The 57671-nt window shown below is 38.1% G+C and carries 55 protein-coding genes, 3 tRNA genes and 1 pseudogene (1 of these 59 running past the window's edge); 35 read left to right on the top strand and 24 right to left on the bottom strand.

Annotation, left to right across the window (positions count from 1 at the left end):
* Nucleotides 1-246, bottom strand: partial view of a Zn-dependent hydrolase gene (locus tag JEP40_RS00300; protein WP_198621954.1) — the start only. It extends 1011 nt beyond the left edge of the window; 246 of the gene's 1257 nt are visible here — the first part of the coding sequence; the start codon lies at nucleotides 244-246; its stop codon lies beyond the left edge, outside the window.
* Nucleotides 247-1329: 1083 nt separating this feature from the next.
* Nucleotides 1330-1716, bottom strand: a complete 387-nt coding sequence (locus tag JEP40_RS00290; RefSeq protein ID WP_198621953.1) for a DUF6201 family protein — start codon at nucleotides 1714-1716, stop codon at nucleotides 1330-1332.
* 79 nt (nucleotides 1717-1795) lie between these two features.
* Here JEP40_RS00290 and JEP40_RS00285 point away from each other — a divergent pair.
* Nucleotides 1796-1906, top strand: a pseudogene (locus JEP40_RS00285) (phage integrase N-terminal domain-containing protein); the annotation flags it as partial.
* Between the two features lie 229 nt (nucleotides 1907-2135).
* Here the strand turns inward: JEP40_RS00285 and JEP40_RS00280 are convergent.
* The 4 genes from JEP40_RS00280 to mutY form a co-directional block, all read right to left on the bottom strand.
* Nucleotides 2136-2211: transfer RNA gene (locus JEP40_RS00280), tRNA-Phe, on the bottom strand.
* A gap of 259 nt (nucleotides 2212-2470) precedes the next feature.
* Nucleotides 2471-3541 (bottom strand): membrane-bound lytic murein transglycosylase MltC, encoded by a 1071-nt coding sequence (gene mltC, locus JEP40_RS00275; RefSeq protein WP_198621952.1) that lies wholly within the window; start codon nucleotides 3539-3541, stop codon nucleotides 2471-2473.
* Between the two features lie 63 nt (nucleotides 3542-3604).
* Complete coding sequence (locus JEP40_RS00270; protein ID WP_072071114.1) at nucleotides 3605-3877, bottom strand: oxidative damage protection protein; 273 nt, start codon at nucleotides 3875-3877, stop codon at nucleotides 3605-3607.
* A gap of 29 nt (nucleotides 3878-3906) precedes the next feature.
* Nucleotides 3907-4947: an A/G-specific adenine glycosylase gene (mutY, locus tag JEP40_RS00265; protein WP_198621951.1), complete on the bottom strand. Its 1041-nt coding sequence runs from the start codon at nucleotides 4945-4947 to the stop codon at nucleotides 3907-3909.
* Between the two features lie 217 nt (nucleotides 4948-5164).
* On the opposite strand from mutY, the gene trmB reads away from it, so the two are divergent.
* The 5 genes from trmB (at nucleotide 5165) to JEP40_RS00240 (ending at nucleotide 9097) form a co-directional block, all read left to right on the top strand.
* Nucleotides 5165-5884, top strand: coding sequence for a tRNA (guanosine(46)-N7)-methyltransferase TrmB (trmB, locus tag JEP40_RS00260; RefSeq protein ID WP_198621950.1), 720 nt, complete (start codon nucleotides 5165-5167; stop codon nucleotides 5882-5884).
* Complete coding sequence (locus JEP40_RS00255) at nucleotides 5884-6210, top strand: YggL family protein (protein ID WP_006534836.1); 327 nt, start codon at nucleotides 5884-5886, stop codon at nucleotides 6208-6210. Before trmB ends, JEP40_RS00255 begins: the two co-directional genes overlap by 1 nt.
* A gap of 74 nt (nucleotides 6211-6284) precedes the next feature.
* Nucleotides 6285-7211 carry a glutaminase B gene (glsB, locus tag JEP40_RS00250; protein ID WP_198621949.1) on the top strand — a complete coding sequence of 309 codons (927 nt, stop codon included), beginning with the start codon at nucleotides 6285-6287 and terminating at the stop codon, nucleotides 7209-7211.
* Nucleotides 7212-7233: 22 nt separating this feature from the next.
* Nucleotides 7234-7971: a DUF2884 family protein gene (locus tag JEP40_RS00245; protein ID WP_198621948.1), complete on the top strand. Its 738-nt coding sequence runs from the start codon at nucleotides 7234-7236 to the stop codon at nucleotides 7969-7971.
* A gap of 175 nt (nucleotides 7972-8146) precedes the next feature.
* Nucleotides 8147-9097 (top strand): siderophore ABC transporter substrate-binding protein, encoded by a 951-nt coding sequence (locus tag JEP40_RS00240; protein WP_198621947.1) that lies wholly within the window; start codon nucleotides 8147-8149, stop codon nucleotides 9095-9097.
* Nucleotides 9098-9194: 97 nt separating this feature from the next.
* Here JEP40_RS00240 and hemW read toward each other — a convergent pair whose 3' ends face one another.
* The 5 genes from hemW to JEP40_RS00215 are packed head-to-tail and all read right to left on the bottom strand — an operon-like array spanning nucleotide 9195 to nucleotide 13029.
* The gene (gene hemW, locus JEP40_RS00235) at nucleotides 9195-10325 is read right to left on the bottom strand and encodes a radical SAM family heme chaperone HemW (RefSeq protein WP_198621946.1); all 1131 of its coding nucleotides are present in this window, start codon (nucleotides 10323-10325) and stop codon (nucleotides 9195-9197) included.
* Nucleotides 10318-10911 (bottom strand): XTP/dITP diphosphatase, encoded by a 594-nt coding sequence (locus JEP40_RS00230; protein ID WP_198621945.1) that lies wholly within the window; start codon nucleotides 10909-10911, stop codon nucleotides 10318-10320. The genes hemW and JEP40_RS00230 overlap by 8 nt, the downstream gene beginning before the upstream one ends.
* An 11-nt stretch (nucleotides 10912-10922) precedes the next feature.
* A complete protein-coding gene (locus JEP40_RS00225) occupies nucleotides 10923-11480 on the bottom strand; it encodes a YggT family protein (protein ID WP_198621944.1) in 558 nt (185 codons plus the stop codon).
* A gap of 18 nt (nucleotides 11481-11498) precedes the next feature.
* On the bottom strand, nucleotides 11499-12317 hold the full coding sequence (gene proC / locus JEP40_RS00220) for a pyrroline-5-carboxylate reductase (RefSeq protein WP_198621943.1): 819 nt from the start codon (nucleotides 12315-12317) through the stop codon (nucleotides 11499-11501).
* Nucleotides 12318-12330: 13 nt separating this feature from the next.
* Nucleotides 12331-13029 (bottom strand): YggS family pyridoxal phosphate-dependent enzyme, encoded by a 699-nt coding sequence (locus JEP40_RS00215; RefSeq protein WP_198621942.1) that lies wholly within the window; start codon nucleotides 13027-13029, stop codon nucleotides 12331-12333.
* Nucleotides 13030-13050: 21 nt separating this feature from the next.
* Here JEP40_RS00215 and JEP40_RS00210 point away from each other — a divergent pair, with 21 nt between their 5' ends.
* Nucleotides 13051-14055 (top strand): type IV pilus twitching motility protein PilT, encoded by a 1005-nt coding sequence (locus JEP40_RS00210; RefSeq protein ID WP_198621941.1) that lies wholly within the window; start codon nucleotides 13051-13053, stop codon nucleotides 14053-14055.
* Between the two features lie 52 nt (nucleotides 14056-14107).
* Here the strand turns inward: JEP40_RS00210 and ruvX are convergent, their stop codons facing one another.
* The 4 genes from ruvX to rsmE form a co-directional block, all read right to left on the bottom strand.
* Nucleotides 14108-14527, bottom strand: coding sequence for a Holliday junction resolvase RuvX (gene ruvX, locus JEP40_RS00205; RefSeq protein ID WP_198621940.1), 420 nt, complete (start codon nucleotides 14525-14527; stop codon nucleotides 14108-14110).
* Nucleotides 14527-15090 carry a YqgE/AlgH family protein gene (locus tag JEP40_RS00200; protein WP_198621939.1) on the bottom strand — a complete coding sequence of 188 codons (564 nt, stop codon included), beginning with the start codon at nucleotides 15088-15090 and terminating at the stop codon, nucleotides 14527-14529. The genes ruvX and JEP40_RS00200 overlap by 1 nt, the downstream gene beginning before the upstream one ends.
* A gap of 138 nt (nucleotides 15091-15228) precedes the next feature.
* On the bottom strand, nucleotides 15229-16185 hold the full coding sequence (gene gshB / locus JEP40_RS00195) for a glutathione synthase (RefSeq protein ID WP_198621938.1): 957 nt from the start codon (nucleotides 16183-16185) through the stop codon (nucleotides 15229-15231).
* 10 nt (nucleotides 16186-16195) lie between these two features.
* On the bottom strand, nucleotides 16196-16927 hold the full coding sequence (rsmE, locus tag JEP40_RS00190) for a 16S rRNA (uracil(1498)-N(3))-methyltransferase (RefSeq protein WP_198621937.1): 732 nt from the start codon (nucleotides 16925-16927) through the stop codon (nucleotides 16196-16198).
* 249 nt (nucleotides 16928-17176) lie between these two features.
* Between rsmE and JEP40_RS19020 the strand changes: the two genes are divergently transcribed.
* Nucleotides 17177-17809 (top strand): prepilin peptidase, encoded by a 633-nt coding sequence (locus tag JEP40_RS19020; protein WP_198621936.1) that lies wholly within the window; start codon nucleotides 17177-17179, stop codon nucleotides 17807-17809.
* 104 nt (nucleotides 17810-17913) lie between these two features.
* Here JEP40_RS19020 and JEP40_RS00180 read toward each other — a convergent pair whose 3' ends face one another.
* On the bottom strand, nucleotides 17914-18582 hold the full coding sequence (locus tag JEP40_RS00180; RefSeq protein ID WP_198621935.1) for a DsbA family protein: 669 nt from the start codon (nucleotides 18580-18582) through the stop codon (nucleotides 17914-17916).
* On the bottom strand, nucleotides 18570-19442 hold the full coding sequence (locus tag JEP40_RS00175) for an MBL fold metallo-hydrolase (protein ID WP_198621934.1): 873 nt from the start codon (nucleotides 19440-19442) through the stop codon (nucleotides 18570-18572). Before JEP40_RS00175 ends, JEP40_RS00180 begins: the two co-directional genes overlap by 13 nt.
* 105 nt (nucleotides 19443-19547) lie before the next feature.
* On the opposite strand from JEP40_RS00175, the gene JEP40_RS00170 reads away from it, so the two are divergent.
* Nucleotides 19548-20468: a LysR family transcriptional regulator gene (locus JEP40_RS00170; RefSeq protein ID WP_198621933.1), complete on the top strand. Its 921-nt coding sequence runs from the start codon at nucleotides 19548-19550 to the stop codon at nucleotides 20466-20468.
* On the opposite strand, the gene JEP40_RS00165 is transcribed toward JEP40_RS00170, so the two are convergent.
* A complete protein-coding gene (locus tag JEP40_RS00165) occupies nucleotides 20445-21371 on the bottom strand; it encodes a LysR family transcriptional regulator (RefSeq protein WP_198621932.1) in 927 nt (308 codons plus the stop codon). The genes JEP40_RS00170 and JEP40_RS00165 overlap by 24 nt on opposite strands.
* 111 nt (nucleotides 21372-21482) lie before the next feature.
* Here JEP40_RS00165 and lysA point away from each other — a divergent pair, with 111 nt between their 5' ends.
* Nucleotides 21483-22724 (top strand): diaminopimelate decarboxylase, encoded by a 1242-nt coding sequence (lysA, locus tag JEP40_RS00160; RefSeq protein ID WP_198621931.1) that lies wholly within the window; start codon nucleotides 21483-21485, stop codon nucleotides 22722-22724.
* Nucleotides 22725-22856: 132 nt separating this feature from the next.
* On the opposite strand, the gene fadE is transcribed toward lysA, so the two are convergent.
* Nucleotides 22857-25304, bottom strand: coding sequence for an acyl-CoA dehydrogenase FadE (gene fadE / locus JEP40_RS00155; protein WP_198621930.1), 2448 nt, complete (start codon nucleotides 25302-25304; stop codon nucleotides 22857-22859).
* Nucleotides 25305-25542: 238 nt separating this feature from the next.
* On the opposite strand from fadE, the gene lpcA reads away from it, so the two are divergent.
* Nucleotides 25543-26121 (top strand): D-sedoheptulose 7-phosphate isomerase, encoded by a 579-nt coding sequence (gene lpcA / locus JEP40_RS00150; RefSeq protein WP_072070905.1) that lies wholly within the window; start codon nucleotides 25543-25545, stop codon nucleotides 26119-26121.
* Nucleotides 26122-26171: 50 nt separating this feature from the next.
* Entirely contained in the window at nucleotides 26172-26939 is a 768-nt protein-coding gene (locus tag JEP40_RS00145) for a class II glutamine amidotransferase (RefSeq protein WP_198621929.1), read from the top strand.
* On the opposite strand, the gene JEP40_RS00140 is transcribed toward JEP40_RS00145, so the two are convergent.
* Nucleotides 26910-27671: a L,D-transpeptidase family protein gene (locus tag JEP40_RS00140; RefSeq protein WP_198621928.1), complete on the bottom strand. Its 762-nt coding sequence runs from the start codon at nucleotides 27669-27671 to the stop codon at nucleotides 26910-26912. The two genes, JEP40_RS00145 and JEP40_RS00140, sit on opposite strands and share 30 nt — an antisense overlap.
* Nucleotides 27672-28086: 415 nt before the next feature.
* Here JEP40_RS00140 and JEP40_RS00135 point away from each other — a divergent pair, with 415 nt between their 5' ends.
* The 8 genes from JEP40_RS00135 (at nucleotide 28087) to nqrM (ending at nucleotide 35267) form a co-directional block, all read left to right on the top strand.
* The gene (locus tag JEP40_RS00135; protein ID WP_198621927.1) at nucleotides 28087-29427 is read left to right on the top strand and encodes a Na(+)-translocating NADH-quinone reductase subunit A; all 1341 of its coding nucleotides are present in this window, start codon (nucleotides 28087-28089) and stop codon (nucleotides 29425-29427) included.
* 3 nt (nucleotides 29428-29430) lie between these two features.
* The gene (locus JEP40_RS00130; protein WP_198621926.1) at nucleotides 29431-30669 is read left to right on the top strand and encodes an NADH:ubiquinone reductase (Na(+)-transporting) subunit B; all 1239 of its coding nucleotides are present in this window, start codon (nucleotides 29431-29433) and stop codon (nucleotides 30667-30669) included.
* Entirely contained in the window at nucleotides 30662-31450 is a 789-nt protein-coding gene (locus JEP40_RS00125; protein ID WP_198621925.1) for a Na(+)-translocating NADH-quinone reductase subunit C, read from the top strand. The genes JEP40_RS00130 and JEP40_RS00125 overlap by 8 nt, the downstream gene beginning before the upstream one ends.
* Entirely contained in the window at nucleotides 31443-32072 is a 630-nt protein-coding gene (locus tag JEP40_RS00120; RefSeq protein WP_198621924.1) for an NADH:ubiquinone reductase (Na(+)-transporting) subunit D, read from the top strand. The genes JEP40_RS00125 and JEP40_RS00120 overlap by 8 nt, the downstream gene beginning before the upstream one ends.
* Nucleotides 32073-32077: 5 nt before the next feature.
* Nucleotides 32078-32674, top strand: a complete 597-nt coding sequence (gene nqrE, locus JEP40_RS00115) for an NADH:ubiquinone reductase (Na(+)-transporting) subunit E (protein WP_006534792.1) — start codon at nucleotides 32078-32080, stop codon at nucleotides 32672-32674.
* A gap of 16 nt (nucleotides 32675-32690) precedes the next feature.
* On the top strand, nucleotides 32691-33917 hold the full coding sequence (gene nqrF / locus JEP40_RS00110) for an NADH:ubiquinone reductase (Na(+)-transporting) subunit F (protein WP_072070898.1): 1227 nt from the start codon (nucleotides 32691-32693) through the stop codon (nucleotides 33915-33917).
* A gap of 80 nt (nucleotides 33918-33997) precedes the next feature.
* Nucleotides 33998-35020, top strand: a complete 1023-nt coding sequence (locus JEP40_RS00105; RefSeq protein WP_198621923.1) for an FAD:protein FMN transferase — start codon at nucleotides 33998-34000, stop codon at nucleotides 35018-35020.
* A gap of 19 nt (nucleotides 35021-35039) precedes the next feature.
* A complete protein-coding gene (gene nqrM, locus JEP40_RS00100; RefSeq protein WP_036932601.1) occupies nucleotides 35040-35267 on the top strand; it encodes a (Na+)-NQR maturation NqrM in 228 nt (75 codons plus the stop codon).
* Nucleotides 35268-35402: 135 nt separating this feature from the next.
* On the opposite strand, the gene JEP40_RS00095 is transcribed toward nqrM, so the two are convergent.
* Together JEP40_RS00095 and JEP40_RS00090 are read right to left on the bottom strand one after the other, a co-directional pair.
* Nucleotides 35403-35615 carry a CsbD family protein gene (locus JEP40_RS00095; protein WP_072070896.1) on the bottom strand — a complete coding sequence of 71 codons (213 nt, stop codon included), beginning with the start codon at nucleotides 35613-35615 and terminating at the stop codon, nucleotides 35403-35405.
* A 92-nt stretch (nucleotides 35616-35707) separates the two neighbouring features.
* Nucleotides 35708-36580 (bottom strand): glycerophosphodiester phosphodiesterase family protein, encoded by an 873-nt coding sequence (locus JEP40_RS00090; protein WP_198621922.1) that lies wholly within the window; start codon nucleotides 36578-36580, stop codon nucleotides 35708-35710.
* Nucleotides 36581-36813: 233 nt separating this feature from the next.
* Here JEP40_RS00090 and dinB point away from each other — a divergent pair, with 233 nt between their 5' ends.
* Nucleotides 36814-37869: a DNA polymerase IV gene (gene dinB, locus JEP40_RS00085; protein WP_198621921.1), complete on the top strand. Its 1056-nt coding sequence runs from the start codon at nucleotides 36814-36816 to the stop codon at nucleotides 37867-37869.
* Between the two features lie 89 nt (nucleotides 37870-37958).
* On the opposite strand, the gene JEP40_RS00080 is transcribed toward dinB, so the two are convergent.
* Together JEP40_RS00080 and pepD are read right to left on the bottom strand one after the other, a co-directional pair.
* Entirely contained in the window at nucleotides 37959-40121 is a 2163-nt protein-coding gene (locus JEP40_RS00080) for a TonB-dependent siderophore receptor (protein WP_198621920.1), read from the bottom strand.
* Between the two features lie 300 nt (nucleotides 40122-40421).
* Nucleotides 40422-41879: a beta-Ala-His dipeptidase gene (pepD, locus tag JEP40_RS00075; protein WP_198621919.1), complete on the bottom strand. Its 1458-nt coding sequence runs from the start codon at nucleotides 41877-41879 to the stop codon at nucleotides 40422-40424.
* A gap of 354 nt (nucleotides 41880-42233) precedes the next feature.
* Between pepD and gpt the strand changes: the two genes are divergently transcribed.
* From gpt to JEP40_RS00005, 14 genes are all read left to right on the top strand, one after another.
* Complete coding sequence (gene gpt, locus JEP40_RS00070) at nucleotides 42234-42695, top strand: xanthine phosphoribosyltransferase (RefSeq protein WP_036932595.1); 462 nt, start codon at nucleotides 42234-42236, stop codon at nucleotides 42693-42695.
* 201 nt (nucleotides 42696-42896) lie between these two features.
* Nucleotides 42897-44147, top strand: a complete 1251-nt coding sequence (gene frsA / locus JEP40_RS00065) for an esterase FrsA (RefSeq protein WP_198621918.1) — start codon at nucleotides 42897-42899, stop codon at nucleotides 44145-44147.
* Between the two features lie 71 nt (nucleotides 44148-44218).
* A complete protein-coding gene (gene crl / locus JEP40_RS00060) occupies nucleotides 44219-44620 on the top strand; it encodes a sigma factor-binding protein Crl (protein ID WP_198621917.1) in 402 nt (133 codons plus the stop codon).
* A 115-nt stretch (nucleotides 44621-44735) separates the two neighbouring features.
* Nucleotides 44736-45839, top strand: a complete 1104-nt coding sequence (proB, locus tag JEP40_RS00055; protein WP_198621916.1) for a glutamate 5-kinase — start codon at nucleotides 44736-44738, stop codon at nucleotides 45837-45839.
* A 10-nt stretch (nucleotides 45840-45849) separates the two neighbouring features.
* Entirely contained in the window at nucleotides 45850-47103 is a 1254-nt protein-coding gene (locus JEP40_RS00050; RefSeq protein WP_198621915.1) for a glutamate-5-semialdehyde dehydrogenase, read from the top strand.
* Nucleotides 47104-47245: 142 nt separating this feature from the next.
* Complete coding sequence (aroL, locus tag JEP40_RS00045; RefSeq protein WP_198621914.1) at nucleotides 47246-47758, top strand: shikimate kinase AroL; 513 nt, start codon at nucleotides 47246-47248, stop codon at nucleotides 47756-47758.
* A gap of 103 nt (nucleotides 47759-47861) precedes the next feature.
* Nucleotides 47862-50021 (top strand): bifunctional acyl-ACP--phospholipid O-acyltransferase/long-chain-fatty-acid--ACP ligase, encoded by a 2160-nt coding sequence (gene aas / locus JEP40_RS00040; protein ID WP_198621913.1) that lies wholly within the window; start codon nucleotides 47862-47864, stop codon nucleotides 50019-50021.
* A complete protein-coding gene (lplT, locus tag JEP40_RS00035) occupies nucleotides 50021-51220 on the top strand; it encodes a lysophospholipid transporter LplT (protein ID WP_198621912.1) in 1200 nt (399 codons plus the stop codon). The genes aas and lplT overlap by 1 nt, the downstream gene beginning before the upstream one ends.
* A 36-nt stretch (nucleotides 51221-51256) precedes the next feature.
* Nucleotides 51257-51763 carry a nicotinamide-nucleotide amidase gene (pncC, locus tag JEP40_RS00030; protein WP_198621911.1) on the top strand — a complete coding sequence of 169 codons (507 nt, stop codon included), beginning with the start codon at nucleotides 51257-51259 and terminating at the stop codon, nucleotides 51761-51763.
* Between the two features lie 107 nt (nucleotides 51764-51870).
* Nucleotides 51871-52938 (top strand): recombinase RecA, encoded by a 1068-nt coding sequence (gene recA, locus JEP40_RS00025; RefSeq protein WP_198621910.1) that lies wholly within the window; start codon nucleotides 51871-51873, stop codon nucleotides 52936-52938.
* Nucleotides 52939-53840: 902 nt separating this feature from the next.
* On the top strand, nucleotides 53841-56468 hold the full coding sequence (gene alaS / locus JEP40_RS00020; RefSeq protein WP_198621909.1) for an alanine--tRNA ligase: 2628 nt from the start codon (nucleotides 53841-53843) through the stop codon (nucleotides 56466-56468).
* A gap of 220 nt (nucleotides 56469-56688) precedes the next feature.
* Nucleotides 56689-56877: a carbon storage regulator CsrA gene (gene csrA / locus JEP40_RS00015; protein ID WP_004244778.1), complete on the top strand. Its 189-nt coding sequence runs from the start codon at nucleotides 56689-56691 to the stop codon at nucleotides 56875-56877.
* 465 nt (nucleotides 56878-57342) lie between these two features.
* Nucleotides 57343-57435, top strand: a tRNA-Ser gene (locus tag JEP40_RS00010).
* Nucleotides 57436-57443: 8 nt separating this feature from the next.
* Nucleotides 57444-57520 (top strand) — tRNA-Arg (locus JEP40_RS00005).
* The last annotated feature ends 151 nt before the right edge of the window (nucleotides 57521-57671 follow it).

Raw genomic sequence — 57671 nt, 5'->3', positions numbered from 1 at the left:
TGCTGGTAGTGAGCGATCTTTGCCGGGTAAGCGGGCATAGAGTGTTCCAATGCCATCACGATAAACTTCAAGGCCAGCTTCTTTCATTAAACCCGCAAGATACAAGTGTGCGGCTTCATCTTCTTCACCATAGGCAATGCGAGTGATCCCTTTGCCACTGTTGTCTTTTTTATAAATCTGCATTGTTTCAATTAATGTTTTCATATCATCAATTGAATAGTGGGTCGCTGTATCTTGTTGAGTCATAAGAGAATTCTCCCGTGGTTTCTGTAATATCCCTTTGTCTAAAAAATGAGACAATTTAAGGATTAAAAAAGCCATCTTTAAAGATGGTCACTGTTTTTATGATCATTGCTTATTATATTTACTGCTGAAGTTATATTTCGTCAACGATAATTGAAGCGAATTTCATATTCTGTGAGATAGGTATTAATTAAAATGAGATATATATATGGAGTATTTCTTAAATGAACTTAAAATGTGTAATAAATGTTATAAAACAGATCGCTTTTATTTTAAATATATAAAAAGTATAGTTAAATCTTAAATGAAAATAAGAATTAGTTCAGATGGTTTTTTTTTAAATTTAGTAATAAATATTCTTTACAATAAAATCCATTTGAAAATATTAATACGAAGTTTAAGTTTAAGTTTAAGTTTAAGTTTAAGTTTAAGTTTAATATATATAAGATAACAAGTTCTTTATTCTATATATTTGGAATTGAAATTCGTTTCTTCGGTTATTTTAGCAATGTAGGCTTTTGTTTCAGATAAAATAGAAAAATAATCATTAACTCTTGATATATTAAATATTACACTAAAATAGACGATAGTTTGGATAAGATATAACCTAAATTTATTAGTAGGATTAGATAATATATCTTATATGACATCTTCATTCCTTTGATTTTATTATGAACCCAACTAATTATTATTTATGCCGGTTTGGTGGGCATTAGCCAGTTGGTTAGACGATAAATTGATTGAATTACTGTATGCGAGTTACAAAGGGTATCGCGGTAATTTTAATATATTTGGTTAGCAAGTACCGGTTCTGATGGTTAGATCCTGAATTTAGTGCTCGGCGCTATGTATATCGTATTACCGCTTTTTGGTTTGGTGCTGTAAGTTGGAGTGGGATAAATATTGGATTTGCGGTGTCTTCAGTTATTTCAAGTGGTTCAAAAGGTACACAACAAGCTGGTGCTCAAGGTGGTTTGGTAATAGCTAATTTAGTTAACAATATTGGGACAAAAAGTATCTTTAAAAAATGAGAACTATTCTTTTAATATAAATGTAATTAAGTAATATACTATATTGATATATATTTTAGTGAAAATATTGCAAAATCGTGCTCCACCATTTTTTATTTTTTGTTGAAATCAGATAATCATCACTAAAAGAACCACCACTTAGATAAAAATTATCATAATCCCCAAATTTCTTATCATATTCATATGTTTTTGGTAATACATTTTCTCCGCCAATAAGGTGAATGTGACTGGCTATAGCGAATGGAGAACTTTGTCCAATATATTTACCTTCTTTATCATAGAGGACGACAAAAACAGGTTGTTCATTAACCAACCAAAAATAAATACCAAAGAAATTGATGGGGGCTGGGTGATAATAGGTAGCTTGATAATATTCATTTCTTAATGAAGAAGAATAAAACCAGTTTGTTGTAAAAGTGACATGAGATAAAAAAACCACCATAATAAAAAAAGAGTCAGCAATGGATATTTAATTATTTTCATAAATCACCTGATAATTTTTAGGGGCATCTATCCAGTAAACAAACCATATCGAACTTTATATCAAAAGCCGGCAGGAAGAAGGCATTTCAAAAAGAACACTTCAAAACGGAATGGCAGGTATTAGAAATATTTTAGCGGTTGCTGATAGATTTGCGAGATATACTTGAAGCGGAATTGATGTGATGAAAATGACAGGAGGAGTATCAAGATTTGACAGTGATTAGGAAAGAAAGTAAAAGTGACAAATAAAAAAACAGCCTTGGTATGAACAAGACTGTTTAGTTTAAGAGTTCCAACATAAAGTGACAGTGTCAAATTATATTTTCAGCTCTTGATTGCCCTCTCAGTTAGTTAACTAACTGACGAACAAATGAAAGATGGTGCCCGAACTCGGAATCGAACCAAGGACACGGGGATTTTCAATCCCCTGCTCTACCGACTGAGCTATTCGGGCAACGGGGCGTATTAAACCCGATATCGCTTTGCTCGTCAACGTTATTTATCACAAAACTGTTTGATTGCTGTTTTTTTAGACTCATTGGTTAATAAAACACTATTTATCGCGAAAAAAGAGTAAAAATGAAGTTAAACATAGTTTGTAGTCGCCAGAATTTTGGTGACAAAAATACAATAAAACGGTTTATTGCGTTGTAATAACAAAAAGCTTACCCAAATTGATTGAGTAAGCTTTGTTTCTTTAGACCAAATAATAATTAACGATAGTTGCGTTGAGCTGTACTGACCTTCTCAAGATATCGACGAGATTGGTCGGCAGGGTGCTTATTACGTAACGTGGTATACACTTGCGTAGGCTCTAAGTTATTAATCATCGCAGCAGCTTGTTTCTTATCACTATGGAATATGCGTAAGACGCTACCAGCACCACCATTGTAAGCCTGTATAACGGCATAACGGCGTGAAATAGGATCTTTGATGTCGCCAAGGTAGCTGTTTTGCAGTATTGAAATATAAGCAGCACCCGCATCGATATTATTAGCAGGATCAAACAAGTAACTGCGACTTGGTTGTCCTGATTTACCTTGCATGCGGAAGACGTCACGTCCGGCTGTTGCTGGCATAATCTGCATGAGACCTAAAGCGTCTGAACTACTGACAGCGTAAGGGTTAAAACTTGATTCAATTTGCATAATAGCTAGGATCAGCGAAGGCTCAACGCCATATTTAGCTGCCGCTTGTTGGACTAATGGTAAATATTTATGCGCACGTTTATCAAGGTGATTGGGGACTAAATTAATGGTGACATACCAAATTGTATTTATACCGGATTGACGTTTTTGTAATTTATTGGCAATCAGATAATCAGCAAACTTATTGGCTCGCCATTCCCAGCGTATAGGCTGCCCTGTATTATCAAGAACCTGTCCTGATAAAAAAGGCTCTGTACTGTGAGGGATGTTATTGACGTCAGAATAGAGGTCGATAGAGCCTGGATCTTCACCCATTAATAATGTCGTGACAATCGCCTTATGTAGTTGGAATTGAGGAGCATTATCACCTAATGTTTCTATCGTGATGGTACCAGCTTCAAAGTTAATATGGCTACGGGTTTTATAAGCGTCAGTATATTTAACGTAATCTTTAGGACCGGCTATTAAAACTTCCTTCATCCCCCAAATCGTTTCAATATTATTGGCAAATTGTCCCATTAGAATATCGAACGCATTGGTGTCTTTTGCGTAATTGGGTTCAAGTGTCTTAGAGGGTTGGCTACTACATGAAATGAGTAGTGGGGCGATAATTAGCAAGAGAAGGATTTTTTTCATGGTCAATTGCATCGCTATGGTGAATAAAATACCAGAGCCATAAAGGCTCTGGAAAAGTGAATATTATTTTTCAGGTGGGGTGTAGCCGTCAATATGAACATCATGACCTTCAAATAAAAATCGTACCATTTCTTGTTCTAATAGTTTGCGATCTTCTGGGTTCATAGTGTTGAGTTTTTTCTCATTGATCAACATAGTCTGCTTTGTCATCCACTGAGTCCATGCTTCTTTTGAGATCTCATTGAAAATGCGCTTTCCAATTTCTCCTGGGTACAACTGAAAATCAAGTCCATCAGCTTCTTTGTTTAGGAAAGTACAAAAAATAGTTCTGCTCATAATACATCCTCAATATCGCAGGGGTTAGCTTAGGCTAATTGTCTAAGTAAATTCTCTACAGGCGCCGCTAACCCAACGGTTGCAGGTGTCTGTAAATTATACCAAAGTCCTTTTTGCTCCTCCATCATAGAGGTAAATGCCGAGAGCTTTATGCAAATTGGCACAATATCTAAATGAAAGTGGCTAAAAGTATGTCGAAATGAAATCAGTTGTTCTGATTCATTATTATCGAGTCCATGCTCAGCTAGCCACAGTTCTAAAAGCGCTTTTGTTTCAAATTGAGGAAAGGCAAATAACCCACCCCATATTCCTGCTGGTGGTCTTTTATCCAACCAAACAAGATTATCATATTGTAAAATAAGAAAATAAGTTGTTTTTTCTGGAATGATTTTTTTCGGTTTCTTCCCAGGATAATCCGCCCAATTGTTTTGAGCATATGCAATACAATCTGTATTTAATGGACATAGTTCACATTTAGGTTTGCTTCTAGTACAAACCATTGCACCTAAATCCATCATTGCCTGATTAAAATACTCTACACCTTCGGCTGGGGTGACGTTTTCGCTGATCTCCCACAACTTATTTTCAATTTCCTTTTTACCCGGCCAGCCTTCAACGGCATAGCAACGTGCTAAAACACGTTTCACATTACCATCAAGGATTGGGTAAGGTTTTTGCAGAGATAACGATAAGATAGCACCTGCGGTTGAACGCCCAACACCCGGTAAAGCACAAACGTCTTCAAAGGTATCAGGAAAGTGCCCTTGATGTTTATCTACAATGTGTTGTGCCGCTTTATGTAAGTTTCTGGCTCTTGCGTAATAACCAAGGCCTGTCCATAAATGAAGCACTTCATCCAATGGTGCTTTAGCTAACGTAGTGACATCAGGAAAACGTGCAATGAAACGCTCGAAATAGGGAATAACTGTTGCAACTTGGGTTTGTTGCAACATAACCTCAGATAACCAAACGTGATAAGGCGTTTTTTCTTGCTGCCAAGGGAGCGTTTTACGCCCATATTTATGATACCAATTGAGTACGACTTGCGAAAATTGCAGTGCTTCCATCATGTTTTATTTTATTAACTCATGTTCTGATTAAGGTAAGATTGCACCACAGTGAGAATAAACTGTAAACACTCTTAATATTTATCTTATAGAGTGATGCTTCTACAAGTGACTCTTGCTAAACTTAGGGATCTTTGGATAATGTCGGTTAAGTTTATACCATAGCGACATTATAACGATTTTAAGTAAATAATTGGCCTAACGACTGACAGTATTAGACATGATCAAGAATGTAATTTCTCCGGAATTCAATGAAGAAGGGCGTGCTTTACGGCGCGTTCGTAGTTTTGTTCGTAGACAAGGCCGTTTAACTCCTCGTCAAGAGCAAGCATTAGAAATACAATGGCCTGTTTTTGGCATTGAATATCAACCGGAACCCATCGACTTCAGTCAGGTTTTTGGACGCGAAGCACCTGTTATTTTAGAAATTGGCTTCGGCATGGGCGCCTCGCTCGTGACTATGGCAAAAAATACGCCAGAAAATAATTATTTCGGTATTGAAGTACATGCACCAGGTGTGGGTGCTTGTCTTGCTAATGCTGAAGAAGAACAATTAACTAATCTGAGAGTCATGTGTCATGATGCGATTGAAGTGCTCAATCACATGATCCCTGATAATAGTTTAAAAATGGTTCAGTTATTTTTTCCTGATCCATGGCACAAAGCGCGCCATAATAAGCGCCGTATTGTTCAAGTGCCTTTTGCGGAATTAATTTTAAAAAAATTAACGTTAGACGGTGTTTTTCATATGGCGACAGATTGGGAACCATATGCAAAACATATGCTTGAAGTGATGGCAAGTGTTGATGGTTATCAGAATTTGTCAGAAACTCAGGATTATGTACCACGACCAGAAACACGCCCAGTGACTAAGTTTGAAAAACGAGGTCATCGTTTAGGGCATGGTGTATGGGATCTTATGTTTAAGAGGGTAAAATAATGGCTAAACAACGTAGTCGCCGTTTACGCAAAAAAATGCGTATCGATGAATTTCAGGAATTAGGTTTTTCAGTTAAATGGACTTTCCCAGAAAATACCCCAATTGAGGAAGTGGATCGCTTTGTTGATGAATTGATCCTCAAAGTCATTGAGCCAAACGGGCTGGCATTTGATGCAAGTGGTTACCTGAGCTGGGAAGGTTTAATCTGCTTACAACAAATTGGTAAATGTACAGAAGAACATCGCCAATTAGTCGAAAACTTCCTAAAAGAGAATAAAATGCAAGATGTACAGACCTCTGAACTATTTGATGTTTGGTGGGACTGATAAAAAGTTATACATTTAGCAAATAATTGCAAGGGCATCCAAAAGGATGCCCTTGTCTGTCTGGGGAAGAGACTGTGACTACAACGTTATCTAACGCATTACTGTCAGATATTTTGCAACAAATTCGTCCATTAATAGGACAGGGAAAAGTCGCGGATTATATTCCCGCGTTAGCCCAAGTGTCGCCAGAACAATTGGCTATGGCTGTTTATACGGTGGATGGTGAACTCTATCAATCGGGTATGGCAGACAAGCGTTTTTCAATTCAATCCATTTCTAAAGTGCTTAGTTTGACGCTCGCTTTAACTCGTTATGAAGAAGATGAAATTTGGCAACGTGTAGGAAAAGAGCCTTCAGGTCTGCCTTTTAATTCCTTAATACAGTTAGAGATGGAAAAAGGGATACCACGAAATCCTTTTATTAATGCGGGTGCTATTGTTATCACTGATATGTTGCAGTCTCGATTAAGTGCACCAAAGCAAAGAATGTTAGAAGTTATTCGCTTTTTAACTGGTGCTCCTGATATTTGTTATAACTCGATTGTGGCTAAATCAGAGATGGAGCATCTTAGTCGAAATGCATCAATTGCTTATCTGATGAAATCTTTTGATAATTTCGAAAATGATGTTATCACGGTGCTAGAAACCTATTTTCACTACTGTTCAATAGAAATGAGTTGTACTGAATTAGTTCGATGTTTTAGTTATTTAGCTAATCAGGGCGTAAGTGTTGGGAATAAAAATCAGATTATTACGCCAAGACAGACCCGACAAATAAATGCGTTAATGTTAACTTGTGGTATGTATGATGGTGCCGGTGAATTTGCATTTCGTATTGGGATCCCAGGAAAATCAGGTGTTGGAGGTGGCATTATTGCTGTCGTTCCTGATGCTTTTACCGTTGCAGTTTGGTCACCAGAGCTGAATAAATCAGGTAACTCATTAGCAGGTTGTGCAGCACTTGAATTATTAGCAAACAAAGTAGGGCGCTCGATTTTTTAGCCATGTTTTCAGGAGAGTTGTTATGAATTTAAGAAATATTGCTGTAGCACTGTTTTTTGTTGCTGGTTCTGCCAATGCATCCCCCAGTTTTGACTGTGCTGTAATGCCAAAAGATGATTTACGCATAACCTCTGAATTTGTTGAAGTTGCGGGTTCACATGGTTTAATGGTGATTTATCCCGATGGCACATTACTTCAAAATGAAAAAAGCGCCACATTGACGCCACAACAACAAGAGTTAGCCAAAAAATATCAAGCCACAGTTAGACGAGACGTACCTTGGTTAAGAACTGAAACAGGGATAAAACTGCAAGATTCTCGCAAAGTGCTCGATAAAGTGGTGATTGAAGCTTTTGGTAAAGAAAGCAACATCCTCAATAGATTAAGTAGATTAGAAAAAGATCTTAATCAACAAATGGATAGAGTGGTTAGTATAGAACCAAATAACATCACCTTTCATGCTCAAGCTATTAAAGAAGTTGAAGCTAAAGGCCGTGAAATCGTAGAGAGTAGCCTTGGTGGTATGTTGCAAGACAGCATTAATGAATTGGGGAAAAAACAGTTATTAGCGGCTGCTGGTGGCGACAGTAAAAAAGCCCTAGGTGGATTATTAGGAAGTTTAGATGGTTTCCAAAAAATCATAGATCAGGAATGGAAACAGCAAGAAGCGGCATTTACTCAATTTGGTCAGCAAGCTTGTAGCAAAATAACTCAGATGGAAAACCAACATATTGAACTTATTAATTCGTTAAAAAAATAATTCATCAAATATTAATAAATAATGGCGTTATATCCCTTGTAGTTAATAAGCTTTATAAATTGTTAACTCACAATAATTGAAAATAATAATGAAAATCATTCTTATTCAATTGACTTGCGAGGTGAGCTGTTTACAATGCCCTGTTTGAGTATTCCTCTTAAACAGGGCAAAATTAATGAAGAAGATCCTTCCTTTAGTTATCGCATCTATCTTTTCTGTAACGAGTTTCTCAGCGTTAAGCAAAACGCCAATTGAATATCAACCTAACCAAATTATTAATCAGCAGAATGACAAGATAGTGATCAAACACTTGTTGGGTGAAACAACGGTCACTAAGAACCCTTCAAAAGTGGTTCTATTTGATTTTGGTCTCTATGATTCTTTAGTTCAGTTGGGCTTAGCCGATAAAGTGGTTGGGTTACCGTTAGGTAATGCTCCGGCTTATATTAAAGGTAGTATTGCAAGTAACGTTGCTAATGTCGGAGGCATGAAAGCGCCGGACTTAGAAAAATTAGCTGAAATTAAACCTGATTTAATCATTATTACTGGTCGCCAAGGTGCATCTTATGAAGCTTTAGCGAAAATTGCACCTACTGTTAATTTAGGTACTAATAGCGCTAATTATCTCAACTCAGTTGAGTCGAATATCAAATTATTAGGTGAGTTATTTGATAAACAGCAAGCGACTCAAGAACAAATTGCGAAATTAAATACCGTTATTGAGCAAGCTCAGAAAAAAGCCACTGGATCGGATAAAAAAGTATTAGTGTTGATGCATAACGCTGGTAATTTAATGCCTAATAATCAAAGTGTTGTTTATGATGTTGTTAAAGCAAAAAGGGCTGAATTACCGCCTGTTGCTGAGGAAGATAAAGGTAAACGTCGTATAGTCACATCAGAAATGATCGCAAAAGCTAATCCAGATGTTATTCTAATTGTGGATCGTAGCGAAGCCATTGGCGCGGGTAAATTAGAAAAAACCGCATTTGAAGATGATGCTATAAAAACAACTTCAGCCTATAAAAATGGCGGTATTGTTTATTTGCAAGCTGATCTTTGGTATCTCTCTGGTGGTGGTTTAGATAGCTTAACTAAACAAATTGAAGCAGTAGAAAGTGCGCTTTAATTGATTAATCTTTAAAGTTTGTTATTAAAGAGAAATGCCCAACTGAGAATAAACAGTATGGGCATTTTTTTAAGTTATCTATTTGAAATCAGCAATATTAAAGAAATAGTTCAAGCAGTGAATTGAGGAACAGCTTGCCATGAGGTGTAATTTGCCAGTGAGTGTCTGTTTCACTGATATAACCTAAAGCCAAAGCTTCATCTATTTGATGGCGAATAACTTCTTCAGAAAGCCCCGTATAATCGCTGAAATCTTTTCTTGGAAATGCTTCTAATAGACGAAAACGGTTCATAAAAAATTCAAATGGACGGTCATCATTATCAACAAAATGTTGCTGGTCGAGATAACGGCCTTCCATAAAACCTTTAGGATGCTTGGTTTTTACTGTTCGCATTATGCGACCATCTTCAAAGCTTATTTTCCCATGAGCACCACAACCGATACCTAAATAATCCCCAAAGCGCCAATAGTTTAAGTTGTGCTCACATTGAAAGCCTGGTTTGCAATATGCTGATGTTTCATATTGTTGATAACCTGCGGCAGTCAGTAATTTATCTCCTTCTGAAAAAATATCCCACAACATATCGTCATCAGGTAATTTAGGTGGACGGGAACCAAATTGCGTGTTGGGTTCAATGGTTAATTGATACCAAGACAAATGTGGTGGGGATAATTCTATTGCTTGCTGTAAATCCGAAAGTGCCTGAGATAAGGACTGGTCTGGTAATCCATGCATTAAATCTAAATTAAAGCTACGTAAGCCTAATTCTTTGGCTAAACGAGCAGCATTTTTAGCTTCATCTGCATCATGAATACGCCCTAAGCGAATAAGTTTATCATTGCCAAAACTTTGCACACCAATAGAAATACGATTTACGCCAGCACGTTGAAATCCGGCAAAGCGTTCAGCTTCTACGGTTCCCGGATTCGCTTCCATGGTAATTTCTGCATTAGGGCTAACAGCTAGGCGTTCTTTAACACCATAAAGCAAGTCAGCCATTGATTCAGCACTTAATAAACTAGGTGTTCCACCACCAATAAATATCGTTTGAACTTCACGAGAACCAACGTGAATAAGATCAGCATCTAAATCATTGAGTAAATGTTGCACATATTCCTGATGCGGTACTTCGCCTTTTAGTGTGTGTGAATTGAAATCACAATAAGGGCATTTTTGTACGCACCAAGGAATATGAATATATAAACTTAATGGGGGCAACTTAAGCATTCTTAAGGGCGTCCAACATTAATTTAAGTGCTTTACCACGATGTGAATACTGATTTTTTTGTTCTTTAGTTAATTGTGCTGCAGTACAATGCAACTCGGGAACAAAGAAAATTGGATCGTAGCCAAATCCACCTTCACCGTGCATTTTTGTGCTTAATACACCATGCCAAATACCGTGGAAAATCAGTGGAGTTGGATCGTTTTCATGGCGCATATAAACCAACACACAATTAAATTGCGCTTGGCGCTTTTCAGCAGGTACATCTTTCATTGCATCAAGCAATTTATCCAGATTTTGCTGATCGCTTGCGTCAACACCCGCATAGCGTGCTGAGTAAATCCCCGGAGCACCACCTAAAGCATCAACCGAAATACCAGAGTCATCTGCAATTGCAGGTAAACCAGTTACTTTTGCAGCATGACGTGCTTTAATCAACGCATTTTCAACAAAAGTTAAGCCGGTTTCTTCAACAGAATCAACACCAAGCTCTGTTTGAGCAACAATATCTAAACCAAAATCAGAAAGTAAAGAGGCTAGCTCTTTGACCTTTCCTGGATTTCCTGTTGCGAGTACCACTTTTTGCATGAGAGTTATCCTTAGTAAAGAGTTGCGCTAAGTAACCATTGTAAAACGTCTACACGCAGATAATTCAGGGCGTAAAGCACAAGAATAACAATCATCGCAGAGAAATCTAAACCACCCATCGCCGGAATTACGCGACGAATAGGAGCCATTAAAGGTTCTGTTAATTGATATAAAAGATGGTCAATTGGATTACGGCCTTGGCTTACCCAGCTAAGGATCGCGCGGATAATGATCAGCCAAAAAATTATCTTACCAGCAGCTGTGAGCAGTTCAATAAAGGCAAATGGGAACATTAAGGAGAAAGGGATAGATGTTCCTGATAAGTAAGATGGGATGATAATACCTAGCAGAATTAATATGTAGGCTAATAAAACTGAAGCTGTATCAATAGGACCAATAGAAGGAATAACACTTCTTAATGGGCGAACAATTGGCTGTGTGATCTTGACGATAAATTGTGAAAAAGGATTATAAAAATCAGCTCTGACACATTGCATCCAAACACGTAATAGCAGTACGGATGTGTAGAGTTGAAGAAGAGTCAGAATGACGAAATTTAAAAAATTCATTAGTTGGCCCTGATGAAATTAAAATTGTTTTTCCATTTCTTGCGCACGTTTAATCGCAGCTTGCATGGCAGAAGCGACGTTTTCAGGTAATTTACCTTCATAAAACTGCATCAGTGCAGCAGCTGTCGTTCCACCTTTTGATGTTACCTGCTCGCGTAAAGAAGAAAAAGCTAGCATATGTTGTTTTTCAGCTAAGGCAGTAGAGCCACTTGCTGCTTGTTGCACGATGGCTCTTGCTACATCAGGTGAAAAACCTAAACGTTCAGCTTCTTGTTGCATTGATTCCATAAACAAGAAAAAATAAGCGGGTGCACTACCAGCAACGGCGATAATATCATTGATGGCAGATTCTTGCTCTACCCAAACAGTTGTTCCGACACTTTTCATTAATTCATCGGCGAACTGTTTATCTTGAGATGAAAGTGAATTGTGTGCAAACATACCACTTAAGCCTTTACCTACGAGTGCAGGCGTATTTGGCATAATACGAACGAGTTGTAATTGAGTTGCAAAATAGTCGTTATAACGTGTAGCAGGAATACCTGCAGCGATAGTGAGGACTAACTTTTTACTCATATCGATATTTTGTAAAGGCTTACAAACTTCTTCCATCATTTGAGGTTTTACAGCCAGTATAATGACATCCGCTTTTTTCACTGCGTTAATATTGTCATTAGTACTATGAATACCAAACTCTTTCTCTAAAGGTTCACGGCGAATAGCAGAAGGTGAGCTAACGGTTATTTTATGTGCTGGATATCCACCTTGAACCAATCCTGCAATAATGGCTTGAGCCATATTACCAGCGCCAATAAAAGCGATGTTACGATGTTCCATATAAACCTCTATTTTACTTAGTCGCGTAATCTCTTGCGCCAAAAATTGCTGTACCAATACGAACAAGTGTTGAACCACAAGCAATCGCGGCTTCCATATCACTCGTCATTCCCATAGATAATGTATCTATGTTGGGATATTGGGATTGTAATTGCTTAAATGCGAGATGCATTTTTTCTAACACTTCAACTTGTTTGTCATAATTGCTTTCAGGCGCTGGAATAGCCATTAACCCACGTAATTTAATGCCTGAAAGAATAGAAATTTGTGCCGCTAATCCATCAAGTTCAGTGAGGTTAATACCTGATTTACTGTTTTCATCACTAATATTAATTTGAATAAGTACATTTAATGGTGGCAATGAAGCAGGGCGTTGATCACTTAATCTTTGAGCGATTTTTAATCTATCAATGGTATGGCACCAATCAAAATTTTCGGCAACAAGGCGTGTTTTATTTGACTGTAAAGGGCCGATAAAGTGCCAAACTAAAGCGTGGTTATCAGCAAAATAATGGATTTTATCAACGCCTTCTTGGACATAGTTTTCACCAAATTCAGTTTGCCCACACGCGATTGCTTTTTCGATGTCGCTCGCAGGTTTTGTTTTACTCACTGCAAGTAGTGTTATTTCTTCTGAAGAACGGCCGCATTTCTGCGCTGCTGTGTCAATGTGAGACCTGACATTGACGAGATTCTGTTTAATAGTATTCATGGCAACTCAGGAGATAATAAGATGAAAATGGAAAATTTAATTGCGTATAGTGTAAAGCATAACGCCTCTGATCTGCATCTTTGTTGTGGCGATGTACCAAGATTGCGGATCCATGGAATACTTTATCAACAAAATCAATGTAAACCTATCACTTCCGATAGTCTACTTGCGTGGTTCAGGCCTTTTTTGAGTGATACCCAAAAGCAAATTTTTGAGAATGAAGGGCAGATTGATACGGCACTTACGTTGCCTTGTGGGCAACGGCTTCGTATTAATTTATTTCGCCAACAAAAAGGTGTTTCAGCAGTATTAAGAATAATTGAAACACAAATACCCTCTTTAGATAAACTTCGAGTACCCAAGTCAATTTCAACATTATTAGATAACTATTCTCATGGACTTATTTTAGTCACTGGGGCTACAGGCAGTGGTAAATCATCGACATTAGCTGCGATGATCAATCATTTAAACCAATATCAACGTCAGCATATTTTGACATTAGAAGATCCTATCGAATTTATACATAGCAATAAACAAAGTGTTGTTCAGCAGCGAGAGGTTGGACGCGATGTACAAAATACCGCAAGTGCAATAAAGAGTGCTTTACGTCAAGATCCAGACGTTATTGTGTTAGGTGAATTAAGAGATGCACAAAGCATTAAATTAGCATTAACCGCAGCCGAAACAGGGCATTTAGTCCTCGCTACTTTGCATACTCAAGGCGCAACACAAACACTTGAACGTGTTACTAACGTATTTGTAGGTAATGAGCGTCAATGGATTTCATCACAATTAGCATGCAGTTTAAGAGCGATAATTTCACAAGAGCTGGTGCCTTCAACTGAAGGTGGGCGAGTAGCATTATTTGAAATAATGCAGGTTACACAGGGCATTTCGCACCTTATTAGAGAAGGGAAATATCACCAAGTAACAACATTAATGCAAACGGGTAGTGAATATGGAATGCAAACCTTCATGTTAAGTCGTCAACAACGTCAACATGAAGGACTAATTCAACGAGATTGATTGCTTAAGAGCGAGATTAATAAGACCAGTCGTTTTGTATTACTGGTATTTGTTAGCATTGTTGTTCAAACCAACTCTCAAGAATAATAACGGCAGATGTTGCATCCACACTGCCCTTATCTAATGAGCGGTAGCCACCACGCTCAAAAAGGTGAGAACGAGCTTCAACGGTACTAAGACGTTCATCATGCAAAGCAATTTGTACACCAAATCGACCATGTAGGCGATTAGCAAATTTTTTTGCTTGTATTGTGACTAATTGTTCTGTGCCATCCATATTAAGAGGTAAGCCAACAATCACTAAATCAGGTTGCCACTCTTTTATAACTTTTTCGATCTGAGACCAATCAGGAATGCCATCTTTGGCTTTAAATGAAGTTAAAGGTCTAGCGGTTCCTGTGATTTCTTGACCAATAGCAACACCAATACTTTTAGTGCCAAAATCAAAACCCATTACTGTTCTGTTTGACATTATGCGTGACCCGCTATAGGTGAAATGGTGTGGATATTAATCCCAATTAATTCAGCGGCTTTATGCCAACGTTCAGCAATAGGTGTATCAAAAATAATTTGAGACGATGCTTCAACTGTGAGCCAACTATTTTCTAAAATTTCTTTTTCTAATTGGCCTTGTTCCCAACTGGAATAACCTAAAGAAACCAATGTTTTTTCTGGTTGTCTTGCTGTGCCTAAAGTTTCTAATACATCTTTGGATGTTGTGATCATAGTGCTATCACTGATTTTGATGCTAGAGCTAAAACCTGAAACCGGAGTATGTAAGATGAAACCATGCTCTTCTGCAACTGGACCTCCTGACATCACGGGTTTTTGTAAGTTAATCGCTTCGTCTCTATCTGTTGAAAAAATTTCTAGTTGATCTAATACGCCTTCCACTGAGATATCTTCGATAGGTTTATTAATAATTAAGCCCATCGCACCGTTTTCATTATGTTCGCAAACATAGACGACCGAACGCTCAAATAACGGATCGCTTAATGAAGGCATAGCAATAAGAAAATGGTTAAGTAAATTCATAATAGTAATACTGTTCCCTGATCATTTTTAGTAAAAAACCTAGCCCTTTTATACATCGTATTTCTTAATGTACACCACTTATTTATATGTAGGGGCTAGGTTCAGACTTTTAAACCCTTTAGCGAGAGTGATTAAAAGTTAGTTTTTCTTATTTAAGCGTATTTCAATTGCATCCATCAACATGCCTGTTACAGACACATCAGGATAAGCCGCTTCAATTTCACGGGCACAAGTTGGGCTTGTGACGTTAATTTCAGTCAAGCGATCGCCAATAACATCTAAGCCAACAAAAATAAGGCCTTTTTGTTTAAGAATAGGGGCGACTTGACGTGCAATTGCCCAATCACTCTCTGTTAATGGGCGAGCTTCACCGCGACCACCAGCCGCTAAATTGCCACGAGTTTCTCCTTTCGCAGGAATACGAGCTAAGCAATAAGGAACAGGTTCGCCGTCTACAACAAGAATACGCTTATCACCATCGACAATTTCAGGTAAAAAGTTTTGCGCCATACAGAAACGATGACCATGGTCTGTAAGTGTTTCGATAATGACACCCACGTTAGGATCGTCTTTTTTCAAGCGGAAAATAGATGCGCCACCCATACCGTCTAATGGTTTGAAAATCACATCACCGTGTTTTTCATGAAAAGCACGTAAATGTTTAGCTTCACGAGTAACTAAGGTGTCTGGTGTTAATGTTGGGAACCACGCTGTAAAGAGTTTTTCATTACAGTCACGTAAGCTTTGTGGTTTATTAACGATGAGTGTTCCCATATCTTCTGCGCGTTCTAAAATATAGGTTGCGTAGATAAACTCGGTATCAAAAGGCGGATCTTTACGCATTAAAATAGTATCAAGTTCACCTAAAGCAATATCCTGCTCTTGGCCAAATTCAAACCATTTTTCTGGGTTTTCTTCTACGCTGAGTAAACGAGTATGAGCGCGAGCTTCACCTTGGTGTAGGTAAAGATCGTTCATTTCCATATAATGAATTTCCCAACCACGGCGCTGTGCTTCTAATAGCATGGCAAAGCTGGTGTCTTTTTTGATTTTGATGGATGAAATTGGATCCATCACAATACCTAATTTAATCATTACTTCTCCTTTATCCCAGATCGCCAAACCGAACCTGCAAAGCGGTGATTGCGGTGAGCGCTGTTGTTTCAGTTCTTAATACACGAGGACCTAATAAAATATCAGTAAAATGGTGCTCTGCTGTCATGGCGATTTCTTCAGGGGAAAGTCCACCTTCAGGGCCAATCAATAAGCGCACTTTTTTAACAGGTAAGGGTAAGGTATTAATACTTTGGTTTGCTCTAGGGTGTAAATTGAGTTTTAAACTATCATCATTTTGAGCGCACCATTCTTCTAATGACATCACTGGCATCAATTGTGGAAGCGTATTTCTACCACACTGTTCACATGCCGAGATAATAATTTTTTGCCATTGTTGATGTTTTTTCTCTAAACGGCTTGGATCTAGTTTAACACCACAGCGTTCTGAGATCAGTGGCGTAATCGTATTTACACCTAACTCCACTGATTTTTGAATAGTAAACTCCATTTTCTCGCCTCGTGACAATACTTGCCCTAAATGGAGATCGAGAGGGGATTCTTTATCATCAACAATACCTTCATTTACTTGCACTGTGACTGACTTTTTTGTGCTTTCAATGATTTCAGCATCAAACACCTGATTTGAACCATCAAACAGTGCCAATTTTTGTCCTGTAGACATTCTTAATACACGTCCAACATGATTAGATGCTTCGTCATCTAATGCTGTTTGAGTGCCTGCTGTGAGTGGTTCTGGATGATAAATGCGAGGAATACGCATAACGTGAAACCCTTACGTAAAAGATGGTTAACCGTAATAAATAAAATATGTGATATGCATCATACGCATGACATTATGGCATGCAAGTTATCACTTTGCTTTTGTCGTTATTATAGCGTGAATTTTCTTGCGAGTTTTGTCGCAAAATTTCATGTTTTCAGAGGAATAATAAAAGAAATTCTCGGTATTCCATTTATTCTCTTATACAGTTAATTAACAGAGGTGGTGATAAGTAATGGGTTGATATTTATGAATTTTATTTATTTTTTATTGAAGGGTAGTTTCTTGTTTTCCTTTCTTAGCTATTTTTTTATGCCAATTAAATATTGTACATTTTATTCATTATTATCTTTATTACCTAAATCTCGGCGTTATCAGCTCATTTTTAGTTATTTTGTTATTTTTTTTTATTGGGTGAGTTCTATTAACTCATTGTCTTTATTGATAATATTTTCAATATTAACTTTTTATTTATTAACGCTTTCTATTTTTGATGCAGACTATTTTTTGTTGCCTAATGTCTTAACGTTTTGGTTATTGTTTTTAGGATTATCAATAAATTACACTGAATATGGCCTAGTCTCTTTTCATCATGCTTTTTATGGTTTTTTAATCGGGACAGGGATTTTTTATAGTGTTTACCTATGGGGATATTTTATTTATCAAAAATGTGTATTGGGTTTTGGTGATGTGAAATTGTTTGGTGCAATTGGCGCATGGTGTGGATTTGAAAAATTACCTTATATTCTTTTAGGTGCTTCTTTGTTGGGGTTTTGTGTGTATTGCATGGTATTAATAACCACAAAAGAATATTCAAACAAGGTCGCATTTGGCTCTTGTTTATCTTTTTCGACACTAATGGTGCTTAGTTTCTATTTTTAGTTTATTGATAATTTTACATTTACAATATTTAGAATGGGTAATGTCTTGAATAAAGAAGATAGTGTGCAGAAATAAAGAAATAAATCAGCACACTGTAAAGACGATTATAGATTTTCTGTTATAAATTGTTGCCAACGTTTTGTATCACCTAAATATTTTTCAACGGGTATCAGGTGATAACCTTGAGCATCTTCAATAAATAATGTCGGAAAACCACGGCCATTAACTTGGCCCATTAATTGCTGTGTTTGACTTAAATGTTGTTGAATTTGTACTTCACTAATTTCAGACAGTAAAGATGCAAACTGTTCAACATCAAAGCCTAGCTTTTTTACAATAAATAACAGTGTGTTTTTATCACTGATATTTAAACCATCAAGGTAATAGGCTTCTTGTAATGCTTTTAATAAATAAATGTCACGTTTTCCCATTATTTGAGCCACAAGAACGGCTGAAATAGGTAACAGAGAGTTTAGTACCATTTCTGTGTTACCAAGAGCGTCACGGTATGCATGACTAAAAATTTGACCTGATAACTGGCTAATACGCTCATCAATAGGTGTGACGTGTTCTTTCCATGATTGACCACCGGTTACGGCTCTTGCTGGTGTAAACAAACCACCACCATGTAACTTGATAGCATCTGGAAATATATTACTCACTACTTCAATAAGAGGGGCAATACCGTAACACCACCCACAAAGAGGATCATAAACATAGTGCAATATTTTAGTACTTTGAGTATTACCTGTACTGCTTGTTACTGAGGCCATTGCATCTCTCCTTTAAGTACCTTTGCACTAAGCTCTAGGCTTGATTTATCTGCTAAATTCTGATGAGTTTTTTCCATTACTGCAATAAATTCATCTGAATTTTTTGTCTTTTCAAGATTTTTCTCAGCCTCAATTAGGTAATTCATCGTAAAGTCAACTGCTTGTAGGCTATATGTTGCTTTAGGTAAATAATGACCAGGAATAACGGTTTTTGGTGAGAGTGATTTTATTTGTTGCAATGCGTTAACCCAGTGTTGGCGCTCTGCGACAGTTTGACTATCAGCTAACCAAACATGAATATTTTCAGAAACTAAAACACCCCCCATTACTGCATTCAGTTTTGGTACATAAAGATATGTTCTATCTGGAGATTGGCTATCTAATCCTTTGATAGAAATAGTCTCTCCTTCAATAGAAAAACTATCGCCCGTTACCACTTCAGGAATGATGATTTTTTTAGGGGCATTTTCTTTAAGTACGGGTCCCCAGTAAGTAAGTTTTCCCGCTTGGGTTTCGTTGATGGCATTAATTGTGGGTGCAGTTGCAATCACTTTAGCATTTGGAAACGCATCAGTAATAACATCTAACCCAAAATAAAAATCAGGATCTGAATGGCTGATATAGATATAAGTCAGGTTTTTTCCAGAAGCCTTGATCTTATTAACTAAGGCTTGTGCATCATTTTTTTGAAATTGTGCATCAATTAAAACAGCGTCTTTATCACCATAGATAATTTCAGAAGAAACAGGGAAAACACTCGCCTCTCCTGGATTATAAATATCTAATGTTAATTCAGTAGCTAGTGCTGAAGTTGCGAAGAAGGCGGTTGTTGCAAGTGTTAAAGGAAGTAATTTTTTCATCTTTTGTTTTCTCCATAATGTTGTTGCTGACTATAATAGGTTGCATAAAACAAGAGAAAAACCCCATTTCAGGCAATTAATTGTTGCATAAATCGAGCAAATAAAATGGATAAAATAAAATCATCAGAAGTTTTTGTGACCATTGTGAAGCAAGGTAGCATGATAAAAGCTGCTGATTATCTAGGTATGTCTAGAGCCATGGTAACTCGCTATTTAAATGAAATGGAGGAATGGGCGGGTGTTCGTTTATTGCATAGAACGACACGCAAACAGAGCTTAACATCTGTTGGTGAGATGGTTTATGAACAAAGCTTACAATTATTAGAAATGGCAGAACGTATCCCCGCTAATATTCCTAAAGAGCGCCATCAAATTAGTGGGCTTGTTCGTATTACCAGTTCACAATCATTAGCAAATAGCATTTTATCTGTGGCTATCTGTGAATTTATGCAATGTTACCCTTTAATTGCCGTCGATTTACAAATTACTAATCAAACGGTTAATTTGGTAGAAGAACGCATTGATATTGCTTTGCGTATTACTAATCATCTTGAGCCTAATTTAATTGCGCGACCACTGGCAACATGCCTTTCTGTGGTGTGTGCTCATAAAGATTATTTAGTAAAAAAAGGGATACCGAAAACACCGGATGATCTCGCTCAACATCAGTGTTTAACCTATCGTTTTTTTGGTCGTAGTTTGTGGGAATTTAATTTAGATAATGAACGTTATTCTGTACCTGTTGGCGGTAATTTGAGTGCCAATGAATCTGTTGTGTTATTGCAAGCAACGTTAAAAGGTGCAGGGATATCATTACAGCCTTATTATTCAGCAAAACCTTATCTTGAAAGTGGAGAGCTAGAACACGTTTTAGCTGATTATCAAGCTCAACCTATGGGGATTTATGCCGTTTTAGCAAGTCGGCAAAATATGCCAGTAGCAGTACGTGTATTGCTCGATTTTCTTGTTGAGTGGTTTACATCCTCTCCGCATTGGCTTGGCTTATCGGGTAAAAGCGAGCTTTAAGCGTGTAGGGTAATCCGCTAATGTGTTTTTCATTACATCAATAAAATAGGAAACTAGTTGTGATGATGGACGATGTGAAGGACAAATTAAGCTTATAGTAAAAGGGATCGTAAAGCTTAAAGGGCGAATGCAAAGTGTTTTATTGAGGTAATCAAGAGCAGTTATAGGGTTAACAATTGAAATACCAATATTTTCACTGACCATGGCGCAAATAGATGCAGCACTTTGTGTTTCCATGACTAATTGTCGCGCTATTCCTTCTTGAATAAAAACGGCATCAATGAGCTGTCGATAAGTATCATTAACAGATAAGCTGATAAAGCGCTCGTTCTGAAAATCAGACGGGTGTAACAATGGTTTTTGACACAATGGATGTGATTTAGGTAATACGGCGACTTCATTGAGTGTTAACAGTGTTTCTTGTCGAGTTCCTGCGGGTGTCTGAGTGTGTTCTGTTAATCCTAAATCATAATGTTGAGCAGATAGCCACTCTTCTAACAATGGCGATTCTTGAGGGACGATGGTTAAATTGACATCGGGATGTTGATCAATAAATTGACGACAAATAGAAGGTAGCAATGATTGAGCGAATGCAGGTAAACAAGTGATATTTAGTTCGGCTTGTCGAAAATGACGAATACTTTCAGCAACATTTATGATCCTATCTAAACCATAGTAAGAGCGTTGTACTTCTTCAAAAAAGCGTAATCCTTCCGCCGTGGGCTGGAGTCGGCCTTTTATCCTGTCAAATAACTTAAATGATAATAGATGCTCAAGACGTGATAACTCTCGACTTACAGTAGGTTGTGAGGTTTTCAGTAATTCAGCAGCTTCAGTGAGATTTTGTGTCGTCATTACAGCATGAAATATTTCAATATGTCGCCAGTTAAAAGGAGCTTTCATTTATTATTCCTATATCAAAAATGAATAGAGTGTAGCTTATTTGATATTTTTATTCCTTTCTAAGTTAATTAATAATTATTTATTCACCAGTGACTTTTATGAGTAAATATTATGACAACATCAATCACTATGGCTCAATATCAACTCGCGCAAACGTATGGGACGCCATTATGGATCTATCAAGGCGATACAATATCTGAACGTATTGCTCAACTAAAATCGTTTGATGTGGTTCGATTTGCTCAAAAGGCTTGCTCAAATATTCATATCTTACGTTTAATGAAAGCACAGGGTGTAAAAGTAGACTCAGTTTCATTAGGTGAAATCGAACGTGCTTTAGTGGCGGGTTATCAAGGTGGTAGAGAAAAAAGTGAGATTGTCTTTACAGCTGATTTACTTGATGAAAAAACCCTTGAGCGTGTTGTTGAGTTAGATATTCCTGTTAATGCCGGTTCTATTGATATGCTTCGTCAATTAGGTGAGCGCAATCAAGGGCATGCCGTTTGGATAAGAGTTAACCCCGGATTTGGTCACGGACATAGCCAAAAAACCAATACAGGTGGTGAAAATAGTAAACATGGCATTTGGTTCGATGATGTTCCCGAAGCGTTAGCGGTCATCCGCCAATATAAATTAAGTTTGGTTGGTTTTCATATGCATATTGGTTCTGGTGTTGATTATCAACATCTCGCTAGTGTATGTGATGCAATGGTAGAGCAAGTGCTTACCTCTAAAGTTGATATTAATGCTATTTCAGCAGGTGGGGGATTATCAACGCCATATCAAGAAGGTGATGCTACGGTCGATTTAACCCACTATTTTTCGTTGTGGGATAAAGCACGCCAACGTATTGCACAACATCTTGGTCATGATATTGAGCTTGAAATCGAGCCTGGGCGTTTCTTAGTGGCTGAGTCTGGTGTATTAGTTTCTCAAGTGAGGGCGGTTAAATCGATGGGGAGTCGTCACTATGTGCTGGTGGATGCTGGATTTAGTGATTTAATGCGTCCTGCGATGTATGGTAGTTATCATCAAATTTCAGTTTTAGATAATCATGGGCAAATAAAGCCAATAACAGAATTACAAGAAACTATTGTTGCAGGCCCGCTTTGTGAATCAGGAGATGTTTTTACTCAGCAGGAAGGTGGCACTGTTATCCCTCGTTTATTACCTCAAGCTCAAGTGGGTGATTACATAATTATTCATGATACAGGAGCTTATGGTGCTTCAATGTCATCTAATTATAATAGTCGTCCTCTTATTCCTGAAGTATTAATAACAAAAGGGACTTCTCAATTAATTCGACGCCGTCAAACCATAGAAGAATTATTAGCGTTGGAGTTAAATCTCTAGCTAATCCTTTTTATTAATCTTACTTTTATTGAAATTAAAACACCTCATGACTTGTTATGAACTGACCCCAGTTCATTTAGTGATGAGGTGTTTTGTTTTATTGGGCGGGTGATTTGCCCTTATATAAATTAACTAGGCTGCTTTATCTGTTTTGGTATCACTCGCTTTAGACTTTTTTGCGGGCACCGCCAGCGCATCAAAGTCAAACTCATCAACATTGATACTACGTAAACGACTTTGTTCAGCTTTACGTAAAATATCAGCTTCTTCTGGAGTCACTCGTTTATCCGCTAACGCTTTATCTGCTAACTTATCTAATTGAGTAAAACTGAATTTTTTCTCGTAGAGGCGGCAAATTCGGTCGAAAATGGGTTCTGCTGCCAGAATATCAAGCAACGCTTCTTCCATTAAGCCATGTGGATTGTGTTTACAAGGTGTTAGGAATTGACCTCTACCAATACGATCGCGAGTCTCAGATGGTTGCTGAATAATTTGAGCTACTTTACTGTCTAGTTTATCGGATGGTAGTTTTTGCGCTTTGCCAAGAGGGAAAATAATAGCGCGCATAGTACCTGCAATCATCCGACTTGGGAAATTACGTAACAGTTCATCAATTGCATTTTCAGCTTGGTATAGACACTCTTTCACACTCCAATGCACTAATGGCAAATCGGCAGTATGACGGCCTTCATCCTCATAGCGTTTTAAGGCAGCAGAAGCGAGGAAGATATGACTTAAAATATCACCCAAACGAGCAGAGATACGCTCACGGCGTTTTAAACTTCCACCTAAAACACCCATTGAAACATCAGATAATAAAGCCATATTGGCACTAAGACGGTTAATTTGCTGATAGTAACGACGAGTTTCATCATTGGTTGGTGATGCACTTAAACGACCATTAGTGATACCTAACCAAATGCTTCGTAAGGTGTTACTTGCAACATGCCCGATATGGCCAAACAAAGCTCGGTCAAAATCATGTAGATTGCTGTCACGTGCTGCGGCAATTTCATCTAACACATAAGGGTGGCAACGAATAGCACCTTGACCATAAATGATCATGCTACGCGTTAAAATATTGGCACCTTCAACGGTGATCGCAATAGGTGAACCTTGATAAGAACGGGCAACAAAATTTGAAGTTCCAAGGCAGATCCCTTTACCACCAACAATATCCATTGCATCAATAACGCCACGCTGTGCTCTATGTGTACAATGATATTTGACGATAGCAGATAAAACGGCAGGTTTTTCCCCTAACATAATACCTGTGGTAATTAAGGTTGCTGCCGCATCTAAAAGATAAGCATTACCAGCCAGACGCGCTAATGGCTCTTCAATACCTTCCATTTTACCAATAGGAATTTTGAACTGACGGCGGACTCGAGAATAAGCGCCGGTTGCCATCGCTACACTTTTTAATCCACCCGTAGAGTTTGAAGGTAGAGTAATTCCACGACCAACAGAAAGGCACTCCACCAGCATTCTCCAACCTTGCCCTGCCATTTTTGGCCCACCAATAATATAATCAATAGGAACAAAAACATCTTTACCGCGAGTAGGCCCATTCATAAACGGAACGTTTAATGGGAAATGGCGATGGCCAATTTCAACCCCTTTTACATCGGTTGGAATTAATGCACAGGTAATACCAGGGTTTTCATCGTTACTTAAAAGATGTTCAGGATCACGCAATTTAAACGCTAGCCCTAATACGGTTGCGATAGGTGCAAGGGTGATATAGCGCTTATTCCAAGTTAAGCGAATACCTAATATTTGCTCTCCTTGCCATTCTCCCATGCAAACGACACCACTGTCTGGGATCGCACCTGCATCAGAACCAGCTTCAGGACTGGTTAAAGCAAAGCAAGGAATTTCATCTCCCTTGGCTAAACCGGGTAAATAGCGTTTTTTCTGCTCATCAGTACCATAGTGTTGAAGAAGTTCACCGGGGCCTAAAGAGTTAGGTACACCAACTGTGATGGCTAAAATACCTGATACTCCAGCCAATTTTTGCAATACACGAGATTGAGCATAGGCAGAAAACTCTAATCCACCATATTCCTTTTTAATGATCATCGCAAAGAAGCGATTATCTTTCAGGTACTGCCAGATTTCAGGTGGTAAATCAGCTAATTCATGAGTGATTTCAAAGTCATTTGTCATACGACAAACTTCTTCTACTGGACCATCAAGGAACGCTTGCTCTTCAGTAGTGAGTTGTGGTTTGGGATAATTATGCAGTTGCTTCCAATCAGGAGCACCACGGAAAAGCTCACCTTCCCACCATGTTGTACCTGCATCAATGGCTTCTTGTTCTGTTTTAGACATAGAAGGCATGACTTTTTGAAATGCTTTAAGTGCAGGAGCAGAAATATAGGCTTTACGAATAGACGGAAGTGTAAAGGGTAATAAAACCAATGCAACGGGAAGGAGTAGCCAGTAACTCCAAATATTAACAAGACCCATTACAAAAGTATAAGCAATGAGAACAAGGCTACTTACCACAATACCAAATTTGCGATAACTAAGTATGCCAATAAGAATAATGAAAAGTGCAATACTGAGTAGTGTCATAATAAACTCCTGTAGTTAGCAAGAGATCGGAGGTCAGACCTGTTGTTTGTTATTTAGATCTAATCTAGTCACTAACTTTTATCAATATATTTACATTCTAATTACAATATAGCTCACAAATTATTCGTAAATGAGAGAAGTTAGCATTTGTCGGTAATGGGTATCTTCTTTCATGACATCGGATCCGTTACACTGAGAAACAGAAAATTTCGATTACCCTTTCTGGAGTAAAAATCCTATGTACCAAGATCTTATCCGTGGTGAGTTAACAGAAGCAGCAGATACCCTTTCTCGCTTTCTTCAAGATGATGCAAACATTGAAGCTATTCAAAAAGCAGCTGTATTATTGGCAGATTCTTTTAAAGCTGGTGGCAAAGTATTATCTTGTGGTAATGGTGGTTCTCACTGTGACGCAATGCATTTTGCTGAAGAGCTGACAGGGCGTTATCGTGAAAATCGCCCAGGTTATCCTGCCATTGCAATTTCTGATGTAAGTCATATTTCATGTGTGAGCAATGATTTTGGCTATGAATATGTATTTTCGCGTTATGTTGAAGCTGTAGGTAGAGAAGGTGATGTTCTACTAGGTATTTCGACTTCAGGTAACTCAGGCAATATCATCAAAGCGATTAGTGCTGCGCGTGAAAAAGGCATGAAAGTCATTACGCTAACGGGGAAAGACGGTGGCAAGATGGACGGTACTGCGGATATTGAAATTCGCGTTCCTCATTTTGGTTATGCTGATCGTATTCAAGAAATTCATATCAAAGTTATCCATATTCTTATCCAATTAATTGAAAAAGAAATGGAAAAGTAAGTCGATATGACTATAAATAAGCAATAAACATCGACAAGAAGGAGTGAGCGATGTGTGAATTATTAGGCATGAGTGCAAATGTACCGACAGATATTAATTTTAGTCTAAGTGGGTTAATTCCAAGAGGGGGCAAAACAGGGCCTCATAAAGATGGTTGGGGAATTACCTTTTACGAAGGACTAGGATGTCGCACATTTAAAGATCCTCAAGCCAGTGCCATTTCACCTGTCGCTCGCTTTGTTCAAGAGTATCCGATTAAATCTGAGGCTGTCATTGCTCATATTCGTCAGGCGAATCGAGGAAATGTCTCTTTAGAAAATACCCACCCTTTTACCCGTGAATTATGGGGTAAAAACTGGACTTATGCGCATAACGGCCAATTAAAAGGCTATCAATCTCTTGATACTGGGCGTTTTAGAGCTATAGGTCAAACAGACAGTGAAAAAGCATTTTGCTGGATCTTAAATCAACTTGAAGATCGTTATAAACGAACACCTGCTAATTGGCAGGCGGTATTTCGTTTTATTGCTACTTTAGCCTCTCAATTAAGGCAAAAAGGGGTTTTTAATATGCTGTTATCCGATGGGCGATTTGTTATGGCATATTGTTCAACAAATTTGCATTGGATCACGCGAAAAGCACCTTTTGGAAAAGCAAAACTACTTGATCAAGACGTAGAAATTGATTTTCAGCAACATACACAATCAGATGATGTTGTTTCTGTTATTTCAACATTACCACTTACTGGAAATGAGTCGTGGCAACGTATCCCTGTGGGGGAGTTTGTGCTATTTGATCGTGGTGTACGTATTCTGTAGCCATCTACTTTCACTATTTTGTGATAAATTAAGGGTGGTTTGATTAGGTGTAATTGAGGCGCTATTGACAAGATAGCGTCCATCCTTAACGGTAACCGAAGGGATCTGTTTGCGTTCCTCGACATATTGATAGGCGGGCCTAAGTTGTTGCCAGAAACCTATGTCTGTTGAATAGTGATGTTTCTTCATATTTTCGTTAGTCATTTTGAATGGGAAAATATGAATGTTGATCACTGATTGCCCATTTTTCAGGGCTAATTCAGCATACTGATAAATTTCATCCATAACTGAATCTGTCATTGCATAACAACCAACCGATTTACATGCTCCATGGATCATTAAAAAATCCCCGGTGTATCCTTTTGATTTATCGTATTGATTAGGAAATCCTAGATTGATAGCTCGGTAAAATCGACTATTCGGATTTAATTGTGCAAAATTAACCTGATAAAAACCTTCTGGGCTTTTTAAATCACCTTGAAATTTTTTAGGGCCTAATCCACCAGAATAGCTACAAATGGGGTAAGTACGTACTTTTTCTAATTGCCCATCTAATTTTTCTGTATAAAGTTCAAGTAAGCTTTCTTCTTTGAAAATCTGAATATAGATAGGTCGTCCTGTATTTTTTTTAACAGGTTCCATTAGAAATCTTGAACTGTTTTCAGCGTTAACTAATAAAGAAGTTAACATTAATGTTAAAAAACTGATTAGTTGTTTTGCGTGACTGGTCATGGTTTTATCAGAAAAATAGCTTAAAATTTGTTGATAAAGTAGATCGTAGATTGCTATGAAGCAATAAATTTGTAAATTAAAATCCAAGATGGTTTCTTTTCTATTACAAAATATTCTGTGTGAAATTTAAGCGATCGTCGAGAAAGGTGATATTTTAATTCGGTTTATACGAGTTGTTAACGTTTCAGTCAAAATAATATTCCCATTTGCTTGAGCTAAATCACTCGAATAGTCAGACAGGTTTAGGCTGAGATGATAAAATTCAGGTCGGCAGAATAAGAGAAAATAGTAACAATTATCGGAGATAAATAACTTAAGGTTCAAAAACACCTTAAGATGTTTTTATTACAGAGTCGCTACATTTTCGGGGTGAATTTGTAGCTTAGGGTTTAACTGATAAACTTGTGCAAATCTTATGATTAAAATTAAAAAAGGACTCGACCTCCCAATTGCAGGAGCGCCTGCCCAAGTGATAGAAGACGGACCCGCGATTCGACGCGTAGCATTGCTAGGCGAAGAATATGTCGGTATGCGTCCTTCTATGATGGTTTCGGAAGGTGAGCATGTAAAAAAAGGGCAAATTCTTTTTGAAGATAAAAAGAATGCCGGTGTTGTTTTCACCAGCCCAGCTTGTGGTAAAGTCGTTGAAATTAACCGCGGTGAACGCCGTGTGTTCCAATCTATCGTTATTGAAATTGATGGCAACGAAGAAATCACCTTCAACCGCTATGATAGTGCTGCGTTGTCAGATTTGACCCGTGAACAGGTTGAAAACAATCTTGTTAATTCTGGCATGTGGACTGCGTTAAGGACTCGTCCTTACAGTCGTACTCCGCATTTAGGTACAACACCTGTTGCCATTTTTGTCTCTGCAATGGATACCAATCCACTTGCGGCCGATCCCATGGTTATAATTAAGCAAAATGAGAAGGCATTTAATGATGGCCTTGTCGTTTTAACAAGATTAACCGAAGGAAAGGTCTATGTTTGTCATGGCGAAAAATCACCAGCAAAATTAAATGACGGACAAATTAGCTACAACCAATTTGTTGGTCCTCATCCAGCAGGGTTGGTAGGCACTCATATCCATTTCTTAGAACCTGTCAGTGCTAAGAAAATGGTCTGGCATTTAAATTACCAAGATGTGATTGCTATTGGTTACTTGTTTACAACAGGTTCTTTATATACTGAACGTGTTGTTGCATTAGCTGGCCCTCAAGTAAAAGCACCTCGTTTAGTGCGTACTCGTTTAGGGGCTGATCTCTATGAGTTAACTAAAGATCAATTAGTTGATGATGAAAACCGCATTATTTCTGGCTCTGTATTATGGGGATGGAAATCTGATGAGGCTCATCACTATTTAGGTCGTTTCCATAATCAAGTTTCTGTATTACGAGAAGGTCGTGATAAAGAATTATTTGGTTGGGGTATGCCGGGTAGCGATAAATTTTCTATCACTCGTACAACTATCGGTCACTTCTTAAAAAATAAACGCTTTGCTTTCACAACCACAATGAATGGTGGCGAACGTTCAATGGTACCAATTGGTAACTATGAGCGCGTTATGCCGTTAGACATTATGGCAACGCATTTATTACGTGATTTAGTTGTCGGTGATACAGACAGTTCGCAAGCATTAGGTTGTTTAGAATTGGATGAGGAAGATTTGGGATTATGTACTTATGTTTGCCCAAGCAAATATGAGTATGGCCCAGCACTGCGCCAAGTATTGACCAAAATTGAGCAGGAAGGGTAACTCATGGGTTTGAAAAATTTATTTGAAAAAGTAGAGCACCATTTTGAGCCCGGTGGCAAATTAGCAAAATGGTATGTACTTTATGAAGCTGTGACCACGGTGTTTTATACACCGGGCACAGTAACGAGTAATGGTGGACATGTTCGTGACACTATCGATCTAAAACGCATGATGATTTTGGTTTGGTTAGCCGTTTTCCCAGCAATGTTTTGGGGAATGTATAATGTCGGCCACCAAGCGATCCCTGCACTAAATCAGTTATATAGTGGTGTAGAATTACAGCAAATCATTGCTTCAGACTGGCATTATCGCCTTGCGCAATACCTTGGTGCATCATTAACAACAGATGCAGGTTGGGGAAGTAAGATGCTACTTGGTGCAACTTACTTTTTACCTATTTATCTTGTTGTTTTTGCAGTTGGTGGATTTTGGGAAGTACTTTTTGCTTTCATTCGTGGACATGAAATTAACGAAGGTTTCTTTGTTACATCCATTCTGTTTGCCTTGATTGTACCTCCAACACTACCACTTTGGCAGGCCGCACTAGGTATTACGTTTGGTGTTGTTATCGCGAAAGAAATTTTTGGTGGTACCGGCCGTAACTTCTTGAACCCTGCATTAGCAGGCCGTGCATTCCTGTTCTTTGCTTATCCTGCCCAAATCTCAGGTGATCTGGTTTGGACTGCTGCTGATGGTTTCTCGGGTGCAACACCATTGTCACAATGGTCTATATCAGGCGAAAGTGCATTATTAAATACAGTTACCCAACAACCTATCTCTTGGATGGATGCTTTCCTGGGATATATTCCAGGTTCGATTGGTGAAGTTTCAACACTGATGATCTTAATTGGTGGTGCTGTCATTGTCTTTGCTCGTATCGCTTCATGGCGTATTGTTGCAGGGGTAATGGTAGGCATGATCGTGATGTCATATCTGTTTAACTTTATCGGTTCAGATACCAATCCTCTCTTCTCAATGCCTTGGCACTGGCACCTTGTTTTAGGTGGTTTTGCGTTTGGTATGATGTTTATGGCAACAGATCCAGTATCTGCTTCATTTACTGATAAAGGTAAATGGGCTTACGGTATTTTGATTGGCGTAATGGCTGTGCTTATTCGTGTCGTCAATCCGGCTTACCCAGAAGGAATGATGCTGGCAATCTTATTCGCAAACTTATTTGCACCACTGTTCGATTATGTGGTTGTTCAGGCGAATATTAAGCGGAGAAAAGCTCGTGGCTAAAGAGAAAAACAAAGATAGCGTCGCAAGAACGTTTCTCGTTGTATTTATTCTGTGTCTTGTGTGTTCCGTCGTAGTAGCAGGAGCCGCGGTTGGACTGAAGTCTAAACAAGAAGAACAAAAACTTCTTGATAAACAACGTAATATTCTTGATGTTGCAGGGTTACTTGTACCTAAAATGAGCGCAACAGATGTACTGAAAGTGTATGACACTCGTATTAAAGCAAAAATTGTTAATTTTCAGACAGGTGAACTGACTGACAGTAAAGGCAATTTTGATTTAAATGCTGCATTACGCAGTGACGATACTTCAATTGTATTATCACCGGCAGATGATTTGGCCAAAATTCGTCGACGTTCAAATACAGCAGAAGTGTATTTTGTCCTCGATGAGCAAGGTAAAACAACAGAAGTCGTGCTACCTGTCTATGGTTCAGGCTTATGGTCTGTGATGTATGCCTTTATAGCGGTTGATATTGATGGTGTAACCTCTAAAGGTATTACTTATTATGCTCATGGTGAAACCCCTGGCTTAGGGGGTGAGGTTGACAATCCGCAATGGAAAGCACAATGGAAAGGTAAGCGTCTAATCAATGAAGAAGGCGTACCTGCTATCAAGATTGTGCGTAGTGGGGCTGCTTCTGGCAATCCTTATGGTATTGATGGACTTTCTGGTGCGACACTAACCTCAAATGGTATCCAGCATATGTTCGATTTCTGGTTAGGTGAAAAAGGTTTCGGCCCATTCCTGAAAAAAGTTCGTGAAGGAGAAATCAATGGCTGATACAAAAGAAATTAAACGCGTTTTACTTGGGCCATTGTTAGATAACAACCCTATTGCCTTACAGGTATTGGGTGTGTGTTCTGCATTGGCTGTAACAACAAAACTTGAAACCGCATTAGTGATGACAATTGCTGTAACACTAGTTACTGCATTCTCAAGCTTCTTTATTTCACTAATTCGTAATTACATACCAAGTAGCGTTCGTATTATTGTTCAAATGGCGATTATTGCTTCATTAGTTATCGTTGTTGACCAAATTCTACAAGCTTATGCGTATGAAATATCTAAGCAACTTTCTGTTTTCGTTGGCCTTATCATTACTAACTGTATTGTTATGGGGCGAGCAGAAGCTTATGCAATGAAATCACCACCGATTGAAAGCTTTATGGATGGTATTGGTAATGGTTTAGGGTATGGCGCTATCTTGATCCTTGTCGGATTTTTACGTGAGCTTTTTGGTTCTGGTAAATTATTTGGCATTACCGTAATGGAATCTATCCAAAATGGTGGCTGGTATCAGCCTAACGGTTTATTCCTGTTAGCACCAAGTGCATTCTTTATCATTGGCTTGCTAATTTGGGGATTACGTACATTAAAACCTGCACAGGTTGAAGAGGACTAATCGCCATGGAACATTATATAAGCCTGTTTGTTCGTGCTGTTTTTATTGAGAATATGGCGCTAGCGTTCTTCTTAGGGATGTGTACATTCCTCGCTGTATCTAAAAACGTAAAAACAGCATTTGGATTAGGTATCGCTGTTACCGTTGTTCTAGGTCTTTCTGTGCCACTGAATAACTTGGTTTACAACTATGTGTTACGTGATAATGCATTAATGGAAGGTGTTGATTTAAGTTTCTTAAACTTTATCACTTTCATTGGTGTGATAGCGGCACTGGTACAAATCCTAGAGATGATTTTAGACCGTTATTTCCCTGCGCTGTATAACGCATTAGGGATCTTCTTGCCTCTTATTACCGTTAACTGCGCCATTTTCGGGGGGGTGTCATTTATGGCACAACGTGACTATAACTTTAGTGAATCTATTGTTTATGGTTTCGGCTCTGGAATTGGTTGGATGTTAGCCATCGTATTGTTGGCTTCTATCCGTGAGAAAATGAAGTACGCGGATGTACCGGCAGGTATGAAAGGATTAGGCGTTACTTTTGTCACCACAGGGTTGATGGCATTAGGTTTCATGTCCTTCTCTGGTGTTCAGCTATAAAGGGTGAGAAGAACTCATGGATATAATTATTCTAGGTGTCGTGATGTTTACCCTGATTGTATTGGTATTAACAGCATTGATTTTGTTCGCAAAATCAAAACTGGTCAATACAGGGGATATTTCAGTCGAGGTCAATGGAGACCCAGATAAAAGCTTTAATGCACCAGCAGGTGATAAATTACTAAACGTATTATCAAACGAAGGTATTTTTATTTCATCGGCTTGTGGTGGCGGTGGCTCTTGCGGTCAGTGTCGCGTTAAAGTACTAGAGGGTGGTGGTGATATTCTGCCGACAGAACTTTCGCATATTAACAAGCGTGAAGCTAAAGAGGGTTGTCGTTTAGCCTGTCAGGTCAACGTAAAAAACAACCTGAAGTTAGAATTACCAGAAGAAATCTTCGGTGTTAAAAAATGGGAATGTGAAGTTATCTCAAACGATAACAAAGCAACTTTCATTAAAGAATTAGTATTAAAAATTCCTGAAGGTGAAGTTGTACCTTTCCGCGCTGGTGGATTTATTCAGATTGAATGTCCACCTCATACAGTTCGTTATGAAGATTTTGATGTACCAGAAGAGTATCGTGAAGACTGGGATAAATTTAATTTGTTCCGTTACGTTTCTGATGTAAAAGAAACCACAGTACGTGCTTACTCAATGGCAAACTACCCTGAAGAGCATGGCATCATCATGTTAAACGTGCGTATTGCAACACCACCGCCACGTAATCCTGATGTGCCACCAGGCATAATGTCATCGTACATTTGGTCATTAAAGCCAGGCGATAAAGTGACAATTTCAGGGCCATTTGGTGAATTCTTCGCTAAAGAAACTGATGCAGAGATGATCTTCATTGGTGGTGGTGCAGGTATGGCACCAATGCGCTCACACATTTTTGATCAGTTAAAGCGCTTACATTCTAAACGTAAAATTAGCTTCTGGTATGGTGCTCGTTCTGTGCGTGAAATGTTCTACACTGAAGACTTCGATATGCTTGCAAAAGAAAACGAAAACTTCACATGGAATGTCGCACTTTCAGATGCCTTACCTGAAGATAACTGGACGGGATATACAGGATTTATTCACAATGTGTTGTTTGAGAATTACCTCAAAAATCATCCAGCACCAGAAGATTGTGAATTCTATATGTGTGGACCGCCAGTAATGAACGCAGCTGTTATTAAAATGCTCAAAGATTTAGGCGTTGAAGATGAAAACATTATGCTGGATGACTTTGGCGGTTGATCATAACCTCCCATAAAGCATAAATGAATGAAATGACAAGCGCCCACTTATGTGGGCGCTCATGATCAGAAGAGAGAGTTATGTTAAAAAGAAAGATGATAAATTGGATAGTGATGCTGTCTGCTTTAGTTCTACTGTCTGCATGTGGTGAAAAACAGCAGGTATTAGAAGGCGAAACAATGGGAACTTATTACTCGATTAAATATGTCCCTGATAGTAATTCACCTCCACAAAACGTCTTACAAACAGAGATCGATCGTATTCTTGAAGAAGTTAACGATCAAATGTCAACATATCGTCCTCATTCTGAATTGAGTCGTTTCAATCAAAGCCGTGAAATTAATACACCATTTCCAGTTTCACCTGCTACTGCTAAAGTAGTGAGTGAAGCCATTCGTATTAATAAAATCACAGACGGCGCTTTAGATGTGACAGTTGGGCCGTTAGTAAATTTGTGGGGGTTTGGCCCAGAAGGTCGATTTACTCACCAACCTTCTGAAGATGAATTAGCAAAGCGTAAACAGTGGATTGGTATTGATTATCTAGCTGTTGAAGGAAATACACTGATCAAGAAGATCCCTGAACTTTATGTCGATCTCTCTTCTATTGCTAAAGGCTATGGTGTTGATGCTGTTGCTGAGTATTTAATATCACAGAATATCACTAACTATATGGTTGATATTGGTGGTGAAGTAAGAACACAAGGCGTAAATGGTAATGACAAGCTTTGGCGTATCGCGATTGAGAAACCAGCTAATGATGGTACAAAACAGAGTGTTCAGTTAATTATTGAACCGGGTGATAATTCAATTGCAACTTCAGGTGATTACCGTAATTACTTTGAAGAAAACGGTGTCCGTTTTTCTCATACAATTGACCCAACTACAGGCCATCCTATTAAACATAATCTTGTTTCTATTACTGTGATTGTACCCACCTGCATGAGTGCTGATGGACTTTCTACAGGATTGAATGTTTTAGGGCCTGAAAAAGGGTTAGAAGTAGCAAATGAACTCAATATTCCTGTTTTTATGATAGTGAAAACTGAAAATGGGTTTGAAGAGCGTTATAGTAAAGCGTTCGCCCCGTTCTTGAAAAAATAGAATTTAAGGAGAGAAGGTTATGTTAAAAATATTTCTTTTTGCCTTCATCTTATTCTTGATTGCCTTCTTTGGAATGGCGTTAGGATATATTGTAAAGCGTAAAAGCCTTCAAGGTAGTTGCGGTGGTTTAGGGGCTATGGGTATAGAAAAAGAGTGTGATTGCCCTGAACCTTGTGATGCACGTAAAAAACGTATGGCAAAAGAGTCCGCACGAGAAGAACTACTGAAAAAGAATCGAATTCTTTAATAATAAAAAATATATTTAGATAAAAAAAGAGTGATGGGTTTTAATTACCATCACTCTTTTTTATTTCATTCATTCTAAAAAATTTTTAATAGAATAGAAGTTAGATAATAAAAAGTGAACTCTTGTGATAAAGGTTCACTTCCATGGATAAGGGTTTTGTCCTTCCCATTCTAAAACTTCTTTTTTGGCTTCTTCGTAGGAATAATCATAATGTTCTTGAAGCTTACCAATTAATTGCTCTCGTGTACCTTCGATAATATCAAGTTCATCATGGGTGATCTTTCCCCATTTTTCTTTTACTTTTCCTTTGAATAAATTCCAATCACCAGAAATTTTATTGTTTAACATTTTATTCCTCCTTACTTATTTCTATCGGATGACATAATTAAGTGTAGAAGAGAATAAAGTGAATATAAAAGTGAAAGCCTAAATAGACTTATTTACTCTTTCCTAAATATTTTCATTTTAGCCGGAGAGTCAACCATAACGGCATCAGCGCCTAATTCGGTAGCCTGAATATAATCTTTTTCGGTATTGATACCAAAAAGAACAATATTGGCATTGCCACCAGCACGAAAACATGACATTGCATCTTTATCCCAACTAAGAACGGAAAATGATCGAGCTTCACCTAAAGTATATTTTTCAACAACTTCTACTTTTCGATGTAATTCAAGTCCATACCAGCGGGTAATATCTAAGTTTTCAGGCAATAAGCAAACGTGACTCATAGTAATATTGGCGAGGATATCACGAGTAATATCACGACTTTCAAAACGCTCTACATTAGTCGGTAGTGCTTCAAGAAAGGCGGTGTTAGTGGAATAAATGCGGGTTCTATCAAGTGCATTATGTTTACTGAGAACTGTAGCTAATGCTTCACCTTGAATTACGGGATCAGCATCTGGAGATTTTAAATCAAGATAAAATTGAGTAGTAGGAAATTGAATTAAAATTTCATCTAAGGTAGGAATAGTGATCCCTTTATTTCGATAAGGGTATTGCTGTGCTTCTTCAAATTTATAGCCGGCATCCCATTGTTTAAGTTCCTGTGCAGTAAATTCAGAAATCATACCTTGCCCATTAGTTAGGCTTTTTAAGTCACTAGGGCGGTAAAGTACAGGGATGTTATCTTTCGATAATTGAATAGTGATCCAAATTGCATCAGCTTGATTAGAGAGTGCTGTTTTTATAGCAATTTCAGTATTTTCTGGGGCATCAGCCGTGCCACCACGATGCGCGATAATTTTAGGGGATGCCATAAGAATTACAGAATAAAAAAAGAGAGAAATAGCAATAAATAATTTAATCATGAAAAATTATTTCCTTTTTTTATATGTAGTTACAAAACAATTGTTAAAGTAAATGTAATTAATCAACAAGCAAAAATAATCTAACATCACTTTGTGACAATTCTATAAATAAACAGACTAATTCAGATTTTTATGAGAAATACACCTCGTTAGAGGGAGTCAAGAATGAATAAAAATTGTAGTTAATATTTATTTACTGTATATTTGAACAGTAAAGTAGATGAGGTAATTGTATGCGTAAAATTATTCATGTTGATATGGATTGTTTTTATGCTGCGATTGAAATGCGTGATAATCCAGCACTAAAAGAGATCCCAATTGCGGTTGGTGGAAATGCCTCTAGCCGAGGTGTTGTTTGTACCGCGAATTATCCTGCACGTCGCTTTGGTGTCCGTAGTGCTATGTCAACCGCAACAGCATTGAAGCTGTGTCCTCATTTAAAAGTATTACCTGGCAGAATGGCTCTCTATAAAGAAACGTCAGCGAAGATCCGCCAAATATTTTCTCGCTATACTCATCTTATTGAACCTCTTTCACTAGATGAAGCTTATCTTGATGTTTCTGAAAGTAAGCATTGCCATGGCTCTGCAACGCTGATGGCTCAAGAAATTCGTCAACAAATTTTTGATGAATTAAATCTCACCGCATCCGCAGGTATTGCACCGATTAAATTTCTTGCAAAAATTGCTTCTGATATTAATAAGCCTAATGGGCAATTTGTTATTACACCTGAGCAAGTTGATGATTTTATTTTGAAATTACCGCTTAATAAAATACCGGGAGTAGGTAAGGTGACATTTGCTCGCTTGCAAGAGATGGGGCTAGAAACTTGTGCTGATATTCGTCGTACGGATGTTATTTCCTTGGTAAAAGCGTTAGGAAAGTTTGGACAAAACCTTTGGGAGCGCAGCCATGGCATCGATGAGCGTGAAATTAACCCGGATAGACTTAGAAAATCTGTAGGTGTTGAACGAACATTTGCCCGCGATATTAATTCATGGGATGACTGCTTAGTATTACTTGATGGGTTGTATAACGAATTAGAAAAGCGACTCACAAAGGTTAAGCCAGATCTAAGGATCGCAAGGCAAGGTGTTAAGTTAAAATTTGATGATTTTCAATTAACGACACAAGAGCATACTCATCCTATTTTAGAAAAAGCCGATTTAATTAATATCGCTTATCAAGCATGGCATGAGCGCCGAAATGGCCGAGGTGTTCGATTAATCGGATTTCATGTCACCTTACAAGATCCACAAATAGAACGACAACTTCTTTTAGCGCTATAAGAATTAAAAAACCATAGCCGATCAATAGATTGGCTATGGTTAACGTAGTTAATTTATGTAGTTAATTTATGTAGTTAATCTATATTGTATTACCAGCGATAATTCATTGTTGCTGTCATTGTTCTACCTATTCCATAAAAACAAGCAGTATCCCCAGCACAGGATGCAACATAATGTTTATTAGCAATATTATTCATATTTAATTGAATTTCAGCCCCTTTTAAAGAAGGCGATAATTCACCTAAAGAATAACCGATCATCGCATCATACAATGTTACCGCAGGGACACTGATTGTATTTTTGGTATCACCTTGAGATACACCTACATATCTCACGCCAAAGCCTGCTTTAGCTCCATTAAATAACCCTGATGTTTCATCATATTGGCCCCAAAATGATGCCATATGCTTAGGAACTCTAGGTAACTCTTTTCCTTGTGTTCCAGCAATAATGGTTTTTCTGACCTCAGTATCGGTATAAGCATAGCTACTAATGAATGAAATATTTTCAGTTAATTGGCTATTAATTTGTGCTTCAACACCACGACTTCTAATTTCACCTACAGGCTCAAAATAGGCTTTTTCGGCATTATAGTTAGTAACATTACGTTGTTGTAACTGATAAATAGAGAGCGTTGCTAATGTTTGTTGATTTGGTGTGAGGTATTTAATTCCCGCGTCTAATTGGCGTCCTTCACTTGGTTCAAATGGCGCACTACCTGGTGCTCTACGGGTTTGTAGATTGGGCTCAAAAGAGGTGCTGTAACTTATATAAGGCGAAATACCATTATCAAAAGCATATAAAAGACCAGCGCGGCCCGTTAGTTTATTATCATCTTGCTGATCATATGTGGTTGCTAAGAAATCATGAGTTCGTACTTGCGCCCAGTCTTGGCGTAAACCGGCCAGCAATATCCAATTTTGCCATTGGATCTGATCTTGTAGATACAACCCAATCTGATCTCGTTTCTGTAACTGATCTGTTGCTGGCTTTTGTAAGCTCATATTAATCGGATAATTATAATTAGGATCACGCCAGTCCAGATCGTACTCTGAGCCCATAGCTCGAAGTAAATTATCTTGATCTTTACTCCACTGATAATCAATACCTACAATCACAGTATGATTAAGTTTTGCAGTAGTAAAATCAGCTTGTAAACGTGTATCTATTCCTAAAGTATCTGTTTCACGTTGTTCTTGTTGAGCTCTACGTTCAAGTACATAAGGATTGTCTTTTCTTAATGAACCGAAAACAAGGTATTTATATTTTTGATTAATATGACTATAACGAGCATTTTGTACTATTTTGAGTGAGTCACTAAATTCATGTTCGAACTCATAACCTATGCCATATTGTTGGCGCCACGATTGGTGATAATCCGGGTTGTTTACGTCGAAATCAAAAGGAATAGTGCCTTCAGGTGTTTTTTTCACCGTACCATAAGCGGGTAAAAAATTACGATAACCGGCTTCAGGCTCTTGCTGAATAAAGCTTAATAATGTTAAACGAGTTTGTTCATTAGGTAAAAAAGTAATAGCGGGAGAAAGGGCAAAACGCTCTTCTTTATAGTTTTCTATTTGAGTGTGCTGTGTCTTGGCAATACCATTTAGGCGATAAAGAATACGATTGTCATCACTTAATACACCTGAAAAGTCGAATGCAGTTTCTGCTAATTTATCATTACCGGTTCGTACTTGAATGTGGCGAATAGGTGTTGCAGTGGGTCTTTTACTTGTCATTGCAACAAGGCCACCTGGATTTACTTGGCCATAAAGCACAGATGCTGGTCCTCTAACAACTTCAACGCGCTCTAATAACCATGGGTCAAGTGCCCCTGTTGATGATGAAGCTCCCATACCATAGCTTAAACCATCTAAAAAACGAGGTGCATAACTGTATCCACGAATAAAAACCTCGTCATTACGATTAGAACTTCCTCGATATTCAGTGAAAACACCCGGTGTATAGCGCAATGCTTGTGAAACGGAACTGACATCTTGAGCATCCATTTGATCACGAGTAATAACCGTAATGGATTGCGGTGTTTTTTCAATTTCAGTTGGTGTTTTGTTTGTTGATAGTGTTTTTGTGGCAATAAAGCCTGAAACAGGAGATTGTGGATCCTGTGATGGAGCCGCGGTGACAATTATCTTTTCAGGTGTCTTTTGATTAACTGCCGCATGAATTTGAACAGAGAGTAAACTTAAAGGTAAGGCGAGAAATACGCTAGCAACGCAATTTTTGTTAGACACGATAGGACCCTTTGAATTTTTATTTTTTAACTTTAAATGCGGAAGGCATGAAAATATCACTCAATAAATATTAATGCTAATGATAATGATTAGCGTTCTATAAATTATATTTATTAAGATTTTTTATTTATTCCAAAATGGAATAAGCCGGGTTAATATTTGTTCTATAAGGAATAAATTATGATACTTAAGATAGATTGAGTGTGTATGGAGAGATAAATTATTTCTTTATGATAGTATTTGTTAGTAACAAAAAAACCCGCCAATTAAGCGGGTTTCATTATGAAATTTAAAGCGAAATTATTTAGCAGGGATCGCTTTTAAAATTGCTGTTAATAACTGCCAGTATTGACCAACACTTTTAACGTGAACACGTTCATCTGGTGAGTGTGCACCACGGATTGTTGGTCCAATAGAAACCATATCCATATCTGGGTAAGGTTTTTTGAACAGGCCACACTCAAGACCTGCGTGGATAACCATGATGTTTGGTACTTTATCAAACAGTTGTTGATAGGTATCACGAACTAAATGCATAACTGGGGAGTCTGCATCGGGTTTCCAACCAGGGTAACCGCCTTTTGTTTCGATATCAGCTTTAGCTAGTTTTGCTAATGCAGTCAGCATGCTGACAACATAAGTTTTTCCGCTATCAATCAGAGAACGGATTAAGCAAAGGATTTCTACTTTATCGTCAACAATGCTAATAACACCGACATTTAATGATGTTTCAACAACACCTTCAACATCATCACTCATACGGATCACGCCATTTGGCATTGCATTAAGCAGGTTGATTAAGCGTTCTTGGCAATCTGCCTCAAATGCTTTTTTATCTGTTGTTGTATCAAGTAACTCAATTTTCAGATTTTTTTCAGCAATAGCTAATTCGCTTTTTAATAATGCTTCAAATTTTGCTTTTACAACTTCTAGTTGACTTACTTTATCTGCTGGAATTGCAAATACGATATTTGCTTCACGAGGAATAGCATTACGCAGTGTACCACCGTGGAAATCAATTAATTTCAGTGATAATTCTTCTGCATGACCAGCTAAGAAACGTGCTAATAATTTATTTGCATTACCTAAACCTAAATGGATATCACCACCAGAATGACCACCATTTAATCCTTTCAGTACCAGTTGCTTAACAACATGACCTGCAGGAATTGCTTCATAAGAAAGGCTTACAGTGGTTTTAACATCGATACCACCCGCACAACCCATGTAGATTTCACCTTCTTCTTCAGAGTCTGTGTTGATAAGAATATCAGCTTGTAACCAACTCGGTTGTAAACCAAAAGCACCGTCCATGCCGGTCTCTTCAGTCATGGTTAATAGAACTTCTAATGGGCCATGTTTTACGGTGTCATCAGCTAAAACCGCTAATGCAGATGCCATACCAACACCATTATCAGCACCTAATGTTGTGCCTTTTGCTTTGATCCATTCACCGTCAACATAAGGTTGAATAGGATCTTTAGTGAAGTCGTGAACCGTGTCGTTATTTTTTTGTGGCACCATATCTAAGTGTGCTTGTAAAACAACTGTTTTACGATCTTCCATGCCTTTAGTCGCTGGCTTACGAATTAAAATGTTGCCGACAGCATCGCGCTGTACAAAAAAATCTTTTTCACTTGCCCATGAAAGAATGTGGGAAGCTAAGGCTTCTTCATGATGTGATGGATGTGGAATCGAACAAATTTTTGCGAAAATATCCCATAGTGGTTGTGGGGATAGAGTAGATAGTTCAGACACGATGGATCTCCTCTAACAGCATCTGTGTTATTAATAGCCTACCGCTTTTTTAAGGGTTAGCTTTATTATTCTGAGCGTTATACGCCAATGTAATTGAGAATATCACTTTCTTCTGATGAATGCGTCATTCTATTCACATCTCTATCTAAGAAATTAGATCTCTATTTGTATTCATTTTTTTATATGGCTCATTTTTTAATCATAAAAAGAAAATACAGAAAAAAATGAGGATAATCTCACCTCTTTTCACGTTTTCTCTGGTTTTTAGGTGCTCAAATCACTATAATCTCGCGCAACCTTTTTTTCCGCAAAAAAAAGCTTCTCTCGCATTCAAGTAGCTAGGATCACAATATTATGAGCGAAAAATATGTTGTAACGTGGGATATGTTGCAAATACATGCCCGTCAATTGGCGCAACGTTTACTACCAGTCGAACAATGGACCGGCATTATTGCTGTCAGCCGTGGGGGATTAGTTCCCGCTGCATTACTTGCTCGTGAATTAGGTATCCGTCATGTGGATACAGTCTGCATTTCTAGCTATGACCATGATCATCAGCGTGACCTCAAAATCTTAAAAAAAGCAGAAGGTGATGGTGAAGGCTTTATCGTTGTTGACGATTTAGTTGATACAGGTGGTACGGCTAAAGTTATCCGTGATATGTATCCAAAAGCCCATTTTGTGACTATCTTTGCAAAACCAGAAGGGCGTCCATTAGTGGATGATTTCGTGGTTGATATCCCACAAAATACTTGGATTGAACAGCCTTGGGATATGGGTGTTGTCTTTATTCCTCCAGTTTGCGATCAAAAATAATTTGATAGCATTTATTTGGCTGTTTTAATTGAGATCCTCGCCTTGGCGGGGATTTTTGTTTTTATACTTTTATTCTTCCTTTGAGTTATATCTTCGTACGATCACCTGTCGCGATACACACTGTTCATATTGATTTCATGCTATGATAAAGCCAGACTTCTTAGCCCCTTTTATTCGATATCGACTGATTTGAAGAGTGATATGGCAAATAATACAAACCTTTCTGAAACTCTATTTAAACCTAGAGCAAAACACGCTGAAACTTCAACACTAATTCAGTACACTCATCCTAAATCGAATATCAATACGTATACTGTGCTTAATGGTACAAGTCAGCAAAATTGGTATCGTACTATTCAGCGTTTACTTTGGATTTGGCGTGGTATTTCACCTATCGAAATAGAAGAAGTTTTAAGCCGAATTGCTGTACATGATGCACCTCGTAGTGATGATAAATTTATTGATACCGTTGTGGGTTATCGCAAAGGTGGTTGGTCATATGAATGGTCACATCAAGCTATGATTTGGCAACAAAAAGCATTACGAAATGAATCAGGAGATGCAGCCGCTGATTGTTGGCTACGGGCTGCTCATCTGTATAGTATTGCCGCGTATCCTTTTATTAATGGTGATTTTTTAGCAGATCAAGCCGTTACTTTGTCGATGAAAGCATTTGAGAATGCGACAAAATTTTCATCTTTTGAAGTAAAAAAACTCACATTTAAATTAGAAGGGAAGGGAACAACAACCGGTTTTCTGCATTTACCTAAAGATTGTAGAGGTCCTTATCCCACAGTATTATTTTGCGGTGGGTTAGATGGTCTTCAAAGCGATTATGTCAGTTTCTTTAGGGATTATTTATCTCCTAAAGGCATCGCAATGTTAACGCTAGATATGCCTTCAATCGGTTATTCGGTAAAACAGAAATTGACCGAAGATACCTGCCAGTTACAAGGCGAAGTTCTCAAGCAACTTTCTGAAGTACCTTGGGTTGATCATACTCGTGTGGGGGTTATGGGCTTTCGTTTTGGGGGAAATATTGCTGTACGTTTAGCTTATATTTACCCTAAATTAATTAAAGGTGTTGTTGCCTTAGGGCCTTTAATTCATACATTTTTCACACAATCTGAGCTACAGAAAAAAATTCCTGTTATGTATCTTGATGTATTAGCGAGTCGCTTAGGTTTATGGAATATTGATGAAAATAATCTTCGATTATCATTAAGCAGTTATTCACTGAAAAACCAAGGGCTGATTGGACGACGAATTCCAGTTCCTATGATGGGCGTTTACTGGAAAGGTGATGAAATGAGTCCTAAAGAGGATTCTCAGCTAATTGCTCGTTCTTCTATGGATGGCGATATCCTAGCAATCAATGAAAAACCGCTTTATGAAGGCTTAGAGCTAGCGTTACAAAAAAGTGCTGATTGGATCTATGACAAATTAATATAATTAATCATGAACAATAACTTGCTAATTACATTAGATTATATAACAGTAGAGTTTCTAAGGAGACTGAATTTATGACTTCATCTTTGAATCCTACCCGAGGTAAGTTATTAAAGCGTTTTGCTCAAATCGGCCCTTATATCCGAGAGCAACAATGCCAAGAGAACCAGTTCTTTTTTGACTGTTTAGCTGTTTGTGTAAATAAGAAAGTCGTACCAGAAAAACGTGAGTTTTGGGGCTGGTGGATGAACTTAGAACGCAACAATGAACAGCTCATTTATCATTATCAAATTGGGTTATTTGATAAAAATGGTGATTGGATACATCAGAATATAAGTAAAAATGATGTTACTGAATCAATCAATGAAACACTGATCCGTTTTCATCAATTTCTTAAAACGGCAGCGAGTGAATTAGATATGACACTTATGCCAGATGAAAAAATGAACAAATTTCCGCTTCCCATCCAGCCCTAATTTTGTGTTAGGGCAACTTTTCATAGATTTTGCGTTATGTCGGTTGGCATAACGCTTCTCTCCTGATAAAACTGTGTATTATCTTTTTAAATAATCAACAAGAATGGTAAATGTTATGAGTAGCAGCCAAACACTGGTTGTTAAATTAGGGACAAGTGTACTTACTGGTGGTTCACGACGTCTGGATCAGTCTCATATTGTTGAGCTGGTTCGCCAATGCGCTAAACAACACGAAAAAGGTCACCGGATTATTATTGTTACTTCTGGTGCAATTGCAGCAGGGCGTGAATATTTGAATTATCCTGATTTACCCGCAACCATTGCTTCTAAGCAGTTGCTTGCCGCGGTAGGCCAAAGCGCATTAATTCAAGTATGGAAACAACTATTTGCTATCTATGGTATTCATATTGGTCAGATGTTGTTAACACGAGCAGATATTGAAGATAGAGAACGCTTCTTGAATGCGCGTGATACATTACATGCATTATTAGATAATCGTATTATTCCAGTTATTAATGAAAATGATGCTGTTGCGACCGCAGAAATTAAAGTGGGTGATAACGATAATCTGTCTGCATTAGCCGCTATTTTAGGAAGTGCAGACAAGCTGTTATTACTGACAGATATTGAAGGGCTGTATACTGCTGATCCTCGTAGTAATCCTGAAGCGAAACTTATCCCAGAAGTATTTGATATCAATGATGAGTTACGCGAAATGGCGGGTGATAGTGTGTCTGGTTTAGGTACAGGTGGCATGGCAACAAAATTACAAGCTGCCACTGTTGCTGGTCGCGCAGGTATCGATGTTGTTATTGCGGCCGGCGTACAACCTGAAGTAATTGCTAAAGTTATCAATAATGAACCTGTCGGAACCTTATTTCACGGCTTAGAAAGCCCACTTGAAGCTCGTAAAAGATGGATTTTTGGTGCGCCAATTGCAGGTGTCATTATTGTTGATGAAGGCGCTGAAAAAGCAATTAAAGAAAAAGGTAGCTCCCTTCTGCCCAAAGGTATTAAAGAGATAAAAGGCGATTTTTCTCGTGGATGTGTTATTCGCATTCAGAGTTTACTGGGTAAAGATCTCGCTCATGGTGTTGCCCATTATAATAGTGATGCATTGCGTTTAATTGCTGGACATCATTCACAAGAAATTAGTCAAATTTTAGGTTACGAATATGGCAGTGTTGCTGTGCATCGTGACGATATGATTGTTAGCTAAGGAGCCATCGATGTTAGAACAAATGGGTAAATCAGCAAGAGAAGCATCTTGGCATTTAGCTCAATTATCGACAGAGCAAAAAAATCAGGCATTACTGGTTATGGCTGATTTATTAGAGCAACAAGAAGCTTCAATTCTTGCAGCCAATGAAAAAGATATGCAAGCAGCTCGTGAGGCTAATATTAATACAGCTATGCTTGATCGTTTATTACTGACTTCTGAACGTTTAAAAGCTATTGCTGATGATGTACGACAAGTCTGTCGCTTAGAAGATCCTGTGGGGCAAGTTATTGATGGTCGTATGTTAGACAGCGGTTTACGTTTAGAACGTCGCCGTGTGCCGTTAGGTGTTGTTGGCGTTATTTATGAAGCTCGCCCTAATGTCACTATTGATGTTGCTTCATTATGTTTGAAAACCGGTAATGCCGCCATTCTTCGTGGTGGAAAAGAGACACACCATACTAATCAAGCCGTGGTTGCCGTAATTCAACAAGCTTTAGAAAAATGTGGTATTCCTGCGGGGGCAATTCAGGCGATTGATAAACCTGATCGTGAGTTGGTCGCTAAAATGCTAAAAATGGATGAGTATATTGATATGCTTATTCCTCGAGGTGGGGCTGGATTACATAAATTATGTCGTGAACAATCAACTATTCCTGTTATCACCGGAGGGATTGGTGTTTGCCATACATTTGTTGACGAAAGTGCTGATTTAGAAAAAGCATTAACCGTTATTGTTAATGCCAAAGTACAACGGCCAAGCGCATGTAATTCGTTAGAAACACTCTTAGTACATGAAAATATTGCAGATGTATTTTTACCACAGCTAAGTAATGCCATGGCCACTCAAAAGGTCACTTTGCATTCAAGTGAAAAAGCATTAGCTGGGCTGAAAAAAGGTGGAGCAACTGTTGTTGATGTAAAAGATGCAGATTATTGTGATGAGTGGTTATCACTTGATCTAAATGTAGAAGTCGTGGGTGGTTTAACTGAGGCTATTAGTCATATTCGTCGTTATGGTACGGCGCATTCGGATGCTATTTTAACGCAATCTATTTCTAATGCTGATCGCTTTGTTCGTCAAGTTGACTCTGCTGCAGTGTATGTCAATGCAAGTACACGCTTTACGGATGGCGGGCAATTCGGTTTAGGTGCGGAAGTCGCTGTCAGTACACAAAAATTACACGCCAGAGGCCCAATGGGATTAGATGCCCTAACGACCTACAAATGGATTGGTTACGGTGATAATACAATTCGCCACTAATTATTGAGAATATTAAATAAGCCATACTTTTCTAAAGTGTGGCTTTATTTTTTTGTTACATCAGGTATGATGTTTATACTTTACAGTATGTAAATTTTTAATTACACCCTTATGGGAACACACTATGGGGATAGTGCATTTTATGGAAAGTACAATTTACCTTATCGGACCTCGAGGTGCAGGGAAAACAACAGTAGGTAAAGCGCTTTCTCTCTCTTTAAATTATAAATTTATTGATACAGATTATTGGATAACCCAAAAATATCAACAAACTATATCCTCTATGGTAGAAGAGAAGGGGTGGGATTTCTTTCGTCAAATTGAATCAGACGCTCTTATTCAAGTTAGCCAACCTAACCAAGTTATTTCAACGGGTGGTGGTATGGTTTTGGCAGATAAAAATCGTGCTTTTATGAAAACCTCGGGTGTTACAATTTATTTACAGGCCTCGCTTGAAACGTTAGTTGAACGTTTATCTCAAGATCCTAATGAAGCACAAAGACCTAGCTTGACAGGTAAAACATTAGTTTCAGAAATACATGATGTTTTAATTAAGCGTGAACCTTTATATATGCAATGCGCAGATATTATTGTTGATGCTGGATTATCTATTAATGAAATTATTGCGGTAATTCTCGCAGAACTCGCCAAATAATTAGGAAGTCGTCTGATATAAAGGACAAAACAGGGGTCATCTATTTTATTTTCATCACATCCTATTTATAGTAAGGCTAATTATAGCAAAATGAGATATGGATATGATGTTAATAGCGTTTTTTAAAACACTATTTAAATTCTTATTTAGAATAAGAATTGAAGGACTTGTTAATCAGTTTTCTCAATATGAAAAATGTATAATTACACCAAATCATACTTCTTTTATTGATGGTATATTATTGCGTTTGTTCCTACCTATTAATCCTGTGTTTGCTGTTTATACCTCTGTGGCTTCTGCAAAAACGACAAGATGGTTAGGTCGTTATGCTGATATTGTGCCTTTAGATCCCGCAAACCCAATGGCGGTGCGTCAATTAGTAAAAGAAGTCGATAAAGGTCGCCCAGTGGTGATTTTTCCCGAAGGAAGGATCACAGTAACGAATGGATTAATGAAGATTTATGAAGGGGCTGCTTTTATTGCTGCTAAATCAGGCGCTAAAGTTGTTCCTATTAGGATTGAAGGTGCTGAATTTAGCTACTTTTCACGAGTACGTAAAAGTTTGCGTGTGAAATCCCATTTCTTTCCTAAAATCACAATTAAGGTACTTCCAGCCGTTGATTTACCCATGCCAAAAGCAGAAAAATCAGCCGAGCGCCGTCGATTAGCAGGGGAAGCCATGCGTGATATCATGATGAATGCCATCATGGATACACGCCCTAAAATTACACTGTATGAGGCATTTTTACAGGCAATGTCTCAATATGGTCGATTTAGCCCGTTAATTTCAGATATCAATCTAAAAGAAGATTCTTACCAAGGATTGCTGAAAAAAACATTAGGGATCAGCCGACTAATTGAACGCTACACAGAGCCTAATGAACGTATTGGCTTGTTACTTCCCAATACAACGGTAACAGCGGCTGCATTATTAGGTGCAACAATGCGTCAACGTGTTGTTGCTATGCTTAACTACACTGCGGGTAGCTTAGGCGTACAAAATGCGATGAAAGCGGCATCAATAAAAACCATTTTTACATCACGCCAATTTTTAGAAAAAGGAAATTTATTACATATTCCTGAACAAACCCCAGATGCGAATTGGATTTACCTTGAAGATCTCAAAGATAGTGTGACGAGTGAAGATAAACGCTGGATCCTCAAACACCTTATTACGCCACATAAAGCGATGTTACCGCAAAAATCAACGGATGCTGCGGTTATTCTATTTACGTCAGGATCTGAAGGTACACCTAAAGGTGTTGTTCATAGTCATTCAAGTTTACTGGCTAACGTAGATCAAATTCGTGCTATTGCTGACTTTTCACCTAAAGATAAATTTATGTCAGCATTACCGTTATTCCATGCATTTGGCTTAACGGCTTGTCTATTAACGCCAATTTGCTTGGGGGCTCGAGTTTTTCTTTATCCAAGTCCATTACACTATCGTGTTGTGCCTGAATTAGTGTATGACCAAAATTGTACGGTGTTATTTGGTACATCAACCTTTTTAGGAAATTACGGAAAGTTTGCTCATCCATACGATTTTGCCAGAGTTAGGTATGTGGTTGCTGGTGCTGAAAAACTATCAGAATCAACCCGTGTTTTATGGCAAGAAAAGTTCGGGATCCGTATTTTAGAAGGTTATGGTGTTACCGAATGTGCACCTGTTGTGTCAATCAATGTACCGATGAGCGCTAAAGCACATACCGTAGGCCGTTTATTGCCTGGTATGGAAGGCCGACTTATCCCAATGAATGGGATCGCGGAAGGGGGACGATTACAATTACGTGGCCCGAATGTAATGACGGGGTATTTACGTGTTGAATCGCCAGAAAAACTAGAAGTCCCTGTAGCTACAAACGCGGAAGGTATTGACGAAGAAGGTTGGTATGACACTGGTGATATTGTTGCTATCGATAGCGAAGGCTTTTGTACTATTAAAGGACGTGTAAAACGCTTTGCTAAAATTGCCGGTGAGATGGTCTCTCTTGAAGGTGTTGAGCAACTCGCACGTAAAGCGTCCGCTGGCGAACACGCTGTTGTGACAATCAGTGATAAACGCAGAGGTGAATCACTGGTACTGTTTACAACAGATAAGCAATTGGATCGTAGCGCATTATCAACACTGGCTAAAGCAGAAGGTGTTGCTGAAATCGCCGTACCGAAGGATATTCGTTTTATCAAAGAAATTCCTGTTCTTGGGAGTGGGAAAACGGATTTTGTCTCATTGAAAAAACTAGCTGAACAGGAAAATAACTAATGTCAGAGAATATTAGCCAGCCTCCGTTGATGAGTCGGGGAATGAAAGCAGTATTGTTATCGCAATTTCTTTCTGCTTTTGCTGATAATGCACTACTTTTTGCCATTTTAGCCCAGTTTAAATCGGCTCTTTACCCCGAATGGAGTCAGCCTGTTTTACAAATGGTCTTTGTGCTGGCTTTTATTCTCTTAGCGCCTTTTGTTGGGCAAGTTGCTGATCGTAACCCTAAAGGAAGGGTTATGCTCAGTGGTAATATCTTAAAATTTGTGGGTGCATTTCTTATTTGTGTTGGCTCTGATCCATTCTTAGGTTACGCCTTAGTTGGGATTGGTGCGGCAGTTTATTCCCCAGCTAAATATGGTATTTTAGGAGAATTAACCGACGGTGAACGCTTAGTAAAAGCGAATGGTTTAATGGAAGCATCAACCATAGCCGCTATTTTATTAGGTTCAGTGATTGGTGGTTTACTCTCTGATTGGAGTATTGTTTTTGCATTAGGTGTCTGTGCAGCAATGTACGCTTTTGCGGTTTTTGTTAACTTTGGCATACCTAAATTATCTGCTGCTCAAATAGGTCGGGGTTGGAACATAAAAAGAATGTTTGCTCAATTCCTTGAGGCAACACGTACTTTATGGGCAGATAAAGAAAGCCGTTTTTCTTTAGTGGGAACAAGTATGTTTTGGGGCGCAGGCGTAACTTTGCGTTTTCTGCTTGTTCAATGGGTACCTATTGCATTAGGCATGACTGATAACACTACTCCAACGATATTAAATGCAATGGTGGCTATTGGTATAGTTGTAGGAGCTGGATTAGCTGCTAAATTTGTGACACTGAAAACAGTACGTCGCTGTATGCCAGCGGGTATTTTAATTGGTCTTGGCGTAGTTTATTTTTCGTTGCAAACCTCAATTATTCCATCCTATTTAATTCTTATCGTTATTGGTGTTTTTGGTGGCTTCTTTGTGGTGCCATTGAATGCGTTATTACAAGATAAAGGAAAACACAGTGTGGGAGCTGGTAATGCTATCGCGGTACAAAACTTAGGTGAAAATACAGCGATGCTATTAATGTTAGGCTTGTTCTCACTAGTCACGAGTATTGGTATTTCTGTTGTTGCCATCGGAATTGGTTTTGGTGCCATCTTTGCACTCGCAATTGGTGGTTTATGGTTATGGGATTGCACCAGAAAGAGATCTTAAACGGTAGAATTTAGAATAGAGGTTAGATGAACCTTAATGATAAATTACGATGAAATGACTCACCTAAGTATTGAGGTGGGTAAAGCGTTAATTGAAAAGAAGAGCACGATAACAACGGCAGAGTCCTGTACTGGTGGATGGATTGCAAAAATCATCACGGATATTGCAGGAAGCTCTGATTATTATCACCGTGGCTTTGTGACCTACAGTAATGAAGCAAAGCATGAAATGATAGGCGTTGATGAACAAACCTTGATTAAATACGGCGCTGTTAGCGAAGAAGTCGTTCTTCAGATGGCGAAAGGCGCACTTAGCGCTGCAAATGCAGATTTTGCTGTTTCTGTTAGTGGTATTGCAGGCCCTGGTGGTGGTAGTAAAGAAAAACCAGTGGGTTTAGTTTGGTTTGGCTTTGCTGTTAAAACAACAACAGGTATTCAGGTAACAGCAAAACACTGTATCTTCAGTGGTTCGCGAGAGCAAGTAAGAGCAGGATCTGTTGTTTTTTCTTTAAAATCAATACTTAAAGAAATTATAAATAATTAACTTGATACTGTATGATTATACAGTATAATGAATTTCAACAAGCAAAATCATATACGTTTTAATGGTAGTGACCCATCCTTATGTTTCACTGCCCAGAGGGAGATAACATGGCTATTGATGAAAACAAACAAAAAGCATTGGCCGCAGCACTTGGTCAAATTGAAAAACAATTTGGTAAAGGGTCTATCATGCGTCTGGGCGAAGATCGTTCCATGAACGTTGAAACCATCTCTACAGGTTCTTTATCATTAGACGTTGCTTTAGGTGCTGGTGGTTTACCACGTGGTCGTATTGTTGAAATCTATGGCCCAGAATCGTCAGGTAAAACAACTTTAACATTACAAGTTATCGCTTCAGCTCAACGTGAAGGTAAAATCTGTGCGTTTATCGATGCTGAACATGCATTAGATCCAATTTATGCGAAAAAATTAGGCGTAGATATTGATAATCTGCTGTGTTCTCAGCCTGATACTGGTGAGCAAGCCTTAGAAATTTGTGATGCATTATCTCGCTCTGGTGCTGTTGATGTTATCGTTGTTGACTCAGTGGCTGCATTAACGCCAAAAGCTGAAATTGAAGGTGAAATCGGTGATTCTCACGTAGGTCTTGCTGCTCGTATGATGAGTCAAGCTATGCGTAAATTAGCGGGTAACTTGAAAAACTCCAACACATTACTTATTTTCATCAACCAAATTCGTATGAAAATTGGTGTTATGTTTGGTAATCCAGAAACCACAACGGGTGGTAACGCGCTTAAGTTTTACGCATCTGTTCGTTTAGATATTCGTCGTATCGGTTCTGTTAAAAATGGTGATGAAGTTGTGGGTAGTGAAACCCGCGTTAAGGTTGTAAAAAATAAGATTGCAGCACCATTTAAACAAGCTGAATTCCAAATTATGTATGGCGAAGGTATTAATACTTTTGGGGAGCTTATCGATTTAGGTGTTAAACATAAATTGGTAGAAAAAGCTGGCGCATGGTACAGCTACAATGGTGAGAAAATTGGTCAAGGTAAAGCCAATGCAACAACTTACCTAAAAGAGCATCCAGAAATGTACAATGATTTAAATACAAAATTACGTGAAATGTTATTAAACCACGCAGGTGAGTTTACAAGCGCAGCTGATTTTACGAATGAAGGTGATGCAGCTGATCTCGGAGAGACAGAAGAATAATCTCTTAGCTTGTGATAAAACAACTAATTGATTCCATGTTTAGACAAATTACTATCATTGTAATGATAAATGGCTAGTCAATTAATGTGATTTAACTCACTTAAAAAAGGAAGCTCTAAAAAAGCTTCCTTTTTGTTATATGTAGTATTATTTATCCAATTTAGGGTTCATATCGGGTTTATTCTATTTTTCATCTAGTAAAATCAGCCTTTAACACTGTTTAATTTGATATAACGATATTTTTTACTAACTATTTTTTATAGTTGTATGAAAGTTTATATAGTGAAGTTTTGATGATATATTTTCAGATATTATAAATCTAAATGAGAATTATTACTGATATCTGGTTAAATCAGATAGTAAATAATTGACATATAGAGATAAATATCTTCAAGATATTTGAATCTAATTAAGATGGTATTTAAAAGACTATTTAGTGATGAGATAGGTTTTATACTGAGAAATACTTTTATTTTAGCAAGTTATCATGAGTTTATTGTTTGTTTTAAGTGATAATGCTTATGTGTTTATTATTGATTGCTATAAGAAAAAGAAATTATTTAAGAAAAAAACGCATATAGCATGTGATGAGATAAAAAAGTAATAATAACAAATAGTTTTTAATAATTACAAAATGAAAATACTTTAAACCACTTACATTTCTTAGAATATTCTCTCTTAAATAGAGAAAAGTCCCATTCTCAGATAACAATCGCACTTTCAGAAAAAAACTAGACGATTTACAATGTCAACACGAATAAGTTTATCGGGGGTTTTACTTCTGACAGAAGAAATTCTATCTTATCCCTACTTATGTATTCGTTGGCTAAGTAGAGGTAACAATAAACCTCCTCTAACTAGATTTCTAATTTCTGTTTTTCCAGCTTGATTTCGGGATAATTATGAGCAAAAGCACCGCTGAGATCCGTCAGGCGTTTCTCGACTTTTTTCATACTAAAGGACATCAAATAGTACCTAGCAGTTCTTTGGTTCCAAATAACGATCCAACATTGCTGTTTACAAACGCAGGGATGAACCAATTCAAAGATGTATTTCTTGGATTGGACAATAGACCTTATTCCCGAGCGACAACTGCACAACGCTGTGTGCGTGCAGGTGGTAAACATAACGATTTAGAAAATGTGGGTTATACTGCTCGTCACCATACTTTTTTTGAAATGCTAGGTAATTTCAGTTTTGGTGACTATTTCAAACATGATGCAATCAATTTTGCTTGGGAATTATTAACCAGCAAAGAGTGGTTTAATTTACCTAAAGAAAGACTTTGGGTAACGGTATATGCCACAGATGATGAAGCTTATGATATTTGGAATAAAGAAATTGGTATTCCGGCCGAAAGAATAATCCGTATTGGTGATAACAAAGGCGCACCTTTTGCATCAGATAACTTCTGGCAAATGGGTGATACCGGCCCTTGTGGACCTTGTACCGAAATATTTTATGATCATGGTGACCACATTTGGGGCGGACCTCCAGGATCTCCAGAAGAAGATGGCGATCGCTATATTGAGATCTGGAATATCGTTTTCATGCAATTTAATCGTCAATCAGATGGCACTATGGATCCACTGCCGAAACCATCTGTTGATACGGGAATGGGATTAGAGCGTATTACTGCTGTTTTACAGCATGTAAACTCTAACTATGAGATTGATTTATTCCGTTCTTTAATTAAATCTGTTGCACAAGTGACTAATGCAACGGATTTAGAAAATAAATCATTACGCGTTATTGCCGACCATATTCGTTCTTGTTCATTCCTTATTTGTGATGGCGTTATTCCTTCTAATGAAGGTCGTGGCTATGTGCTGCGTCGTATTATTCGTCGTGCAGTACGTCATGGTTATATGCTTGGCGCCAAAGATACCTTCTTCTATAAGTTAGTCGCTCCATTAATTGAAGTGATGGCTGAAGCGGGTGAAGAATTAAAACGCCAACAAGCTATCGTTGAAAAAGTATTAAAAACGGAAGAAGAGCAGTTTGCTCGTACATTAGAACGTGGTCTTCAACTATTAGATGAAGAGCTTGCTCAATTAACAGATGACGTTCTTCCGGGTGAAACCGCTTTCCGCCTTTATGATACATATGGTTTCCCTCTCGATTTAACTGCCGATGTTTGTCGTGAAAGAAATATCAAAGTTGATGAAAAAGGCTTTGAAGTCGCGATGGAAGAGCAACGTAAACGTGCTCGCGAATCCAGCGGTTTTGGTACTGATTATAATAGTCTTATTAAAGTTGATAGTCGCAGTGATTTCTCTGGTTATGATCATAATGAACAGCAGGGTACAATTACTGCCATTTTCCATAACGGACAATCAGTCACTGAATTAAAAGCGGGCGAAGAAGGGATTATCTTCTTAAATAAAACGGCATTTTATGCCGAGTCCGGTGGACAGGTTGGCGATAAAGGTATTCTGACTGGCAAAGATAGTCAGTTTGAAGTCACAGATACGCAAAAATACGGTAAAGCAATTGGCCATATTGGTAAAGTTAACGTAGGGTCATTTATTGTTAACCATAAAATCAATGCTAACATTGATATTGCTCGCCGTGATGCCATTCGCTTAAATCACTCTGCGACTCACTTATTACATGCTGCATTACGCCAAGTGCTGGGTACGCATGTTACGCAAAAAGGTTCTTTGGTTAACGATAAATACCTGCGTTTTGACTTCTCTCATTTTGAAGCAGTTAAACCAGAACAATTGCGAGAAATCGAAGATATTGTAAATGCACAAATCCGTCTTAACTCACCAGTTGTCACTGAGTTAATGGATCTTGAAGATGCTAAAGAGAAAGGTGCTATGGCACTGTTTGGTGAGAAATACGATGAACGTGTTCGTGTTTTAACCATGGGTGATTTCTCTACTGAGCTTTGCGGTGGTACTCACGCTTCTAGAACAGGTGATATTGGTTTGTTCCGTATTATCAATGAGTCAGGCACTGCTGCTGGTATTCGTCGTATTGAGGCAATTACAGGTATTACAGCAATTGAGAGTGTTCATGAGCAATCAGACCTTATCTCTCTTGTTGCACAAGTTCTAAAAAGTGACGGTACAAACTTGGTTGAAAGAATTAAGACAGTCCAAGAAAAATACCGCTTATTAGAAAAAGAACTCCAACAACTAAAAGATCAGCAAGCTGCCCAAGAAAGTTCTTCTTTAGGTGGACAAGCTAAAAACGTGAAAGGTATCAAACTTTTAGTTCGTGAGCTTAATGGTGTTGAGCCAAAAATGTTAAGAACGATGGTTGATGATTTAAAAAATCAATTGGGTTCAGCAATTATTGTGCTTTCTACTATTTCTGATGGTAAAGTGAGCTTAATTGTTGGGGTCACTAAAGATTTGACTGCTAAAGTTAAAGCAGGAGAGTTAATTAGTTATGTAGCACAGCAAATCGGCGGTAAAGGTGGCGGTCGCCCTGATATGGCTCAAGCTGGTGGTACTGATATTGATGCTTTACCTGTGGCTTTAGCAAGTGTTGACGAGTGGGTTGAATCGCATCTGTAAGCGATAATAACCTGAAAAAAGGCGCTATTCCTGATTTATAGGGATAACGCCTTATAGAGATATTGATGATCCGTTAAATAATCAGTCACTAAATTTATATTTTGTTATGAAGTATGAGTTACTTGTGATAAATAATGATTATACGAATTGACAATGTATGATGGATAATGGCCGGGAAATTCTAGAGACCCGACTCTTGTAAATTTTCAAGGAGCAAAGAATGCTTATTCTAACTCGTCGAGTTGGTGAAACGCTTATGATAGGCGATGATGTAACCGTAACCGTTTTAGGGGTTAAAGGTAATCAGGTACGGATTGGCGTAAATGCACCCAAAGAAGTATCTGTCCATCGTGAAGAGATCTATCAACGAATTCAGGCCGAGAAAACTCAGCCTACCGATAACTACTAAACAAATTCCTATTTTTAGTTAGTTACAATTCATTCGTAAGCGTCCACACTTTTGCCGGGTCTGGGCGCTTTTCTCTTCCTAAGACTTTTTATTCCCTTTTTGGTTCCTATCTTCACTCTTCTTGAGTTGCATTTATTATTACACTATCCGTTTATTCTGATTGACAGAATTGAAACTCTTTTTACCTCTAATCATTCGCTTCACAATTATTTGTTTTGAGAATAAATATATTTGCTATGAGAATAAAATACTTGAATGATTTTTCATCAGAGATATCATTGTGTTTAGGACTTTTTTAGCTAATCTTGCTGATAAACGCATCAGTTTGTTTGTGAAGTGTTCAAACAAACGTATATTCGTAAAAAGTTGAGAAAAATTGTTTGACTTCTTAGGCTGAGAAAGTAATATGTGCGCCACACAGAGACGAGATGTTCAGTAAGAACTTCTTCGAGTGGTTCTAAATATGGTGAGATGGCCGAGAGGCTGAAGGCGCTCCCCTGCTAAGGGAGTATGCGGTCAAAAGCTGCATCGAGGGTTCGAATCCCTCTCTCACCGCCATTTAGATTGCATCCTTAGCTCAGCTGGATAGAGTACTCGGCTACGAACCGAGCGGTCGGAGGTTCGAATCCTCCAGGATGCACCAATTCTAACCCCATGATTAATGTATGGGGTTTTTATTTTGGTGCAAATGGTGAATAATTTGCATTAAAAGAGTAAAGTATTAAATCGGCGCATCCTTAGCTCAGCTGGATAGAGTACTCGGCTACGAACCGAGCGGTCGGAGGTTCGAATCC

The organism is Proteus vulgaris (assembly GCF_016239305.1).
Classification (GTDB): Bacteria; Pseudomonadota; Gammaproteobacteria; order Enterobacterales; family Enterobacteriaceae; genus Proteus; species Proteus vulgaris_C.
Note: the sequence above shows the minus strand (reverse complement) of the source record. Positions and strands in the feature narration are given on the sequence as shown.

What these genes read in the sequence shown, in the direction of transcription:
- JEP40_RS00210 (WP_198621941.1), top strand. Translation starts at nt 13,051, where the DNA reads ATGAAAATGGAAAATTTAATTGCGTATAGTGTAAAGCATAACGCCTCT.
- JEP40_RS00170 (WP_198621933.1), top strand. Translation starts at nt 19,548, where the DNA reads ATGGATAAAATAAAATCATCAGAAGTTTTTGTGACCATTGTGAAGCAA.
- JEP40_RS00290 (WP_198621953.1), bottom strand. Translation starts at nt 1,716, where the DNA reads ATGGTGGTTTTTTTATCTCATGTCACTTTTACAACAAACTGGTTTTAT.
- JEP40_RS00255 (WP_006534836.1), top strand. Translation starts at nt 5,884, where the DNA reads ATGGCTAAACAACGTAGTCGCCGTTTACGCAAAAAAATGCGTATCGAT.
- proC (WP_198621943.1), bottom strand. Translation starts at nt 12,317, where the DNA reads ATGGAACATCGTAACATCGCTTTTATTGGCGCTGGTAATATGGCTCAA.
- nqrF (WP_072070898.1), top strand. Translation starts at nt 32,691, where the DNA reads ATGGATATAATTATTCTAGGTGTCGTGATGTTTACCCTGATTGTATTG.
- nqrM (WP_036932601.1), top strand. Translation starts at nt 35,040, where the DNA reads ATGTTAAAAATATTTCTTTTTGCCTTCATCTTATTCTTGATTGCCTTC.
- JEP40_RS00165 (WP_198621932.1), bottom strand. Translation starts at nt 21,371, where the DNA reads ATGAAAGCTCCTTTTAACTGGCGACATATTGAAATATTTCATGCTGTA.
- JEP40_RS00180 (WP_198621935.1), bottom strand. Translation starts at nt 18,582, where the DNA reads ATGGCCTCAGTAACAAGCAGTACAGGTAATACTCAAAGTACTAAAATA.
- trmB (WP_198621950.1), top strand. Translation starts at nt 5,165, where the DNA reads ATGATCAAGAATGTAATTTCTCCGGAATTCAATGAAGAAGGGCGTGCT.
- JEP40_RS00090 (WP_198621922.1), bottom strand. Translation starts at nt 36,580, where the DNA reads ATGATTAAATTATTTATTGCTATTTCTCTCTTTTTTTATTCTGTAATT.
- nqrE (WP_006534792.1), top strand. Translation starts at nt 32,078, where the DNA reads ATGGAACATTATATAAGCCTGTTTGTTCGTGCTGTTTTTATTGAGAAT.
- fadE (WP_198621930.1), bottom strand. Translation starts at nt 25,304, where the DNA reads ATGACACTACTCAGTATTGCACTTTTCATTATTCTTATTGGCATACTT.
- hemW (WP_198621946.1), bottom strand. Translation starts at nt 10,325, where the DNA reads ATGCTTAAGTTGCCCCCATTAAGTTTATATATTCATATTCCTTGGTGC.
- JEP40_RS00130 (WP_198621926.1), top strand. Translation starts at nt 29,431, where the DNA reads ATGGGTTTGAAAAATTTATTTGAAAAAGTAGAGCACCATTTTGAGCCC.
- ruvX (WP_198621940.1), bottom strand. Translation starts at nt 14,527, where the DNA reads ATGTCAAACAGAACAGTAATGGGTTTTGATTTTGGCACTAAAAGTATT.
- aroL (WP_198621914.1), top strand. Translation starts at nt 47,246, where the DNA reads ATGGAAAGTACAATTTACCTTATCGGACCTCGAGGTGCAGGGAAAACA.
- JEP40_RS00145 (WP_198621929.1), top strand. Translation starts at nt 26,172, where the DNA reads ATGTGTGAATTATTAGGCATGAGTGCAAATGTACCGACAGATATTAAT.
- dinB (WP_198621921.1), top strand. Translation starts at nt 36,814, where the DNA reads ATGCGTAAAATTATTCATGTTGATATGGATTGTTTTTATGCTGCGATT.
- JEP40_RS00135 (WP_198621927.1), top strand. Translation starts at nt 28,087, where the DNA reads ATGATTAAAATTAAAAAAGGACTCGACCTCCCAATTGCAGGAGCGCCT.
- lplT (WP_198621912.1), top strand. Translation starts at nt 50,021, where the DNA reads ATGTCAGAGAATATTAGCCAGCCTCCGTTGATGAGTCGGGGAATGAAA.
- gshB (WP_198621938.1), bottom strand. Translation starts at nt 16,185, where the DNA reads ATGATTAAATTAGGTATTGTGATGGATCCAATTTCATCCATCAAAATC.
- mltC (WP_198621952.1), bottom strand. Translation starts at nt 3,541, where the DNA reads ATGAAAAAAATCCTTCTCTTGCTAATTATCGCCCCACTACTCATTTCA.
- JEP40_RS00215 (WP_198621942.1), bottom strand. Translation starts at nt 13,029, where the DNA reads ATGAATACTATTAAACAGAATCTCGTCAATGTCAGGTCTCACATTGAC.
- lysA (WP_198621931.1), top strand. Translation starts at nt 21,483, where the DNA reads ATGACAACATCAATCACTATGGCTCAATATCAACTCGCGCAAACGTAT.
- aas (WP_198621913.1), top strand. Translation starts at nt 47,862, where the DNA reads ATGATGTTAATAGCGTTTTTTAAAACACTATTTAAATTCTTATTTAGA.
- JEP40_RS00245 (WP_198621948.1), top strand. Translation starts at nt 7,234, where the DNA reads ATGAATTTAAGAAATATTGCTGTAGCACTGTTTTTTGTTGCTGGTTCT.
- alaS (WP_198621909.1), top strand. Translation starts at nt 53,841, where the DNA reads ATGAGCAAAAGCACCGCTGAGATCCGTCAGGCGTTTCTCGACTTTTTT.
- gpt (WP_036932595.1), top strand. Translation starts at nt 42,234, where the DNA reads ATGAGCGAAAAATATGTTGTAACGTGGGATATGTTGCAAATACATGCC.
- JEP40_RS00050 (WP_198621915.1), top strand. Translation starts at nt 45,850, where the DNA reads ATGTTAGAACAAATGGGTAAATCAGCAAGAGAAGCATCTTGGCATTTA.
- JEP40_RS00270 (WP_072071114.1), bottom strand. Translation starts at nt 3,877, where the DNA reads ATGAGCAGAACTATTTTTTGTACTTTCCTAAACAAAGAAGCTGATGGA.
- JEP40_RS00230 (WP_198621945.1), bottom strand. Translation starts at nt 10,911, where the DNA reads ATGCAAAAAGTGGTACTCGCAACAGGAAATCCAGGAAAGGTCAAAGAG.
- frsA (WP_198621918.1), top strand. Translation starts at nt 42,897, where the DNA reads ATGGCAAATAATACAAACCTTTCTGAAACTCTATTTAAACCTAGAGCA.
- JEP40_RS00225 (WP_198621944.1), bottom strand. Translation starts at nt 11,480, where the DNA reads ATGAATTTTTTAAATTTCGTCATTCTGACTCTTCTTCAACTCTACACA.
- crl (WP_198621917.1), top strand. Translation starts at nt 44,219, where the DNA reads ATGACTTCATCTTTGAATCCTACCCGAGGTAAGTTATTAAAGCGTTTT.
- mutY (WP_198621951.1), bottom strand. Translation starts at nt 4,947, where the DNA reads ATGATGGAAGCACTGCAATTTTCGCAAGTCGTACTCAATTGGTATCAT.
- rsmE (WP_198621937.1), bottom strand. Translation starts at nt 16,927, where the DNA reads ATGCGTATTCCTCGCATTTATCATCCAGAACCACTCACAGCAGGCACT.
- JEP40_RS00120 (WP_198621924.1), top strand. Translation starts at nt 31,443, where the DNA reads ATGGCTGATACAAAAGAAATTAAACGCGTTTTACTTGGGCCATTGTTA.
- JEP40_RS00175 (WP_198621934.1), bottom strand. Translation starts at nt 19,442, where the DNA reads ATGAAAAAATTACTTCCTTTAACACTTGCAACAACCGCCTTCTTCGCA.
- recA (WP_198621910.1), top strand. Translation starts at nt 51,871, where the DNA reads ATGGCTATTGATGAAAACAAACAAAAAGCATTGGCCGCAGCACTTGGT.
- lpcA (WP_072070905.1), top strand. Translation starts at nt 25,543, where the DNA reads ATGTACCAAGATCTTATCCGTGGTGAGTTAACAGAAGCAGCAGATACC.
- csrA (WP_004244778.1), top strand. Translation starts at nt 56,689, where the DNA reads ATGCTTATTCTAACTCGTCGAGTTGGTGAAACGCTTATGATAGGCGAT.
- pncC (WP_198621911.1), top strand. Translation starts at nt 51,257, where the DNA reads ATGATAAATTACGATGAAATGACTCACCTAAGTATTGAGGTGGGTAAA.
- JEP40_RS00140 (WP_198621928.1), bottom strand. Translation starts at nt 27,671, where the DNA reads ATGACCAGTCACGCAAAACAACTAATCAGTTTTTTAACATTAATGTTA.
- proB (WP_198621916.1), top strand. Translation starts at nt 44,736, where the DNA reads ATGAGTAGCAGCCAAACACTGGTTGTTAAATTAGGGACAAGTGTACTT.
- JEP40_RS00105 (WP_198621923.1), top strand. Translation starts at nt 33,998, where the DNA reads ATGTTAAAAAGAAAGATGATAAATTGGATAGTGATGCTGTCTGCTTTA.
- JEP40_RS00200 (WP_198621939.1), bottom strand. Translation starts at nt 15,090, where the DNA reads ATGAATTTACTTAACCATTTTCTTATTGCTATGCCTTCATTAAGCGAT.
- JEP40_RS00095 (WP_072070896.1), bottom strand. Translation starts at nt 35,615, where the DNA reads ATGTTAAACAATAAAATTTCTGGTGATTGGAATTTATTCAAAGGAAAA.
- JEP40_RS00240 (WP_198621947.1), top strand. Translation starts at nt 8,147, where the DNA reads ATGAAGAAGATCCTTCCTTTAGTTATCGCATCTATCTTTTCTGTAACG.
- JEP40_RS19020 (WP_198621936.1), top strand. Translation starts at nt 17,177, where the DNA reads ATGAATTTTATTTATTTTTTATTGAAGGGTAGTTTCTTGTTTTCCTTT.